This window comes from Ruegeria sp. D4 (assembly GCF_056534475.1).
The window spans coordinates 170658-225484 of record NZ_JBQFPJ010000006.1 but is presented as its reverse complement, the minus strand read 5'-3'; the positions used below and the strand labels follow the sequence as shown (position 1 = coordinate 225484).

Genomic DNA, 54827 nt, shown 5'->3' with positions numbered 1-54827 from the left:
AATTCGGCACCCCTCTGGTCATCATCGAGTAAGGCGGGCCCATGTTCGACAAGATCCTGATTGCCAACCGAGGCGAGATCGCCCTACGCGTGATCCGTGCCGCGCGCGAGATGGGGATTAAGACGGTCGCCGTGCATTCTACCGCTGACAGCGACGCCATGCATGTGCGTATGGCGGACGAATCGGTGTGTATCGGCCCTCCGCCCAGCCCGCAAAGCTACCTGTCGATGCCTGCGATCATATCGGCCTGTGAAATCACCGGCGCGCAGGCCATTCACCCCGGCTATGGCTTCCTGTCCGAGAATGCCGAGTTCGTGCAGATCGTCGAGGACCACGGCATTACCTTCATCGGCCCCACTGCGGAACATATCCGCATCATGGGCGACAAGATCACCGCCAAGGATACGATGAAAGCCCTGGGCGTGCCCTGCGTTCCGGGATCGGATGGCGGAGTGCCTGATCTGGCCACAGCCAAGCAGATCGGCGAGGAATTCGGCTATCCCGTCATCATCAAGGCCACCGCCGGTGGCGGCGGGCGCGGCATGAAAGTCGCGATGAATGCCGACGAGATGGAAAGCGCATTCATGACCGCGCGCGCCGAGGGCAAGGCCGCCTTTGGCAACGACGAGGTCTATATCGAGAAATACCTGACCACGCCGCGCCACATCGAGATTCAGGTGTTCGGCGATGGCAAAGGCAAGGCCGTACATCTGGGCGAGCGCGATTGTTCGCTGCAGCGTCGCCACCAGAAGGTGTTTGAAGAGGCCCCCGGCCCCTGCATCACCCCGGAAGAACGCGCCAAGATCGGCAAGGTCTGCGCAGATGCGGTGGCCAAGATTAACTACATCGGCGCCGGGACCATCGAGTTTCTCTATGAGAAAGGCGAGTTCTATTTCATCGAGATGAACACCCGCCTGCAGGTAGAACATCCCGTCACCGAAGGTATCTTTGGCGTCGATCTGGTGCGCGAGCAAATCCGCGTCGCCGCAGGTGAGCCGATGTCCTTCGGCCAGGACGATCTGGAGATCAACGGTCACGCCATCGAAGTTCGGATCAACGCTGAAAAACTGCCCAACTTCTCGCCCTGCCCGGGCAAGATCACAGCGTACCACGCGCCGGGCGGACTGGGCGTCCGGATGGATTCGGCGCTTTACGACGGGTATTCGATCCCGCCCTATTACGACTCTCTGATTGCCAAGCTGATCGTGCAAGGCCGTGACCGGGCCGAAGCGCTGGCGCGGCTGGAACGAGCGCTGGGTGAATTGATCGTCGACGGTATCGACACCACGGTTCCCCTGTTCCACGCGCTTTTGCAGGAATCCGACATTCACAGCGGTGACTACAACATTCACTGGCTGGAGCGTTGGCTTGCGCAAAACATGGCCCAGTAAGACAGCGGCATTGGGTGGTCACACCCACCCAATGCCCGGCCAAAAATCATGAGCCTGTCTCCTGAACTTCTGCTGCACGGGTATTCCATCGGTATCTTTCCGATGGCCGAGCACCGGGACGCGGCTGAACTGTTCTGGGTTGATCCCAAACTGCGCGGAGTGTTTCCGCTGGATGGGTTTCACATTTCCCGAAGCCTGGCCCGTCGCATACGAAACGCGGACTATTCTGTTTCAATCGATCGTGATTTCGCCGGGGTTGTCGATGGATGCGCAGACCGCGCGGACACCTGGATAAACGCCGAACTGCGCGATCTATATCTGCAGCTTCATCGCTCGGGCCATGCCCATTCGCTGGAAGTATACGCCCAAGACAGATTGGTCGGAGGCGTCTATGGCGTGGCCCTCGGTGCCGCGTTTTTTGGCGAAAGCATGTTTTCGTACCATACCGATGCGTCGAAGATCGCCCTGGCCTATTTGGTGGACCGATTAAGTCAGACCGGATTTCAATTGTTCGATACGCAGTTTCTGACAGCGCACCTAGCCTCGCTTGGCGCAATTGAAATCCCGCGCGCGCGCTACCAGCAGGCTCTGGAAAGGGCGGTCAATGCCAGCGCTCATTTTTCCGCCGAAATCTCTCAAACCCCTCAGGGGGTCATACAGCGGATTACCCAAACGTCATAACGGGAATGGTCCAGCGCGTTCAGCGCGGGCGAGGTTGCAATCATCCAGCCGTCAAACAATTGCTCGGTCTTGCCCTGTTCCCAGATTGTCAGGAAGGCAAACGCATCGCCGGTGGGGTTTTCAATCGGATACCTACAATCGCCCAAAGCGACATCCAGCCCAAAGATGGTCTGCGTCTCGCCGCTTTGCAACTCGACATCAACGGTCTGGCCACTGACCTTGTCCAGACCACGCAGCATGGCACCCGGCCCCGACGCCACTTTTTGCTGGGCCATTGCGCCGGTTGCGGACAGGACAAGCGCCAAAAGCGCGGCGCGCATCATTCGCTGCCGTCTCCGGCCACAAACTTGACCAGCAGTGAGATCAGGCTGACGGCACCCTGCGTATCCTCGACCACGTCTCCCGGTTCAAAAAAGAAAGGCGAACCGCCGGGCATGACTTCAACAAAGTTCCCGCCGAGCAACCCCTCGGAAGAGATCACGATGGCACTGTCATCCGGCACCAGGACACCATCCGCAATCGTGAACGTTGTATCGGCACGGTATGTATCGGCGTTCAGTTCAACACCCGTTACAGTCCCGATCTTCACCCCCGCCAAGCGCACGTCTGTTCCGACCCCCACACCTTCCAGGGATCGGAAGGATGCGCCCAGTTCATAGCCTGTGCGGTTTTGCGACAGGCCGGTGGATTGGCTGGCATAAACGCCAAATGCGACGGCGCATGCCAGTACAACACCGCCGACCAAGACTTCGGTCATGTTATGGGTAGACATCGCTCGCCTCGCCTATTCCGGGCTCCAGGCCTCATAGTCGGATCGCTCGACCGGTACGGCCCGGCGCAACGATCCAGCAGGCATGTATGCCAAAGCTGTTCCCGTCAGGTTTTCCTGATGCGGTTTTTCCCAGGACTTGTGCGCAAGCGGTTTGTCGGTGGGCGGCTCATCCCAGGTACGGTGCAGCCAACCATGCCAATCCGGATCGATCCGGCTGGCCTCGACCTCGCCATTGAAGATGACCCAGCGCTTGCTGTCATCGGCATTGCGGTAAAAAACATTGCCTTCGTTGTCTTCGCCAACCTTGATGCCATTGCGCGAGGTGAAAATCCGTGTGTTCAGGGTCGCCCCATTCCACCAGGTCACCGCCCGCAATAGAGTGTTCAGGATTCCCATCGGTTGCCTCCGGCATTTAAGTCAAGGAAGGTATGGACCAAAGGCCGGGCAAGGTCCAGTACCACGCAACGCATCTGCGTCATTCCGGCAAAACCGCGGTTACTTCTATTTCGATCCTGTATTTTGGGTCGATCAGGCCACACTCGATCATCGTCGCTGCCGGAGGGTGCTTTCCGAAAACTTCGGCCAGGATCGGCCAGCACGGCGCAAATTCCATACGGTCCGGCAGCATATAGGTGACCCGAACCACGTCGGCGAAACCCGCTCCGGCCTCGGCCAGTGCCTTTTCGATGATACCCAACGCGGACCGGCATTGTTCGGCCACCGTATCGCCCTGCCCGACCGTGCCCGCGACATGAACAAACCCACCGGCCACAACCGCGCGGCAATACCCGACCTTGGCCTCAAACTCGCCGCCCGAGGAAATACGCTTGATCACACTGCTCTCCTTAAGAAGGTTCATCCGGGGGTGATTTTGCGAGGCTCCGCCTCGCGCTCCGGGATATTTGCGGCCAGGTGAACACGGGATCCTTTATTCATCTGGCTAAAAATATCCCGGGGGAATCGCGGCCCGCCGCGATGGGGGCAGCGCCCCCCTCGAAAGGCCGAACCAACCGATTTTTTGAAACCGCGTCCGATCAACCCGCAGAGGCGGATTCCTGTCCGGCATCGGCATAGATGAACAGAGGCTGAGCGTCTGACATCACGGCCTCTTCGTTGACCACCACTTCGGTCACGTTTTTCATCCCCGGCAGGTCGAACATGGTATCCAGCAGGATGTCTTCGAGGATCGAGCGCAAACCACGCGCGCCGGTCTTGCGTTCGATGGCCTTCTTGGCGATTGCCTGCAATGCGTCATCGGTAAAGGCCAGTTCGGCATCTTCCAGCTCGAACAGACGCTGATATTGCTTGACCAAGGCGTTCTTGGGCTTGGTTAGGATGGTAACCAACGCGTCCTCATCCAGATCTTCCAGCGTGGCCAGAACCGGCAGACGGCCGACAAATTCCGGGATCAGGCCGAATTTCAGCAGGTCTTCCGGCTCAAGATCCTTGAAAATCTCGCCGACACCACGCTCGTCATTCTCGCGGACGTCTGCGCCGAAACCCATGGCCGAACCCTTGCCGCGCTGCGCGATGATCTTGTCGAGCCCGGCAAACGCACCACCGCAGATGAACAGGATATTCGTGGTATCCACCTGCAGGAACTCCTGCTGCGGATGCTTGCGACCACCTTGCGGCGGAACACTGGCCACGGTGCCTTCCATCAGTTTCAGCAGCGCTTGCTGGACGCCCTCGCCCGAGACATCGCGGGTGATCGATGGGTTTTCAGACTTGCGCGTGATCTTGTCGACTTCGTCGATATAGACAATGCCGCGCTGCGCACGCTCGACGTTGTATTCGCTGGCCTGAAGCAGCTTGAGGATGATGTTTTCGACATCCTCACCCACATATCCGGCCTCGGTCAGCGTCGTCGCATCCGCCATGGTAAATGGCACATCCAGAATCCGTGCCAGCGTTTGCGCCAGCAGGGTCTTGCCGCAACCGGTGGGGCCGATAAGCAGGATGTTCGATTTCGCCAGTTCGATATCATTGCCCGCCTTCTGGGCATGGTTCAGCCGTTTGTAGTGGTTGTGCACGGCAACCGACAGAACCCGTTTGGCAGTGGCCTGACCGATGACATAATCGTCCAGCACCTCACAGATATCCTTGGGCGTTGGCACGCCATCCGAAGACTTCAGGCCACTGGCCTTGGTTTCCTCGCGAATAATATCCATGCACAGCTCGACGCATTCGTCGCAAATGAACACGGTCGGGCCGGCAATCAGTTTGCGCACCTCATGCTGGCTCTTGCCGCAGAAACTGCAGTAGAGCGTGTTCTTGCCGTCACCGCCTGAATTCGTCGCCATGTTCTACCTTTCGGGCTCCATCCCAGCGACCCCCTCGAGCCGCGCTTGCCGCCTTTTGACGCAGCTTAGGCCAGCGCCGGGGCCGCTACAATCTCAAAATCGCACCTCGCGCAGTGCGCGCGAGGTTTTGAACTCAGGCCTCTTCTCCGCCCATCTTGGCGCGGTTTTCGACGATCTCGTCGATATGGCCCCAGTCCTTGGCTTCTTCCGGGCTCATGAAATTGTCACGATCCAGCGCTTTTTCAACCGCCTTTTTGGTCTGTCCGGTATGACGCACGTAGATATCATACAGGCGATCCTTGAGCTTTTGCGTCTCGGCCGCATGGATCATGATATCGCTGGCCTGACCCTGATAGCCGCCGCTGGGCTGGTGCACCATGATCCGGCTGTTGGGCAGCGAAAAGCGCATGCCTTTCTCGCCCCCAGCCAGCAGAACCGAACCCATCGAGGCCGCCTGACCGATCACCAATGTCGAACATTTCGGCTTGATGTACTGCATTGTGTCGTAAATCGACAAACCGCTGGTGACGACGCCGCCGGGCGAGTTGATGTAGATCGAGATTTCCTTGTTCGGGTTTTCCGCCTCAAGGTGCAGCAGCTGCGCCACGATCAGGTGGCTCATACCATCGTGTATCGGACCGTTGATGAAAATGATCCGCTCTTTCAGGAGGCGCGAGAAGATGTCGTATGCGCGCTCGCCCCGGCTGGTCTGTTCGACGACCATCGGGACAAGAGTGTTCATATATGTGTCTACGGGATCGAACATTCGGAACCTGCCTGCTTTGCTATGGATCGGGACACTACCCGAAGAAAAGTTACACGAGTCTTAGTATCGGCACAGAGGGGCCGCAAGGGGTCGGCTGACATCGGTCAGGTATTCTTGCTTTTGGAATTGTCGAGTGGCATTTGAGGGCGCTCGTGGTTCGGATCGGTGTCCGGAAAATCATCGAAATGCGGTTTGGCTTCGGTGGCCTGTGTCTTCCATCACGGTATTTTGATGCGTGCATATTGTGATGCATGATCAATAACTGTATCTACACAGCCCATATTGAGCGTCTGTAATTGGTTAACACCTGCCCCTTTATCGGGCCAAGAAGGATCGGAAAAATGGCACTGCCTCAGCTCGCACAGGACATGAACCCTGAAGACCTAGACCGTATGGTGACCAGCGCCACAGAAGCGTCCAACTTTCTAAAAGCTATCAGTCACGAGGGTCGCCTCATGATCCTGTGCCATCTGGTGTCCGGAGAGAAATCTGTGACCGAGCTGGAGACGTTGCTGTCTGCCCGTCAGGCCGCTGTATCGCAACAACTTTCCCGTTTGCGGTTGGAAGGCCTTGTGACGCCCCGCCGGGAAGGCAAAGCCATTTATTACCGCCTGGCAGATGATCGCCCGCGCCGGATACTGGAAGTGGTTTACGAGCTGTTCTGCGCTGGGAAACACGCCTGACAACTGTTCCACTACGGACAACGGGCAGACCGAATAACTCAATGGTCACATACTGAACAACCGCCGAAGGTCCTCCGCATATTGCGTCGGCGGCAGCAGTGCACCCTATATATAGTTGCGCACCTCAAAAAGGTCATGTAGGATGTTACCCACAGGTGCATAGACGCGGCATTGCTTATCCTGACACAAATGCGGGGTTCTTTTGCTCAAGCAAAAGAACCCCGCTCTCGTTGGCAGGTGAGTAGTGGCAGCCTGTATGAACCCGGGGTTCGAAAAAGGAAAAGGCGTCAGGTGCGCAGACGCGGTCTTTGCATGTATCCTTGCGGACACCCCTGACGCCTTGCCGGTCCGATCTGTCCAGAAAGACATCACGATCCGGTTGCCCGGCCCCCGAAAGGACCAAAGCCGCTACGTCACGCTCAATGTCGCGGCGCAGCACGCACGAACCGTCTGAGAGGCTGACCATCTGATCCGGACATAAAGCCCAACTCAACCGATCCTCCACCGGTAAGCCATTGTGATCAAAACCAAATCCTAAGATCCGCCTTCATCACCGCGGCCCCCTTGGCCCTTGCGCCCCGCTTGGGTTCCTAAGAACCGCTGCGGTGATCAGACTGTTACATTCACACCCTCAACCGACAAGAAAATAGCACTGCAGCATGAAAATTAGACGGGGATAACCTGTTGGTATCCGCCGGGAAAGAGTTGTGGACAACTCTGAAATCCGCGATGCCGCGTGGGGTTGAGGGTGGATAAGTCCGGACATGAAACAGCGGCCCAATTTTGGGCGATTTCTGCAGGTGCGAAGGCCCCGCGCAGTGCCCTAGGCCGAAATTGCAGGGTTTGTACATTCATCGAACCCGCGATCTTTCGAATCGTACATACGGAGATTCGCCGATGCGCTGCACAATTTCCCACGCCCGCGCCCATCTGTGTGATCTGGTCACCCGCGCCCAGGATCCCCGCGAGGTGATCATCCGGACCCGCCACGGCAAACCGCTGGCTGCGTTGATCTCGATCACCGAGGCCAGCCGGATCTGGCACCTGCAGGAAGATGACGAAATCGGGTGGAAACACCTTCTGAGCGGCATCCGCGGAATGTGGTCCGGGGGCGGAACATTCCGGGGATGGAACCGGGGCCGGACGGCACCTATGTCACCGCGCGCGGGGCCGCGCTGAAGGTTCGCGAAATCCAGATGACCCGCGCCGAGGAACGCCGCATTCTTGCGCGGGGCGGTCTGGACCCTGTCGCGGGCGGCGAGCTTGCCGCCCGGCCTGTCCCCTCCTGGCGGAGACGCTGGTTCCGTTTTTGAGAAGCGTTCCGGCCCGGGCGGGATTACCTATTACGCGCTACCAACGACAGCCAGTACCCCCTACAGCCCGACCGGGCCGGAAACACTTCAGTTCACCTGACGTTCCAGAACAGTGCTGTAGGTCGTTCCGTTCCGCAGGCTACGGAAATCCGCATAGATCTTGCCATCCTCATAGCGGGCATCGATCAGGGCATTCACGCCAATCGTCGGATCGGCCGAGCTTTCAACGATGCCGATCTTGCCCGACCCGTCCAGACTGACCGAGCCGGTGGCGTCATAGAAAGTCCAGTCCTCGCTGGCCGCACGCCGCCATTTGCTGGGTCCCCAGAACACGTTGTCCTGCTGCTTTTCGATATGCAGCACCCATTCGGCATTGTTAAAGCGCGGCACGTCACCGGTGGCGGTGCGCGAGGGTGAAACCGTGGTGTAGCTGCCGGCCCAGGTGCCGCGCAGATCCGGTGTGGCATCTGCCAGCGCGGCGGTTCCAAGGGCGAGGGTGGTGGCCAGAGCGGCGGCTCCGGCGGTCATGTATCTGGTCATGGGCTCTCTCCTTCTCTCTGCAAAACAGATTGGGAGGGCGAAAGCGGGTTACAACTTACCTAAGGGAAACTTCATGATCGGTTCATCTAACGCTCAGGCGATGCCCACGCGGATCGGGCGCGCGAACCCCTGCCCGCGCGCCAGATACCATTGCTTTAAACTGTTAAATCAGTTCATCGTGATACTGCCGGTTATCGTGTTCACGAACGTCTTGGTTTCCGGATCGGTCAGCGACGAAAACGTGCCGCTCCCCGAAGCGGTGCCCCATCCGCCAGTGCCACCCGACACGGTCCAGTCCCCCGTCAGCGCGCCATCCGCGCCGAGGCCCTTGGCGACCCAGCTCAGCACCGCCTTGTCCCCTGACGCGGTGTCGAACACGCAGTTGCCGGTGCCCGAGGCCGCGCCCGCATTGATCAGCAAAGCGCCAAAGCAGGCCCCTGTCGCCCCTTCCAGCGGATGGCCGGACGGGACCTCGAAACTGTCGTAATTGGTCTGCGTCTTCACCACCGCGTGGCCGTCAGAAATGCCGTAGACTTCGTTGGTATTCATACCCATCCCCTTGCCCTCGGAATCATAGGTTTCCCCGGATGCCGAGGCGGCGAACAGTCCGATGGCAAGGACAGATATTGCGGTCGTCTGAAAGAACTTTTGCATTATACCCTCTCGTTTCTGAGGCCTGGGCGTTGCAAGTTTCTGGACAAGAAATGCGTCCACCTGAACGCGGTCCCCCGGGATAGACAATACCACATTCTGATCAGATGGTTGGGTATTAATCGCGCGTATGGCGCAGCGGGTGGTCGGTGGAATTGAGAGCAGCGGTTGGCCCGAGAGGGTGAGCGGCGTCCCGGAATTCGTCCAGTGGACGAATTCAGCCGCGAACGGGCGGAGCCACGGGGCGCGAACGCGCCGCCCCATGGGGGCGGGTCGGCGCGGCCCGGCGGTGCTGTCGGATGGGCCACTTGACAGGATGTTCGACGATTGAGAAGTCTAGGTTAAGATCACCAATTCTTGTATTTTTATGTCAATTCAGTTAGATTAACTTTTGATTAGTATGAAATCCGTATGAGCAACACGATGAGAATTTGCTAATGATTCGAGCAATGCGCATATCTTCTATCAGTGCTGTTTTTTGTATTGTAGGAGTTAGCATCGTAGCTGCGCAGGAAGGAGACGTATTTGGCTCAGGAGTGGTGATTGGCACCGGGGCAAATGTCAACATGACTGACCAGTCTGGACCGCAATACGACTCAAATGCCTTGGTTGAAGGTAACAAAGCACTGGGAAACCTGATGGAAGCTTCGCCCAACCGACATAACTATGTTAGCGGCCTCAGTGCTCAGTATGACACGTTCTCAAAAAGCAGTTTTGGTTCCGAGCATCTTTTCGGTGCGGTAAATGGGCAGCCCATTAATCCGTATGGCTCGAACCAAGTATATAATCCAAAGGGTATTTTCAAAGTAGATTAATTGGAGAATTGATTTTGAATGGACTACGTAGAATGGATTAAAAGCCATTCGGTGGCAATACTATCGGTAGCAATTGCTGTGCTCATTACCATTATTGTTTTTTTGACAGTTTTTGTGACAGCTTCACCTTATGTTGCTATTAAACACTCAGTTGGACCTGCGAGCACTCTCACTCTCGACGCGTCTAAAAGATCCATCATTTCAATTGGTGATTTTGCGTGTGCAGAACCTTCACCCGATGCAATGGCAACAATAGCTACCGAGTTGGCGGCTTCAGTTTCAGGGTACTCAGAAACGGCCTCAGACCCAAATGATCAGAATTCCGGTGCAGATGCCGCGCTTGATCTGTTAACCAACAGCACCATTCAAGACTTATTCAGTCGCACGCAGGGCATCCAAGCAATTCGCGATGGCATGTATAGGCTTTGCGAAGCGCGCATGAATGACGGGATAACAAAGGATTTTTACGAAGAGCAAATGATTGATTTGCTCGTGACACTAAACTTCATTGTTCCATTGGAGTTGTGCATCAAGGGAAGCTTGGAATTGCACCCAATGACTGACATCTCCTCAAAACAACTAACCCCGCTCGAAAAAGTAGAACTGAAAACTCGCTTCATGAAAGAATGTACGGCATTTGCTTCAGAGTTCGGTCGTATGATAGCTGCCAATGCATCCGAAAGGATAAACGCAAGACGCAGCGCAAACTTCCAATACAGCATAGAACAACTTCGGCTACGATCGTTCCTTGAACAAGCACAGCAGCAAGAGGCAACAGGTGCAGCCGCGCAAGGCAATCAAGTCTCGAACCCGAGTTCAAACTAGGAATCCATCTTCAACGCAGAAATAAACGCCTCCTGCGGGATATCGACCTTCCCGAACTGGCGCATCTTCTTCTTACCCGCCTTCTGCTTATCCAGCAGCTTGCGTTTCCGCGTGGCGTCGCCGCCATAGCACTTCGCGGTCACGTCCTTGCGCAGCGCTGAGAGGGTCTCGCGGGCGATGACCTTGCCTCCGATGGCGGCCTGGATCGGGATTTTGAACATGTGGCGCGGGATCAGATCTTTCAGCTTTTCGCACATCGCCCGGCCCCGCATCTCGGCCCGGTCGCGGTGAACCATGGTTGACAGCGCGTCGACCGGCTCGTCATTCACGAGGATCGACATCTTGACCAGCGCGTCCTCACGGTAGCCGGTCATCTGGTAGTCGAACGATGCATAGCCTTTGGTCACCGATTTCAGGCGGTCGTAGAAGTCAAAGACGACCTCGTTCAGCGGCAGGTCATAGACGACCATGGCGCGGCTGCCCGCGTAAGTCAGATCCATCTGGATGCCACGGCGGTCCTGGCAGAGTTTCAGCACGTCGCCGAGGTATTCATCCGGAACAAGAATGGTCGCCTTGATGCGCGGTTCTTCCAGGTGGTCGACCTTGGACAGGTCCGGCATGTCGGCGGGGTTGTGCAGCTCGATCATCTCACCGTCTTTCATGAAGACGTGGTAGATCACCGACGGCGCGGTGGTGATGAGGTCGATATCATATTCGCGTTCGATGCGATCGCGGATGACCTCGAGGTGCAAGAGGCCCAGGAAACCGCAGCGGAAGCCAAAGCCCAGCGCGGCCGAGGTTTCCATTTCAAAGCTGAAACTGGCATCGTTCAGGGCCAGTTTGTCGATCGCGTCGCGCAGGTCCTCGAATTCGGCCGAGTCCACGGGAAAGAGGCCGCAGAAGACCACCGGCTGCGCGGGTTTGAAGCCCGGCAGGGCAACCTCGGTGCCATTGCGGTCATTGGTGATGGTGTCACCGACGCGGGTGTCGCGGACCTGCTTGATGGAGGCGGTGAGAAAGCCGATCTCGCCGGGGCCAAGGCTGTCGATCATCTGCATTTCGGGCCTGAACACGCCGACGCGGTCGACATGGTGCAGGGTGCCGTTCGACATGAACTTGACCCGCATACCCTTTTTCAACGTGCCGTCCATGATGCGGACCAGAACGATCACACCCAGATAGGCGTCGTACCACGAGTCGACCAGCATCGCCTTGAGCGGCGCGTCCAGAGTGCCCTTCGGCGCGGGCAACTGACGCACGATGGCTTCCAGCGTCTCGTGGATGCCCTGCCCGGTCTTGGCGCTGACCTGAATGGCGTCGGTCGCGTCGATGCCGATCACGTCCTCGATCTGTTCGGCCACGCGGTCACAGTCGGACGCGGGCAGGTCGATCTTGTTCAGCACCGGCACGATCTCATGATCGGCGTCGATGGCCTGATAGACGTTGGCCAGCGTCTGCGCCTCGACCCCCTGGGTCGAGTCCACGACCAGCAGCGACCCCTCGACCGCACGCATGGACCGCGAGACCTCATAGGCGAAGTCGACGTGGCCGGGGGTGTCGATCAGGTTCAACACGTATTGCTCGCCGTTGTCGGCGGTATAGTCGATGCGGACCGTGTTGGCCTTGATGGTGATGCCCCGCTCGCGCTCGATATCCATGCTGTCGAGCAACTGTTCCTTCATGTCGCGATCCTGCACCGTTCCGGTCTCCTGGATGAGCCGGTCGGCAAGGGTGGATTTGCCATGGTCGATATGCGCGACGATGGAGAAATTGCGGATATGAGCGAGGTCTGTCATGTTCCGCGTATTAGCGGGTTTTTTAAGGCGGTCAAGGTGGAGAACGACTGCAATCGGAACCTGAGCCAAGAAAGAATTGGAGCTTGGCAAACGAATGCCGACAATACTGTGCTCTGCGGTGGGTTGCAGTGAAACTGCCGTCACCTGCGTCGGCAATCGTGTCTTGCCTGAGGGACGATGCTGAAGGTTGGATTGGAAGACCTGCAGGTCTGGTGCGCGCAGAACTGATCCTGCCGAAGAAGGGGTTATCCGATGGAACATTCCGGTCGCCGGGGCCAGTGCATACTGCCGAGTATTCCAGACAATCGAAGGGTCAATTGAAGCTGTTCAAGAGTGGTTGGCGTTCCTGCCTTGACCGGTGCCGGGCTGAAGCCCGGCCTACGGGTGTGGCGGGGTTGACCCCAGTAATCACTTTTTCGCAACGCATGATTGATCCGAACCCCCGATTAATTCATACTCCGCCGCAGACCGAGAGGGGCGTCAGATCTCTCCGGGCAGGCAATAAAAACGAGGCTCGAGTATGAAACAGTTCCTCTTAATCGCATTCTGTGCGGCGTCGCTGACGGCGGTGGCTCCGGCCCCTTCGTATGCGGCCAAGATCAAACAGGCATGTCTGGCGTCCGACCGGGCGGCGGCGACGCGGGATCGGTGCAGCTGCATTCAGCATGTGGCCAATCAGGCATTGACGCGCAGCGACCAGAAGACCGTCGCCAAGTGGTTTACCGACCCACACAAGGCGCAGGAGTTGAAGATGTCGAAAACTGCGCGCGATGACGCGCTGTGGGATCGGTATCAGAACTTCGGCCAGATGGCGCAGGCGATCTGCAGCTAAGCCGGACGCAATCCTTGACCTGACGCCCGCTGCCCCTCAGAAAAGGCGCAGCGAGAGGATTTTGCATGGTTATGAAAGGGCTGAGCTTGCGCGGCCTCGAAGTGTTCGAGGCGCTGGCGCGGACGGGATCGGTGGCGCAGGCGGCCGAGATCACCGGGCTAAGCCAGCCGTCGGTCAGCCAGCAGTTGCGCAATCTGGAAAACGCGCTGGGGGCCGAGCTTGTGGATCATGGGCGGCGACCGATGCGGCTGACGCAGGCCGGGCGCAGCTTTCTGGCCCGGACCAGAGCCGTGCTGGCCGAATTGCAGATGGCGCAGAGCGAGCTTTCCGTAATGGACCTGGGGCATCTGGCCACGCTGTCCATCGGTCTGATCGACGATTTCGACAACGAACTGACCCCACGGCTGGCAACGTTGCTGGCCGACAGCCTGACCCGGTCGAAATTCAAGCTGATCACGCTGTCCAGCCTTGACCTGTTTCAGGCGCTTGAGGACCAGCGGCTGCATCTGGCGGTCTCGGCCCATAGCGGCGAGGTGCTGGAGGGCGTGGTCGAGTACCCTCTGGTCCGCGATCCGTTCATACTGGTGGCCCCAAAAGGCGCCGGAGGTGTGGAGGCCGCGCTGCGGGACTTGCCGTTCCTGCGGTATGCCCGCGAACAGTTGATCAGCCGCCAGATCGAGAGCCAGTTGGCGCGGCAGCAGGTCGAGTTCGAGGAACGGTTCGAGATCGGCTCGCATCTGGCGCTGATGGCGATGGTGGCGCGGGGCTTGGGCTGGGCGATCACCACACCGCTGGGCTATATGCGGGCGGCGCGGTTTCATGACGGGCTTGAAGTCTATCCGGCCCCGTTCGGAGAGTTTTCGCGCACCATCTCACTGTTCACCCGCACGGACTGGCCCGACGAGGTTCCGCGCGAGATTGCGGGCATGATTCAAAGGCTGATGCGGAGCCATATCCTTGACCCCGCGATCGAGCAGGTGCCGTGGCTCAGCGACCGGCTGAAGGTGATCGGCTAAGCCCTCAGATGGGCGTCCAGCCCTTCGACCGCCGCTTCAATCAGGTCAAGCGCACCGTCAAAATCACGGGTATAGTACGGATCGGGCACATGGTCGGCCCCGGTCTGGGGCGCGAAGTCTGTCAGCAGGCGGACAGGGGTTTGGTTGCCCGGTGGGCGCAAGGCCTCGATGTCTGCCAAGTTGCTGGCGTCCATCCCGATGATCAGGTCGAACCGGTTGAAATCGGCCGCCAGGAACTGCCGCGCGCGCAGGTCGCTCAGGTCGATGCCCCGGGTGTTGGCGGCGGTCTGCATCGGGCCATAGGGCGGATTGCCGGTGTGCCAGCCCATGGTGCCGGCGCTGTCGGTTTCGTGCTGCGGGGCACGGGCGCGGAACACGCCCTCGGCCGCGGGTGAGCGGCAGGTATTGCCGAGACAGACAAACAGGATACGGTGGGTCATAAGCCAAGGTTTAGCGCGCGGAGGAGACATGGGAAAGATCGTCATTCTGACCGGAGCCGGAATTTCAGCCGAAAGCGGGTTGAGCACGTTTCGCGATGAAGGCGGATTATGGGCGCAGCACCGCATCGAAGATGTGGCCACGCCCGAAGGTTTTGCCCGCGATCCCGCGCTGGTCCACGGGTTCTACAATGCCCGCAGAAAACAGGCCGCGCAGGTGCAGCCAAACGCGGCGCATGAAGCCTTGGCACGGCTGCAGCGGGATTGGCGCGGAGACGTGGTCATCGTGACCCAGAATGTTGACGGCTTGCATGAGGCGGGCGGGGCCAAAGGGGTCATCCATATGCATGGCACTCTGGCCGGCGCATTGTGCTCGGCCTGCAACCATCGCTGGCAGGCCCCGACGGAAATGGTAGTGGGCGAACGTTGTCCCGCCTGTGACCATCCAACCGCCCGCCCCGACGTCGTCTGGTTTGGCGAGATGCCCTATTTCATGGACGACATCTATGATCATCTGGCCGACGCCGCGATCTTTGCCGCCATCGGCACATCGGGTCAGGTTTATCCTGCGGCGGCTTTTGTGCACGAGGCGCAGGCCGCAGGGGCGCAGACGATCGAGCTGAACCTTGAACCGTCCTCCGGAGCGTCCCATTTTGATGAGACGGTATTTGGCCCGGCCACACAGATCGTGCCCGGGTGGGTGGATCGGCTGCTGGATCGGACCTGATGACATCCGTTACAATCGGGTTCACGCGTATTGGAATAAGACCCGAAAACAGGAGACCCCGATGGAGGAAAATCAGACCCGGAGCGGTGAAGTTCTGGAAGACGGCACATTTGCAGGTCGGGACGCGCTTGGTGACAAGCTCGCCAATCTTTGGTGGACATTCCTGCTGCGTGGGCTGATGGCCGCCGCACTTGGGCTTGCAGCCCTGTTCTGGCCGACCGGCAGCATCACGGTTCTGTTGCAACTGGTCGGTCTGTTGCTGATTCTCGATGGCGGGCTGACGTTGCTGGGGTTCGGGCGGCGCGGGCTGATTGGCGGGTTTGGCATCGGCGCCGTACTGATTGGTCTTATACTGCTGATCTGGCCCGAAGGAACCGCCCGGCTTGCCTTCTTCCTGCTTGGGGCCTGGGCGCTGATTGTCGGGATCGGATCCGTCATGACGTGGCGGCAGATGCACGAGATGGACCCGGCAGGGCCGACCCTGCGCAATTCCGGAATCATCGCCATTCTGATCGGTTTGTTTCTGATGTTCTGGCCCGGCAGCGGGTTGGTGGCGCTGGGATGGGCAATCGCGTTTTCCGCGCTGGCATTTGCCGCCGTAATGTTCTGGCTGACGGCCCGGTTCAAACGGACCCATGACCGGATCGCCATGCGAGTCGTCAACAGATAGCAAACATACCCGGACCGCCAAAGGGCAACAGGCCGGGCTAAAGCCCCGGCCTGACGCATGGATGACGGCCGCAGAGCGGCCTGAAGACGGGCGTTGGTTCAGTTGGAATGCGAGCCGTGGCCGCCCTGATCCTGACGCTCGAGATCGACCGGGACCTCGACCGTGACTTCACCGGCCTGTTCGAAAATCAGGGTGACAGGAACGGTTGCACCCTGTTCGAACGGCTGCTTCAGGCCCATGAACATCACGTGATCGCCGCCGCGTTTCAGCATGTGGACCTCGCCCGCGGGGATGGCAAAGCCTTCCTCGACATGCATCATCTTGGCGACGCCGTTTTCGTCTACCTCGTGGGTATGAAGCTCGACCCGTGCCGCCACATCCGACGTCACACCGATCAGACGGTCATCCTGACCGCTGTCATTCCGGATCATCATGAAAGCTGCGCCCGCCTTGGCCGATTTGCCCGAAGATCTGGCATAGGCGCCTTCGACCAGGATCAGGTCCTGGGCAAATGCGGTAGTGGCCATGGCTACGGTGGCGATGGTGGCGAACAGGGTGGATTTGAAGGACATTGTGCCTCTCCTTTGATTTGATCTGAAAACTGGTTTGGAATCAGATCAGAAAAGGAGGCGCGCGGGCCGGTTTGCGCGGCAGCGTCCGGGCGACGAGGTTTTCGGCCAACGGCAATGGGGCCGGTTGCGAAAGGCGCGGAGCAGCAGGCAACTCGGGTTGCGCCGCCGCCAACGCCCCCAGAAGGCTCAGGGCGTAGTCAGGGCAGTAATGCGGGGCTTTGGTGGGCTGGCCGTCTTCGTCCATGTAGACGACAACCGGGCCGGTTCCGGTGCACAGCACCATCTGACCAACGGCGCGGTCCATCCCCCGCGACACAGCCACCCCCTGCCCGGTCAGAATGACGAGCAGGGAAATGGCCAGAGCCAGATTTTGCTTGAATACGGATCTCATCTTATCCGCGATATACGCCCGCTTTCGCGCGCGTCACAAGGGCATTCGCCTGCGTCCTTTTCTTCGCGTCAGGTATCCACGCCGTTACGACGGACTTGGCTTTTGGTCAGGCTGGTGTGAAGATGGTTCACCCGTCTCTGCATCCGCGTGCAGGCCGCAAAGGTTCTGGCGCAAACGGTAGCCAACAGAGAGAAAAAGTAAAACGATTTTAACGACATATCCACAATCTCCACCGGAATTGCGAGTCAGACAATAGACTTGCCACCGATGGGCGTCTGTGAACAATTTCACGAAAGAGAATAAAACTATTTCTCTTTGAGGAACAGTTTGCAATCAGGCCAAGAAAAAGGCCCCGCACCGGGCGGGTGCAGGGCCAAAACTCTTGCTGTGAAAAAGATCAGGCCGAGGCTTGTGCCTTGGCGATTTCCTTTTTCACTTTCAGCGCGTTTGCCGACAGCTCATCGTCTTTGGCCTTGGCCAGGAACGCGTCCAGACCACCGCGGTGGTCAACCGAACGCAGAGCAGCAGCCGAGATGCGCAGCTTGACGCCACGGCCCAGTGTTTCGGACTGCAGAGTAACGTCGTTCAGGTTCGGCAGAAAGCGACGCTTGGTTTTGTTATTGGCGTGGCTGACATTGTTGCCAGTCATCGGGCCTTTTCCGGTCAGTTCGCAACGGCGCGACATGGTTTCTTCCTTTGTTTCTGGAGGCCGGGCTACTGCCTGCGGCCAAATCACAAGGGGCGCAACCCGAAGTCGCGCCCGAAAACTGGTTGGATGCGTGTAGTGGGAATCGGCGGAAGGGTCAAGACGGATGCTGCGAATTCTTTCCGACACCTTCGGAGGTAATCCGCGATGTCCGACCGGGACATCCGTTTCGGGCAATAATCGCAATCCTTGCTGCCCGGATCACGGGTTCAGAAGCAGGGGCTTGTTGTTGCGCAAGTGGCGCGCGACCAGCCGGGCCTGTTGCGGCCCGCGCGGAATGAAACGGGCGGGATCAGTCTCATGTGTCACGTCCGCCAGTTCCGGGAAAATGGCGAAAATCTCCTCGCGCGCCGCATCGCTGAGGGTCTTGAGCGCTTCGGGTCCGGTGAAAAGGCTTTCGGTGGGGGCGTCTTCGGCGAAGATGATCTCGTGCCGGTCAAAGAGCAGGTGAAAATACTCAACCTCAGCCAGCGTGTCATCAACATGGATACCCGGCAGTTGCGTCAGCTTGATCGCGGGGATTAGCACCTCGGGCGCGCCGAACATGCGCATCGCGATTTTCGACCGCACCACCATGCGGTGCTGCCGGGAGACCAACAGATCCTGCTGCGGCAACCCGCCGCCCAGGGCTCCGGCGTGGATCCGGACGGGCCGGAGTTTGGGGTTGGCGGCAAGAATCTTTGCGCCCATGCGGCGGCGACCGATCCAGCGAATGGGCTGCAGCCCGTGGCCGCCAGTGGGAATTCTGTCGCCCGTGCGCAGGTTCTGGATGGGCACGGGTCCGTGTTCGGTCTGAATTTCCGTGTCGCGGGTAAAGCAGGGAACACCGGCTCCGTTTTCGAAGGTGGAATAGGTGACGGTACTGCCCGACGGCAGGGTGAACGTGCCACTGGACAACGAATAGCCGGTCCCGGCCACAACCGTGATGGTGCCAAATGTGTTGTCGGTGATGACCGTGCCCGTAGGCAGGTTCAGCGTATCGGTTCCGCTGCCACCGCGTATATCGCCGGACACATTGGTGCTTTGGAAATCGAGCGTATCATTGCCGCCGCCCAGGCGGATGTTGGAAACGTCCGACCCACGGACGGTGACCGTGTCGCCTGCTCCGCCGGCCGCCAGCGTGCCGCCGATGGTGCTGCCCGTGATGGTGATGTCATCGCTTCCGGCATTGCCGCGCACATCACCCACGACCGTGCTGTTCGAGACGTTGATGACGTCATTGCCCTGCCGCCCACGGATATTGTCGATCGGTGAACCCTGCGGCGTGCCGTTCAGGGTGCCGTTGTTATTGGTGACGTCGATGTTGTCGGCACCGTTGGTGCCATTGATATTGGGCATGATCGACAGTTCCCGTTGATCTGTTCAGTCTGGCTCCTGCCCTGCGGCCTCAACATGTGCCACCTTGAGGGACGAGCGCCCGAGCGCCCGGATCCCGTTAAGTATTCATATCTAATACAACATCAGATGGAATCGCACCACCTTTGCCGGAATTCCGGCCCGGACCTAATGCCCGGATAGGGTGCCGAGCATACGATCCGCCGCTGCGGTGGGGCTGATATTGCCCGAACCGACCTCGGCGCTCAGCCGCTCCATCTCGGCGCGGATTTCGGGTGCGTCAAGCTGCGCCAGAAGGGCATGGCGCACCTCCTGATCGAACCAGAAGCGGGCCTGCGCAGCCCGGTTCGCGTGCCAATGACCGTTGTCGCGGCGCCATTGGGTGAGGGATTGCATCTCGTCCCAGGCCTGTTCCAGTCCATGTTCCTCGACCGCCGAGACGGTCATCGCTTTCGGAAAACCTTCGGGGTCCTGCGGACGTTTGCGCAGCAGGCGCAGCGCACCGGCATAATCGGCGCAGGTGCGGGTGGCGGTGGCCTTCAGGTCGCCGTCGGCCTTGTTGACCAGAATCATGTCGGCCATTTCCATGATGCCGCGCTTGACGCCCTGCAATTCGTCGCCGCCTGCGGGCGCAAGCAGCAGCAGGAACAGATCGGACATTTCCGAAACCACGGTCTCGGACTGGCCGACGCCCACGGTTTCGATCAGCACCACGTCAAAGCCGGCCGCTTCGCACAGGGCAATCGCCTCGCGCGTGCGGCGGGCAACACCGCCCAGGTGGCTTTGGCTGGGGGACGGGCGGATAAAAGCGTTCTTCTCGCGGCTCAGCCGTTCCATCCGGGTCTTGTCGCCCAGAATCGAGCCGCCCGAGCGGGCCGAACTGGGGTCGACCGCCAGAACCGCGACGCGCAGCCCCTGCTCCGTCAGCATCATGCCAAAGCTTTCGATGAAGGTGGATTTGCCGACACCCGGCGTCCCCGAAAGGCCGATGCGCAGCGATTGCCGATCCGCTGTTGCCAGATGGGATAGCAATTCGGCGGCCTGCGCCCGGTGATCGGCGCGGCGGCTTTCTACCAGCGTGATGGCGCGTGCCAGCGCGCGGCGGTCGCCCTGCAGAATTCTGTCCCCAAGCTCGGCGGTGTTCATGGATGGGTCCCTCGTCGAAATTTGCCCTAGATGACGGAGTGGGGCCGGGTTTGTCCAGTACCCGCGGCAGGGTTTCGGCGCACGCGTTCTGGACCTTGGCGGTGCCATTGGGGATAAGGCGGCATGACCCGACTGCCGATAGATGATGCCCTGCCCGATCTGATCTCAGCGCTGAAGGCGCGGGGCCGTGCCGTGTTGCAGGCCCCGCCCGGCGCGGGCAAAACCACCCGGGTGCCTCTGGCGATGCTCGACGCCGGTCTGTGCGATGGCAGGATCGTGATGCTGGAACCCCGGCGTCTGGCTGCGCGGGCGGCGGCCGAGCGCATGGCCGAAACCCTGGGAGAGCGCGCAGGCCAGACCGTGGGCTATCGGGTGCGCGGCGATGCCAAAGTCTCGAAAACGACCCGGATCAAGGTTGTGACCGAAGGTATTCTGACCCGGATGCTGCAGTCCGAACCCGACCTGCCGGGTATTGGCGCGGTGATTTTCGATGAATTCCACGAACGGTCCCTGAATGCTGATCTGGGTCTGGCCCTGTGTCTTGAGGTCACGGCTGCGCTGCGGGACGACCTGATCCTGCTGGCGATGTCGGCGACACTGGATGCAGAACCGGTGGGGCAGCTGATGGATGCCCCCCTGGTGACGTCAGAAGGGCGCAGCTACCCGGTTGAAACACGCTGGCTGGACCGGCCTTTGAGCGCGCAGGCACGACGGCTGGATGCGCTGGTCGATCTGGTCGTGCGGGCTGAGCGTGACAGCCGCCCGGCAGGCGGCGGGATGCTGGTGTTTCTGCCGGGCGAAGGTGAAATCCGGCGCGCCGAGTCGGCCTTGTCGGGGCGGTTGCCCGGCGACTGCGTGGTACGGCCCTTGTTCGGGACAATGCCCTTTGCCGCCCAGCGCGCCGCAATTGCGCCAGTTGATCAGGGGCGCAAGGTGGTGCTGGCAACATCAATTGCCGAAACCTCTCTGACCATCCCCGACATACGGGTGGTGGTCGACATGGGACAGGCGCGACGGGCGCGGTTCGATGCCGGATCGGGCATGTCCCGGCTGGTGACCGAACGGGTCACGCGGGCCGAGGCCACGCAACGCGCGGGCCGAGCCGGTCGTGTCGCCGAAGGCCTGTGCTATCGGCTGTGGTCGAAAGGCGAGGATGGCGCATTGGCCGCCTACCCGCCCGCCGAGATCGAGGCGGCGGACCTGACCGGTCTGGCGCTGGAACTGGCATTGTGGGGGGCCGAACCGGGCGATCTGGCATTTCTGACGCCACCACCCGAGGGGGCCATGTCCGAAGCGCGGGCACTGTTGGCGATGCTGGGTGCGCTGGATGCCCGTGGGCGGATCACTGATCACGGGCGGGCGCTTGCGGCGCTGCCCCTGCACCCTCGGTTGGGGCACATGCTGGTGCACGCGGGTGCTGACGCCGCGCCGCTGGCGGCGTTGATGGCCGAACGGGATCCGTTGAAGGGCGCGCCAGCCGATCTGTCCCTTCGGCTTGAAGCGTTACGAGATCCACGCGCGTTCCAACGCAATCGGGTCTGGCCGGTGAACATGAGTGTTGTGGAGCGCATCAAGGGCGAAACCAGGCGGTTGCGGGCGCAGTCCGGCGGGGCTGGTGAATTGTCCCCTGCGACCATGGCGGCGCTGGCCTATCCCGACCGCGTCGGTCAGCGGCGCAAGGGGAACGTACCACGCTATGTCCTTTCAGGCGGCAAGGGTGTTGTGCTGGACAATGGCGACACGCTGGCCGCCGCACCCTATCTGGTGGTGATCGATACGGACGGAAACCCGCGTGAGGCCCGCGTGCGAATGGCGGTGCAGATCACCGAGCGGGACATCCGCGACCTGTTCATCGATCAGATCGCATGGATCGACAGTTGCGACTGGTCCAGGCGCGAACGCAGGGTCGTGGCCCGCCAGCAGGAAAGGTTCGGGGCGATCGCTCTGGACGACAGGATCTGGAAGGACGTGCCCGCAGAACAGGTGGCGCGCGCCATGTTGGACGGTGTACGCGATCTGGGGTTGCGTCTGGACGGGGCCGCCGCCCGGCTTGCTTCCCGGGTGGAACTGGTCCGGGCCGGAGGGGTGGACCTGCCGGACTTCTCGGTCGAAGGGCTGCTGGCGGATCTGGAAAGCTGGTTGCTGCCGATGTTGGCGGGCGTGCGCAATGCAGAAGACTGGAAACGCTTCGATCTGTTGCCTGCCCTGCGGGGGCGACTGGACTGGACGCAGACGCAGGAGCTGGACCGCCGCGCACCAGGATCGTTCGAGACGCCGCTGGGTCGGAAAATTCCGATCGACTATGGCGGGGCGGTGCCCGAAATCTCGGTCCGGTTGCAGGAAATGTTCGGAGTGACGCGCCACCCGGTCATCGGGGATGAACCGTTGAAGATCACCCTGCTGTCGCCGGCACAGCGTCCGATCCAGATCACGCGCGATTTGCCGGGTTTCTGGGCGGGGTCCTATGCGGATGTGCGCAAGGATATGCGGGCGCAATATCCCAAACACCCCTGGCCGGAAGATCCGACTCAGGCCGACCCGACCCTTCGCGCCAACAGGCGCCACAAGTGAAGACAGCTCCCCGCGCGGGATTTTCAGTGAATTTTCGTGACCGCCACCGGGTGTGCGTGAGCACGTGGTAGAGTCGGAGCGGCAACACTTTCCGGAAATGAAAGCTCGTTGAAAACACTCCGTTAGGTTCCTAAATGATATCTGCCTAATGCAGGTTATGGAAACTGACGCGAACACATGAAAAACAAGCTACAAAAGCTCTGGAACGAGGTCGGCAAACCTCTGTTTCAGCGCCCGGAACGGGTGCAGTTTGCCGCGCTTTGCACACGCAGAACCGAAACCGGTGAGGATGTTCTGCTGATCACCAGCCGCGAAACCAAAAGGTGGGTCATTCCCAAGGGCTGGCCGATTGACGGCCTCGACGGGGCCGAGACCGCTTTGCAGGAAGCGTGGGAAGAGGCCGGCGTGCGGGCCACTTCTTTCGACAAAACACCGATCGGGCATTTCACCTATGACAAGATCCTGAAGGACGGCACATCCCAGGCGGTCCGGACAAATGTCTACCGCATACCGGTGACGGAACTGTCGGATCAATACCCCGAGGCGCATGAGCGTCAGCGGTGCTGGGTGTCGCCCAAAGTGGCCGCGGAACGTGTGAACGAGCCGGAATTGCGCGATTTGCTGCTGCATTTGTAACAGTAAAACGTAAAATTGATGACATGTCGGTTGCCCAACCTTCCGAAAACCGTTAGCGGCCTGCATCCAAATCCCTAACGGCCCAAACAGATGTCAGAATCGCAGACCAAATCCCGCTGGCGCGCACTGGACAGCGACCTTCACCGTATTTCACGGCTCGAGCATGCGAATGCGCATGTGGCGCGGCCGTTGCTGGCCCCGGGGATCGCGCTGGCCTTCATCGCGCTGGCCGGTTTGTCCGCAGCGGTACTGTTCGGTCAGGCCGATGGCAGTCTGATCGTGGTCGCGGCCGCAGGGTTCGGGGCCTATATGGCGATCAATATCGGCGCCAATGACGTGGCCAACAATATGGGCCCTGCGGTAGGTGCCAACGCTCTGACCATGGGCGGTGCGATCCTGATCGCCGCCGTGGCCGAAAGCGCCGGAGCTTTGTTGGCCGGCGGCGATGTGGTTTCGACCATCTCGAAAGGCATCATCGATCCGATGTCGGTGCAAAACAACAACGTCTTCATATGGGCGATGATGGCAGCGCTGATTTCATCGGCCATGTGGGTCAACCTGGCCACCTGGATCGGCGCGCCGGTGTCCACGACCCATTCGGTGGTCGGCGGCGTCATGGGCGCCGGAATTGCGGCGGCCGGGCTGAGCGCGGTGAGCTGGGGCACCATGGGCGCCATTGCCGCCAGCTGGGTCATTTCACCGGTGCTGGGTGGCGCAATCGCCGCCTGTTTCCTGGCGTTGATCAAGGCCAAGATCCAGTATCAGGACGACAAGATTGCCGCTGCCCGTTTTTGGGTTCCGATCCTCGTCGCGGTCATGGCGGGGGCATTTGCCACCTATCTGTCCGTCAAGGGCCTGAAGCGGATCGTGAAGATCGATCTGGAATACGCCCTGCTGATCGGTCTGGCCGCAGCCCTGCTGGTCTGGGCGGTTACCGTGCCTTGGGTGCGTCGAAAGTCCGAAGGTCTCGAGAACCGCACCCGGTCGCTGAAAACCCTGTTCGGGTTGCCTCTGGTGATTTCGGCCACGTTTCTGAGTTTTGCCCACGGTGCCAATGACGTCGCCAACGCGGTTGGCCCGCTTGCGGCGATTGTGCACGCGGCAGAGTTCGGAGATTTCTCGGCCAAGGTGTCCATTCCCACATGGGTGATGGTCATCGGGGCCTTCGGCATTTCGTTTGGCCTGTTCCTGTTCGGCCCCAAGCTGATCCGCATGGTCGGAAGCCAGATCACCAAACTGAACCCGATGCGCGCATTCTGCGTGGCCCTGTCGGCAGCCATTACGGTAATCTTCGCCAGTTGGCTGGGCCTGCCCGTCAGCTCGACCCACATTGCTGTGGGCGCGGTTTTCGGGGTTGGCTTCTACCGCGAGTGGCACTCGGACCGCCGACGGAAAGTTACCAACCGCCGGCGCTCGTCCGAGTTGCAGCTGGCACCTGAAGAGTACCAACGCCGCAAGCTGGTACGCCGGTCGCATTTCATGACCATTGTGGCGGCATGGGTTATTACAGTGCCTGCGGCAGCGGCAATGTCTGCGGTGATCTTCTGGGTGCTGACGGCGTTTTCCTGAGCTGTCTCAAGCCCGGATCCGGTCCGGTGTCAAAGGCTCGGCGGGGGCTCTTTCGATCAGGTACCGCACTTTTTCGCATAGCGGCGCCGAAGTGCCGGCTTCGTTGGCGATGCGAACGATCTCGCCCTGCAAACTGTCGATTTCCGTCGGCCTGCGTGCCGCCAGATCATAGGCCATGGATGTGCGTGCGCTGGGGTCAATGGTCAGCATCCGGGATGCAATCCGGGTAAAAAGCGGTGTTGGCAGGCGCAAAACATATGGCGTCATCCACGCCGGAAGCGGCGTGGTCGACGCGACGGGATGACCGGCGGCTTTCAGCACACGCAGTGCCTCACCCATCTGCTCGGCCATCAAACGCCGCCACGCCCGGTTCATGAGCTGTTCACGCAGGGTCAGGCCGGACAGGGCATTCAGGGCGTTGTTTAGATTGATGACCAGTTTGCCCCATTGCACCGCCTGAATATCGTCACTTTCAGACACCGGCAAATCCGCGCTGCCCAGCGTCTGGCCCAATGCGCCCGTTCCGCTTTCGACTATGATATCGCCGGAGGTCGCCCGGTGAAAACAGGCGGGTTCTGTCGGCACAACGTTGAATGGCACCATTCCGGCGCGCACATCGTACCCCGGCAAGGCTGCACGCAGGATGCGAGCGTTTTCCATACCATTTTGCCACGACAAAATCGGTGCGCTTGTCGGGGCAAAGCGGGCGATATCCGCCGCCAGATCCGCCGTGGCGCCCGTTTTGACCGACACAATCACGATCCCGGCCCGGGACAGGCAGGCCGGGTCTTCGCTCAGGGTCAATCTGTCCGGCGCGATGTGACGATGCAGGCCCGAGAAATCGGTCACCGTCAGGCCCTGCCCCCGGATCGGGTCCAGAATTCGGGCGCGACCCAGCAAGGTGACCTGATGCCCCGCATCAGCCAGTAACGCGCCGCAATAGCACCCGATGCTGCCGGCTCCGGCAATGACGATGTTCATGACGGCCCTCCTGCCGTTGGCGGGTCAGAAGGTTTGGTAGCACGAGCCGACGGGAAACGGCCAGTGTTTGCCTCTGGCGTGCAGTGCAAAATTAACCCTGTGTTAGCCAGGAGATCCTAGCGTGAGGCATCTGCTGATCAGGAGGTCTGCCATGGACGATTCGAACCCTTTCGAGGCCACACGCCCTTTGCCCACCGCCACGCGCCCGCTTTTGGGGCAAACCATTCTGGTTGTCGAGGACAGCCGTTATGCCTGCGATGCGATCCGGCTGATGTGTCTGCACAGCGGCGCGCGGATCCGGCGGGCGGACTGTCTGACATCTGCGCGGCGTCATCTGAAGATCTATCGCCCATCGGTCATTCTGGTGGACATGGGGCTGCCCGACGGGCCCGGGGCGGACCTGATTGCCGAACTTAACGAGGCCTCGCCCCGGATCGGCGTCATATTGGGTCTGTCCGGCGATGACTGTGCCGAGCAACTGGCAATGCAGGCCGGTGCAGACGGTTTTCTGAACAAGCCCCTGAACTCTCTGGCCTGTTTCCAGCGCACCATTCTGGAGTTGCTGCCCGAAGATCGCCGCCCCGGCGGACTGCATGCCATCCAGGATGAGGTCATACGCCCCGATCCGATGGCCTATCAGGACGACATGGCCCATATCGCCGACGTTCTGGCCGGGCCAAACGACCACCGGACACTGGACTATGCCGCGCAATTTCTGACCGGCGTGGCCCGCGATGCGGAAGACACGGTGCTGGCAGACGCCGCGCAAAAGCTGGCCGCGTCCCGGGCTGCGGGTGCGCCTGTGACCGCGCGGGCGGCGCAGGTGGCCGGTATCGTTCAGTCCCGCTTACAACAGCGGGAGGCGATCTGACATGGTCACGGCGTATTTCATCACGGCCACGCTGCTGTTTCTATGGGCCTACCGGCAGACGCGCACGGCGGCGCGAAGTATTCGAAACAACCGGCAGCATCTGGAAAACCCGCTTGACTGATCCGCTGGCTGAGCGGCTGATCGTCGTCCGGTCAGACCCCTGCGTGAGTGGTGAGGCCAGGATGCCGAGGGGAAAGGCAATTCACGCCTTGCGCCAAATGAGGTGGGTTCGTGTGGATTAAGGGATTGCATCACCGGTCAGCGCGTATCGATGCGCGGGGCCTATGGCGCGATCCCGGAAACGGCCCGTCAGGGCAACCGCCCGCGCAAGGCGGGCGTTACCGGATCACTCCTGCGGAATGAGGCGCAAGCCCAGTTCCATAAGCTGATCCGAGGTCGGATCGGACGGGGCGTCCATCATCAGATCCTCGGCGCGTTGGTTCATCGGGAACATCATGACCTCGCGGATGTTGGCCTCATCGGCCAGCAGCATAACGATCCGGTCGATACCGGCAGCACAGCCACCGTGCGGCGGCGCGCCGTAATGGAAGGCATTGAACAGGGCACCGAAGCGGGATTTGACTTCGTCCTCACCATAACCGGCCAGTTCAAAGGCCTTCAGCATGATTTCGGGTTTGTGGTTCCGGATCGCGCCCGAAACCAGTTCATAGCCGTTGCAGGCCAGATCGTACTGATAGCCGCGCACGTCCAACGGATTGCCGTTCAGCGCCTCCATCCCGCCTTGGGGCATCGAGAACGGGTTGTGCTCAAAATCGATCGCACCGGTTTCCTCGTCCTGCTCGTAGATCGGGAAATCCACGATCCAGGCAAAGGCAAAACGGTCCTTCTCGGTCAGGTTCAGTTCTTCGCCGATCACGTCGCGCCCTTTGCCTGCAACCTTTTCAAAGGCTTTCGGCTTGCCGCCCAGGAAGAAAGCCGCATCGCCGACACCCAGACCCAACTGCTGACGGATCGCCTCGGTCCGCTCGTGGCCGATGTTCTTGGCCAGCGGGCCGGCGGCCTCCATGCCTTCGCCCTGATCGCGCCAGAAGATGTAGCCCATACCGGGCAGACCTTCTTTCTGGGCAAAGGCGTTCATACGGTCACAGAACTTTCGGCTGCCACCATTCGGCGCAGGGATGGCGCGGATTTCGGTGCCTTCCTGCTCGAGCAGCTTCGCGAATATCGCGAAGCCAGATCCGCGGAAATGGTCGGAGACCACTTGCATTTTGATAGGATTGCGCAGGTCGGGCTTGTCGGTGCCGTACCACAGGGCCGAGTCCTTGTAGGAAATCTGCGGCCAGTCCTGATCGACCTTGCGACCACCGCCGAATTCTTCGAACACGCCGGTCAGAACGGGTTGGATGGTATCGAACACGTCCTGCTGCTCGACAAACGACATCTCGAGGTCGAGCTGGTAGAAATCGGTGGGCGAGCGGTCGGCGCGCGGGTCTTCGTCGCGAAAGCACGGCGCGATCTGGAAATACTTGTCAAAGCCCGACACCATGATCAGCTGCTTGAACTGCTGCGGGGCCTGCGGCAGGGCGTAGAACTTGCCCGGATGCAGGCGCGAGGGCACCAGGAAGTCGCGCGCGCCTTCGGGCGACGAGGCGGTGATGATTGGCGTCTGATACTCGCGGAAGCCCTGATCCCACATACGCTTGCGCATCGAGGCGACAACGTCCGAGCGCAGGGTCATGTTCTGCTGCATGGCCTCGCGGCGCAGGTCCAGATAGCGATAGCGCAGGCGGGTTTCCTCTGGGTATTCCTGATCGCCGAAAACCATCAGCGGCAGTTCTTCGGCGGCGCCCAGCACTTCGAGTTCGCGGACATATACCTCGATCTCGCCGGTCGGCAATTTCGGGTTCACTAGTTCGGCATCACGCGCCTTGACGGTGCCGTCGATGCGGATGCACCACTCGGAGCGCACCTTTTCTAGGGCCGTAAAGGCGGCGCTGTCGCCGTCGCACAGCACCTGGGTTACGCCGAAATGGTCGCGCAGATCGATGAACAGCACGCCGCCGTGATCTCGGACCCGATGCACCCAGCCGGACAGGCGGACGGTTTCACCGACATTGGCGGCGGTCAGAGCGGCGCAGGTGTGGCTGCGGTAGGCGTGCATGGATCATATCCCTTCGGGCGCAGAATTCGTCGCGCCGATACACCCCGTCGGGCTTGGAAAGTCAAGGCGGGTCGCGTCGTCAAAACGGCCTTTGCACGTTGCCCGAGTAGAAATAGATGCCCAGCCCGGCCGCGAAGATGATATTGCCCGCAATCGCGTGCAACAGCACCGCGTAGAAAAACGATCCGCGCTTGCGGTAGGCCCAGGTGAACAGCAGCCCGCCGCCTAAGGTCATGAGGGCGACAATCCAGCTCCAATACATCAGGTGCGCCAGTGAAAACAGCGCGGCATTGAGAAGATAGGCCGCGCGGCCGTCCGGCAGGATCCCGTGATAGCGGCGAAAGAACAGAGGCCGGAAAAGCAGCTCCTGCGGCAGGGCCGAGGCCAGCGGATACCCGAGCCAGATGAGGGCCAGAAACTCGGGCCGGTGGAGCAGCAGGTAGAACGCTGCGTCCTGCCGTGTCCACAACACCAGGATCGAGCAGAACAGGGCCATGGCGAAGATGAACACCAACAGTTCGGCCCAGGACCAGTTGTGCCAGTTCCAGCGTAGTTCGGCCCATGAAAAGCCGGGCGTGTTGTGCAACAGAACGATCCCGATTGCCGTGAAGATGAACAGCATCGGAAACATCCAGTTCGGCGGGAAAAGGACGGCAATCAGGACCGGGACCGCGACGAAGAACAATCCGAACTCCAGCCAGAGCCGGACACGGGTTGTCGGCGGAAGGGCCCATTCGCCAAACGCGCTCAATGCTGCACCAGTTCAGCCGGGATCAGGCCGCGAAGGGAATTGCCGACCCAGAGGTTCCGGGCGTTGCGCAGATCGGCCAGGGTAAGGACCGCCTGAGTGGCTTTTCCTGTTTCCAGAAGCTGCTGCCGCAGAATGCCCGGCAGAAGACCGCAGGTCAGTGCCGGTGTCAGGTGCTGGCCCCGCGAGGTTTCGATGAACAGGTTCGTTATGGTGCCCTCGCACAGCTCGTCCAGTTCGTTGAGGAAAATCAGCTCATCCGTTCCGGCAGGCAACGAGGCCCGGGCGATGTCATAGGTTTCGCGTTGCGTGGTCTTGTGCCGCAACCAGATATCCGACGAAGACAGCCGTGTTTCGGCCACGGCAATCCGCCAGACCGCAGGATTGTCGGCCAACACCCCGGTGGTCACCTCGAAACGGCCTGACACGTCCATCGTCAAACGACACCGGAGCGGGGTATCGCCCGTTATGGTCTGCAGCGCCGATTGTGCGTCGTCCGGGGAAAACGGCAGGTGCAGGGCGTTTGCTGTGCGCTGCATCCGGTTCAGATGAAGATCCAGCCGGATCATCCCCTGCCCCGGCCGGTAGGCCAGTGTTTCAATCAGGCGGAAGTCAGTCTCGGCTGGCGGGCAAAGCGGGCTTTCCATAGCGCTTCCTCATATTCGGACGGGGCGGTGCTGTCCCAGACGACGCCGCCGCCGACATTCAGCGTGGCAGCGCCGTTTTCCACCATCAGCGTACGGATCGCTACGTTGAATTCCGACCGTCCGTCCGGCGCTGCCCAGCCGATTGTGCCGCAATAAATGTCGCGCGGCCAGAGTTCGAGGTCGGACAAGATCTCCATCGCGCGGATTTTGGGCGCGCCGGTGATCGAGCCACAGGGAAAAAGTGCCGTGAGGATATCGGACAATTCCGCGCCCATATGAAGTTGCGCCTGCACCAGCGAGACCATCTGATGGACGGTGGCGTAGGTTTCGACCTTGAACAGTTCGGGCACCCGGACCGATCCGGGCAAGGCGACGCGGCTGATATCGTTGCGCAGCAGATCAACGATCATCAGGTTCTCGGCGCGGTTCTTGTCGTCGGTCGACAGGAATGCGCGGCGGCGGGCGTCTTCCGCCATGTCCTCGCTGCGAGGCTGAGTGCCTTTCATCGGGCGGGTTTCGATCCCGCGGTCGGCGTCGGTGCGGAAAAACAGCTCGGGCGAGCGGCTGAGCAGATCGGGCAGATCGTCTTGCTCGATCAACGCGCCATGGCCGACAGGCTGGCCTGCTGCAAGGGCCGCGTATAGCGCGGCGCTGTCGCCTTCGACCGTCAGATCGATCGGAAAGGTCAGATTGGCCTGATAGATATCCCCGGCCCCGATCGCGTCATGAACCTGTCGAAAGGCGCGGGTATACCGGGCCTCATCCCAGCGTGGCTGAAAACCGGTCACCCCGCCGGCGGCGGCGGGAAGATCACGTTGTGTGGGCGCGTCATAAACGCCAAAACACAGAAGCGGCAGGCGGCGATCTTCCGGCAGGCGGTCGTTAAGGCGCGGCTCTAAAACATATCCAAGCTCGTAACTGGCGTAGCCTGCCAGCCATGCACCGTCAGCGCGCGCCGAATCCAGCGCCGCCATCGCCTGGGGCACGTCCTCCGCCCTGTCCACGCGGATCACTCTGGCTGGTCGGTCGAAACTGGTTCCGGGTCCGGCTGGCCCCTGATCGAAACGAATTCGCACGTGCATCCTCAATTTACCGTGCTGCGCGGTATAGAGAATACGGCGGTAAGGGAAAGAGGGGAAAGCGGCAATTTCATCCCTGTTTCCGATCCCCCTTGAACCTTTTGGCGCGGTCCCTATAACGCAGGACAATTTGGGCACTCGGAGGGTGCCCTGACTCGCGGACAATCGAAGGAACCAGGCCATGCCCAGAAGAACCGACATCCAGTCGATCATGATCATCGGGGCCGGCCCCATTGTCATCGGACAGGCCTGCGAATTCGACTATTCGGGCGCACAGGCCTGCAAGGCGCTGCGGGAAGAAGGGTACCGGGTCATTCTGGTGAACTCGAACCCCGCTACGATCATGACCGATCCCGGTCTTGCAGATGCCACCTATATCGAACCGATCACGCCCGAAGTGGTTGCCAAGATCATCGAGAAAGAGCGCCCAGACGCTCTGCTGCCCACGATGGGCGGGCAGACCGGTCTGAACACCTCGCTGGCTTTGGAAGAGATGGGTGTGCTCGAGAAGTTCGGGGTTGAGATGATTGGCGCCAAGCGCAATGCCATCGAAATGGCCGAGGACCGCGCCCTGTTCCGCGAGGCGATGGACCGGCTGGGTCTTGAGAACCCCAAGGCAACCATCGTGACCGCACCTAAGCGCGAGAACGGCTCCACCGATCTGGATGCCGGCGTACAGATGGCGTTGGACGAACTGGAAGAAATCGGCCTGCCTGCGATCATCCGCCCCGCCTTTACACTGGGCGGAACCGGCGGTGGTGTTGCTTATAACCGCGAGGATTATATTCATTTTTGCCGCTCCGGCATGGATGCCTCGCCGGTGAACCAGATCCTCGTCGACGAAAGCCTGCTGGGCTGGAAGGAATACGAGATGGAGGTGGTGCGCGACGCCGCCGACAACGCCATCATCGTCTGTTCCATCGAAAACGTGGACCCGATGGGCGTGCACACCGGCGACTCGATCACCGTGGCCCCTGCCCTGACACTGACCGACAAGGAATACCAGATCATGCGCAACGGCTCGATCGCCGTTCTGCGTGAGATTGGCGTCGAAACAGGTGGGTCGAACGTGCAGTGGGCGATCAACCCTGAAGATGGCCGTATGGTCGTGATCGAGATGAACCCGCGCGTGTCGCGCTCCTCGGCGCTGGCCTCGAAAGCGACCGGTTTCCCGATTGCCAAGATCGCCGCCAAGCTTGCTGTGGGCTATACACTGGACGAACTGGACAACGACATCACCAAGGTCACGCCCGCGTCGTTCGAGCCAACAATCGACTATGTCGTCACCAAGATCCCGAAATTCGCCTTCGAGAAATTCCCGGGCAGCGAACCCTACCTGACCACCGCGATGAAGTCGGTGGGTGAGGCAATGTCCATCGGCCGCACCATCCACGAATCGATGCAGAAGGCGCTGGCGTCGATGGAATCGGGCCTGACCGGGTTTGACGAGATCGAAATTCCGGGGTTGAGCATCGGCCTGTGGGACGAGGGCGAAAGCGGTGACGACAAGGCGCACGTCATCAAGGCGATCAGTCAGCAGACGCCCGACCGCCTTCGCACCATCGCGCAGGCCATGCGTCACGGTCTGACCGATGACGAGATTTTCGGCGTTACCAAGTTTGACCCGTGGTTCCTGGCCCGTATCCGCGAGATCATCGAGGCCGAGCGCACGGTCCGCAAAGACGGCCTGCCGGTAACCGAGGACGGTATTCGCAAGCTGAAGATGCTGGGCTTCACCGATGCGCGACTGGGCAACCTGTCTGGCCGCGACGAAGCAAACGTCCGCCGCGCCCGCCGCAACCTGGGTGTGAATGCCGTGTTCAAACGCATCGACACCTGTGCCGCCGAATTCGAAGCACAGACGCCCTATATGTACTCGACCTACGAAGCCCCGATGATGGGTGAGGTTGAATGCGAGGCACGTCCGTCGGACCGCAAGAAGGTTGTCATCCTCGGTGGTGGTCCGAACCGGATCGGTCAGGGCATCGAGTTCGACTATTGCTGCTGTCACGCCTGTTTCGCGCTGACCGAGGCGGGGTATGAGACCATAATGGTCAACTGCAACCCCGAGACGGTCTCGACCGATTATGACACCTCGGACCGGTTGTATTTCGAGCCGCTGACCTTTGAACACGTGATGGAAATCCTGACGAAAGAACAGGAAAACGGCACGTTGCACGGTGTTATCGTTCAGTTCGGCGGCCAGACGCCGCTGAAACTGGCCAACGCGCTTGAGGCCGAAGGCATTCCGATCCTCGGCACCACGCCGGACGCCATCGACCTTGCCGAAGACCGCGAGCGGTTCCAGGCGCTGGTGAACGATCTGGGTTTGAAACAGCCCAATAACGGTATTGCCTCTACCGACGAGCAGGCGCTGGAAATTGCCGAAGACATCGGCTTCCCGCTGGTGATACGCCCCTCTTACGTGCTGGGTGGCCGCGCGATGGAAATCGTGCGCGATATGGACCAGCTGAAACGCTATATCAACGAGGCCGTGGTGGTTTCGGGTGACAGCCCGGTTCTGCTGGACAGCTATCTGGCCGGAGCGGTCGAACTGGATGTGGATGCGCTGTGCGATGGCACCGACGTACACGTAGCCGGTATCATGCAGCATATCGAAGAGGCAGGCGTGCACTCGGGTGACTCGGCCTGTTCGCTGCCGCCCTATTCGCTCTCGAAAGAGATCCTCGACCAGATCAAGGATCAGGCGTTCAAACTGGCCAAAGCTCTGAACGTCGTGGGCCTGATGAACGTGCAGTTCGCCATCAAGGATGATGAGATCTATTTGATCGAGGTGAACCCGCGCGCCAGCCGCACGGTGCCGTTTGTCGCCAAGGCGACCGACAGTGCGATTGCCTCGATCGCGGCGCGGGTGATGGCGGGTGAAAAGCTTTCGAACTTCCCGATGCGTCCGGCCTACAAGACCGTGGACGACACCAAGATCGCCGATCAGATGACACTGGCCGACCCGGACATGCCGTGGTTTTCGGTTAAAGAGGCGGTGCTGCCCTTTGCCCGCTTCCCCGGCGTCGACACGATCCTAGGCCCCGAAATGCGCTCGACCGGGGAAGTGATGGGCTGGGACCGCAGCTTCCCGCGCGCCTTCCTGAAGGCGCAGATGGGCGCCGGGATGGTCCTGCCGTCTTCGGGGCGCGCGTTCATCTCGATCAAGGACGCGGACAAGGGCTGGACGATGCTTGAAGCGGCGCAGGTGCTGGTGGCGCAGGGCTTTACACTTGTCGCGACCCGGGGCACGCAAAGCTGGCTGGCTGAACAGGGCGTGCCCTGCGACGTGGTCAACAAGGTTTATGAAGGCCGCCCGGACGTGGTCGACATGCTGAAAGACGGTCAGGTTCAGTTGCTGATGAACACCACCGAAGGCGCGCAGGCGGTCGAGGACAGTAAGGCCATCCGCTCGATCGCGCTTTATGACAAGATCCCGTATTTCACCACAGCCGCTGCCAGCCATGCTGCCGCTCTGGCGATCAAGGCGCAGGCCGAGGGTGATGTCGAGGTCAGGTCGCTGCAGGGCTGACACGGTTCAGCGCCATTTGAATGTTACTCGAAACCCTCGGAGCAATCCGGGGGTTTTTTCTGGCTCGGGCAGGTTGTTCACATAGTCGGGTAAGCAAAAGCAATCACGCCGGAGGTTACATCACCCGGCGTGTTCCCGCGCATTCCCTTAGGTCACCCAACCTTGATCTGCCCGCCTTGCATCGGCATTTTGTGCTGATCCAGACCAATCAGGACCGACCATGTATACGCCTGCCATCACCGGCTCCGGGGTTTTCACACCCGAAAATGTCATCACCAATGCCGAGCTTGTCGAAGCGTTCAACGCCTATGCCGACAAACAGAACGCCGCGAACGCGCAGGCCATCGCGGACGGGCGCATGGAGGCGATGCAGCATTCGTCGGAAGAGTTCATCCTGAAGGCATCAGGGATCGAAAACCGTTATGTGATGGACAAATCCGGCGTTCTGGATCCGGACGTGATGCACCCGCTTCTACGGCAGCGCGGCGATGATGAGCCGGGGATCATGACCGAAATGGCGGTGGATGCCTGCAAAAAGGCCATGACGCAGGCCGGTCTCACGGCGGATGACATTGATCTGGTGATCTGCGCTGCCTCGAACCACGAGCGCGCTTATCCTGCCATTGCGATCGAGATACAGCAGGCGCTCGGTATCTCGGGCTTCGGGTTTGACATGAATGTCGCCTGTTCCTCGGCCACGTTCGGGATTCAGGCGGCTGCGGATATGGTCCGGTCGGGGTCTGTCCGGGCGGCGCTGGTGGTCAACCCCGAGATCTGCTCGGGCCATCTGGAATGGCGCGACCGCGATTGCCACTTCATTTTCGGCGATGTTGCAACCGCCACGCTGATCGAGCGGCAGGAGGATGCCACGGGCGCCCATTTTGAGATTCTCTCGACCCGCTGCGCCACGGCATTTTCCAACAACATCCGCAACAACAACGGCTTTTTGCGCCGCACCCGACCGGCCGGGATGGAAGATCGGCGCGACATGCTGTTCATGCAGAACGGGCGCAAGGTGTTCAAGGAGGTGCTGCCGATGGTCAGCCAGCACATCACCGATCACATGGAGGCCGAGGGGCTAGGCAGTGACGATCTGAAACGGCTGTGGCTGCATCAGGCCAACAAGACCATGAACGATTTCATCGGCAAAAAGGTTCTGGGCCGCGTGCCCGATCCGGGTGAGCAGCCCAATATCCTGCAGGATTACGCTAACACCTCATCCGCCGGGTCGATCATTGCATTCTCGAAATACTCGGACGATCTGGAAGATGGCCAGATCGGCCTGATCTGTTCCTTTGGGGCCGGTTATTCGGTCGGGTCTGTGATTGTGAAGCGGCACGGCTGAGTTCACAATCATTCGGGCAAGCGTCTGTTCACGAAAATCGCATCTCGGACCCGAGTTCCGGCGGTTCAGCTGACGCTTTCTTCTTCCAGATGCAGCTTCATTTCGATCAGCACCTGCTGCAACAGGCTGGTTTCTCTCAGCAGCCGCTTTGCCTCGTTCACGGTGATGATACCGTCTTCGATGGCAGCCTGGTATTCGGTCATCAGCATCGCAAAACGCTGACTTAAGGCGATGACGTCCGAGTTCACGCCGCCGGTGCGCGGGGAGTCGGAATTCCGGCCGTCATACGACAATGTGATGTTATTGAGATCGGCCAGCGCTGAGGTAACGTGGGGAAAGCCTGCCACCGTCTCAAGCCTCGCTACGGCGTCCACCGGCATGAACCGGTCGCTGTGTTCGGCGTTGTCTGAATAGTACCGCCCAAGTGTCGCTTTGGACTTGCCCGTTATCTTACAGGCAGATTCGATTCCCACATCTTTGACCAGTGCTTCGGTATGCTTTTTCAGATAGGCCCCGATATCTGCCATTGTTTTACCTTTGTTACCTGTAATCACCCTTCAGCCGCCCGCATTTGGGGGAAAGGGTGGGGAAATTTCCCATATTCGATTCATAATTGAAATGTCATATATTGGCTATCCCTCAGATATGCGGGGATTTTGTGAGTGAGTGGCGGCATTTCAAGCCGGTAATGAGTGATCGCGGAGCTGATTCTTAGCTCCGCTCTGTTTAGGCCATATGTTGGCCGACGGCGTCGTTGTTGTGGGCGCGCGGGTTCCATCCCCAGAGAGCATCTGCTCGGCCCATGCAACCGCAACGGCGACGTCGCTTCCTCAATGCCATTGATGACTTGCCCCCTTGGTTCACCCGATTTAGACCCGGCCCATGGCAAAACTGTATTTCAACTATTCCACCATGAATGCGGGCAAATCGACCGTGTTGCTGCAGGCATCGCACAACTATCGCGAGCGGGGCATGGATACCTATCTGATGACCGCCGCGCTGGATGGACGGGCCGGTGTCGGTCGCATCGCTTCTCGCATCGGAATATCCGCCGAAGCGGATGTGTTCGCAACGGAAGACGACGTTTTTCAGATGATCCAAGATCGCCGGAACAAAGGCAAAATCGCCTGCGTCTTCGTCGATGAGGCGCAGTTTCTGACCGAGGATCAGGTATGGCAACTGGCCCGCGCGGTGGACGATCTGGATGTTCCCGTGCTGGCGTATGGGTTGCGGGTCGATTTTCTGGGAAAGCTGTTCCCGGGCTCGGCCGCCCTGCTGGCTTTGGCCGACGAAATGCGCGAGGTACGCACCATCTGCAGATGCGGACGTAAGGCGACCATGGTGATCCGGCAGGACGAAAACGGCCAGGCCATCACCGAAGGCGCACAGGTGCAGATCGGCGGCAACGAAACCTATGTTTCGCTGTGCCGCAAACACTGGCGCGAGGCGGTGGGCGTCTAAACCGGGTTGGGCAACGGACGCCCCGCAACAAAGGCCGCGACATTGTCCAGCGCCATCTGCCCCATATCGGTACGCACCTCTTCGGTGGCCGTGCCCAGATGCGGCAACAATGTCACGTTTTCCATATCACGAAGGGCCTGAGGGACGTCCGGTTCGAATTCGTATACGTCCAGACCCGCGCCCGCGATTCGGCCGTCTCGCAGGGCCACGATCAGGGCCGCCTCGTCCACGACCTCGCCCCGCGCGATGTTGATCAGCAGGCCGGACGGCTTCATCGCCTCAAGAACCTGAGTGTTGACCAGATGCCTCGTTTGCGCGCCGCCGGGGACGGCAAGCACCAGGAAATCGACAGACGCAGCAAGGTCGGTCAGTTTGGGGATGTAGTCCGCGGGAAAATCGACGTCCTTTGGGCTTCGGGACTGATAGGCAACCTGCATACCGAACCCGAAATGACAGCGCCGTGCGATGGCCTGCCCGATACGGCCCATGCCCACGATGCCGACCCGCTTGCCGGTCACGTGGTGGCCCAGCATCTGGGTCGGGTGCCACCCCCGCCAGCCAGCCGAACGGACCAGCCGCTCACCCTCGCCCGCACGGCGAGCAGTGGACAGCAAAAGGGTCATGGCGATGTCAGCGGTGGCGTCCGTGACAGCGCCAGGCGTGTTGGTAACGGCGATACCTGCCGACCGTGCCGCATCCACGTCGATATGGTTGTAACCCACGCCGAAATTGGCCAGCAGCTTGCATCGCGGTGCGGGCACCTCACCGATGATCTGCGCCGAGAACTGATCACCCAACGTCGGAACCACCAGATCGAACTCGGTCAATGCTCGATGCATTTCAGCGTGGTCAAGCGGCGTGGTTTCAGCCCTGATCAGGACGTCGAACTCGGCGCGGGCGCGGGCTTCGACGGCGGGTGTCATCGGTCGGGTGATCCAGAGCTTCATCAGTGCATCCGCCCGCCCAGCGGGACCTTGCCGTCAGGGCCGATAAGAACGATTTCGCCGTTCTCGTCCGGCAGGCCAAGCACCAGAACTTCGGACATGAAACGTCCAATCTGGCGCGGCGGAAAGTTGATCACGGCCATCACCTGTTTGCCGACAAGCCCGGCCGGGTCGTAGTGGGCCGTGACCTGAGCCGAGGTTTTGCGCTCGCCGATCTCGTCGCCGAAGTCGATCCACATCTTGATCGCGGGTTTGCGGGCCTCGGGATATGGTTCCGCGCGCACCACCTGACCCACGCGGATATCGACCTTGAGAAAGTCGTCGAAGGAAATCTCACTCACGCGACAGCTCCCTCGACCGGTTGGTTGCAGCGCCGACGGCGCGGTGCAGAAGATCCGGGAACCCGGTTTCCTCGTGCATCAGAACCTCAAGCGCGGCCTGCGTTGTCCCGTTGGGCGAGGTGACATTGATGCGCAGTTGTGCGGGGTCTTCCTCGGCGGCCATGGCCAGCGCACCGGCCCCGGCCACGGTGGATTTGGCCAGCTTCATCGCCAGTTCGTGCGGCAGGCCATGCGCCTCGCCCGCCTTGGCGAGCGCTTCGATCAGGTGGAACACATAGGCCGGACCCGAACCGCTGAGGCCGGTTACGGCATCCATCTGGTCCTCACTCTCCAGCCGGACCGTCTGTCCGATGGCCGAGAGAAGGGATTCGGCCAGATCCGCATCGGCGTCTGTGGCGTTGGCGTTGCCAATCAGCGCGGTAATGCCCTGGCGGATCGCGGCGGGCGTGTTCGGCATGGCGCGGATGATCGGGGTGCCCTGCCCCAGAACGTCCTCGAACGTGGCCAGAGAAGTTCCGGCTGCAACAGAGATGAACAGGCTGGTGCCACCGCCCAGCGCCTTGATCGCGGGCAGCGCGTCGCCCATCATCTGCGGTTTGACGGCAACAAGCACCACGGCGGGCGCTTCGGGCAACGGTGTGTTGATGTTCACGCCCTGCGCCTTGAGCCAGTCGGACGGATAAGGGTCGATAACCCAGACCGAAGATGCGGGAAGACCATGCTCAAGCCATCCGGCGAGCATGGCGGACCCCATCTTACCACATCCCAAAAGCACAAGCCCCTGATCGGCGACGCGTGACATATCCATGATTGCCCCTCTCGTAACGTAACGATTCAGGGCAAAGCTTTACGCGCGGCCGTAGGCCTCTGCAATGGCGACCTGAATGGCCTCTTCCGGGGTACGGTTGCCCCACGTGACCAGTTGTATCGCCGGGTAATACCGCTCGGCGCTGAGAACGGCGGCGTTGATCATCGTATCGATCTGCTCGGCGCTGGCCATCTGGCCGCCCGCCAGCACCAGACCATAGCGGTAGACCATCAGTTTCTGGTTGGCCCAGTAGGTAAATGCCCCAGCCCAGCACTGATCGTTCATCTTGTTGAGCAGCTCGTAAAGCTGCATTTCCCGTTCGGCCGGCGGTTCCATTTCGAACGAACAGACCATCCGCAGTGTTTCGTCATAGTTGGACCAGGCCAGCGTGATCGAATAGGTCCGCCACTGGCCTTCGACGGCCATGGCAATCTGGTCATCGCCGATGCGGTCAAAATCCCAGTCGTGGTGTTCGGCCAGATGTTCAACAATATCAATCGGATGAAGGTCTTCTTCTAGAAACTGTTCGGAAAGGGCCATAATGCCACCTCGCTCCTTCTCTAGCATTTCGGGGCTGGCAGCGCCCCATTGCTAGTTGCCTGCTCTACAAGCCGGGCTTCCCCCTTGGGCCTGTACTAAATATGGTGCGATGTGGTTGATATTCTGACAACCCCCATTCTTGGGGATAACAGCAATAAGTTGTGGACAGCCTGCAACGGCATCCAAAATATTGGCACTTTGCCCAGCTTTTTCTTGATTTAATTCTGCGACGCGTCAAAATACACCGCATCGCACAACCCGTTAATTCGGATTGCGCGGCAGATAATTTTGTCGTGAAAACTTGGTCAACGCGGCGCGAACGGAACGTTACTTGTCCAGTTTCGCCTCAAGCGCTGCAATCCGCGCTTCGAGCGCCGCATTTTCTTCGCGCGCTTTCTGGGCCATGGCACGGACGGCATCGAATTCTTCGCGGGTGACGAAATCACGGTCGGCCAGCCAGCGGTCGATCATCGACTTCATCGCATTTTCGGCCTCTTCCCGCGCGCCCTGCGCCACGCCCATCGCGTTGGTCATCAGCTGGGATACGTCGTCCAGGATTTTGTTGCGGGTTTGCATGTCTCTAACTCCGGTTTCGCGGTTGGTCCCTATATGGGTAAAGAATGAGCCGGACTCAAGGTTGACTTGCCCTGCAAAGCCCGGGCAATGAGACGCACATGCAGGCTATTCTGAATTTTCCCGATCTGTCGCCCGAATTGTTCTCGATCTCGCTGTTCGGGATGGAGTTCGCGCTGCGATGGTACGCACTGGCTTACATCGCCGGCATTCTGATCGCGTGGCGGATGGCGCTGTCCGCGTTGCGTCGCCCTGCCCTGTGGCCCGGCGAGGTGCCGCCTCTGCGCAAGGAACAGCTGGAGGATCTGGTCACGTGGATCATCCTTGGCGTCATTCTGGGCGGACGGCTGGGGTTCGTGCTGTTTTATCAGCCCGGATACTACCTGTCGCATCCGCTGGATATCCTGAAAGTCTGGCAAGGCGGCATGGCCTTTCACGGCGGATTGCTGGGCGTGGTTGTCGCCGCATATCTTTATGCAAGGCGGCATAATATACCGGCGCTGTCTCTGGCCGATCTGATCGCCCACACCGTACCGCCGGGATTGTTGCTTGGGCGACTGGCAAATTTCATCAATGCGGAACTCTGGGGGCGGCCAAGCGATGCGCCATGGGCTGTGATCTTTCCCGGCATGGCCGCGCAGGACTGCCCCGGCGTTGTGGCGGGCATGTGCGCGCGCCACCCTTCACAATTGTATGAGGCTGCACTTGAAGGCATCCTGCTTGGCGCGCTTTTGCTGTGGCTGGCCTATCGGCGCGGGGCGTTCCGCAAACCCGGCCTGATCATGGGCGTGTTTCTGGCCGGATACGGCGCGTCGCGTTTTATAGTCGAGTTCTTCCGCCAGCCGGATGCGCAGTTTGTTTCTCCCGGCAACCCGTTGGGTCTTGCGTGGCATGTGGGCGGCTATGGGCTGACGATGGGACAGTTGTTGTCTTTGCCGATGATCGCTCTTGGCCTGTGGTTTGCCCTGCGTGCCCGGGCGGCGAAATGACCCTGACCGATCACCTGCTGGCACGGATCGGGCAGGACGGCCCGATGACGATTGCCGATTACATGAGCGAATGCCTGCTGCATCCTGATTTGGGATACTACACAACCCGCGACCCGCTGGGCGTGCAGGGCGATTTCATTACCGCACCCGAAATAAGCCAGATGTTCGGAGAAATGCTCGGCTTGTGCCTGGCGCAAAGCTGGCTGGATCAGGGAAGTCCGTCGCGGATTGCATTGGTTGAACTCGGTCCCGGTCGCGGAACCCTGATGGCCGATATCCTGCGCGCGACGCGGGAGGTTCCCGGCTTTCATGACGCGGCGCGGGTGCTGTTGCTGGAGGCATCACCCACACTGCGCGCCATGCAGGCGGAGACTCTGAAGGACTACGCACCCGTTTGGATCGACGCGATCGATGAATTGCCAAGCCTTCCCACTTATCTTGTAGCTAATGAGTTCTTTGATGCCCTGCCCATCCGGCAATTCCTGCGTGACGGCGAGGGTTGGCGCGAGCGTCTGATCGGCGCGGATCAGGGTGCGCTGCATTTTGGTCTGGGGCCATTGGGGTCGCAAATTGCCCTGCAAGACCGGCTTGAGGATACAATGGATGGCGATTTGGTCGAGCTTTGCGCAGCTGCGGCGCCTTATCTCACCGAAATTGCCGGTCGCATAGCGGCGTATGGAGGAGTTGGCCTGATCGTGGATTACGGCGACTGGCGATCGCTGGGCGACACGTTGCAGGCGCTGCGCGGGCATCAGCGGTCAGACGTGCTGACGGATCCGGGCCAGGCCGACCTGACGGCTCATGTTGATTTCGAACCCCTTGCAGCGGCCAGCCGGACAGCGGGCTGTGCCCACACGCGCCTGACCCCACAGGGCGTTTTCCTTGAGCGGCTGGGGATAACGGCACGCGCGCAAAGACTGGCTCAATCATTAACCGGTCCGGCGCTGGATTCGCTGGTCTCGGCACATCGCCGGTTGACGCATCCCGAGGAAATGGGAAACCTGTTCAAAGTGCTGGGCCTCTATCCGGCAAACGCTTCTCCACCACCGGGACTGGAACCATGACGCTCGAGATTCTGACATCTGATCTTCTGTCCCCTGTCCGCCATGGGTTTTTCAGCCGCCGCGGCGGGGCGTCATCCGGAATCTTCTCGGGGCTGAACTGCGGGTACGGGTCGTCTGACCAGACCGACGTCGTAACCGTGAACCGCAGCCGGGTGGCCGATGCGATGGCAGTTACCCCCGACGCGCTGATCAGTGTGCATCAGGTGCATTCCCCAACCGTCCTGACGGTCGATGCCCCGGTTACCGGTGAGAAGCCAAAGGCGGACGCGGTTGTGACTGCAATGCCCGGGCTGGCCCTGACGATCCTGACGGCCGACTGCCAGCCAGTGCTGTTTGCTGATCCAAACGCAAATGTGATCGGGGCCGCACATGCCGGGTGGCGCGGTGCCCTGGATGGTGTGCTGGAAGCCACGTTGGAGGCCATGGTGGCCCTGGGCGCGCGCCGCGAAGACACCATTGCGGTGATAGGCCCCACGATCTCGCAACGCGCATATGAGGTCGGGCCGGAGTTTTTGGATGACTTTGCCGCGGACTCGCCCGATAACATGCGGTTTTTCGTAAATGGGCAAGGCGATCGACTTCATTTCGATCTGCCCGCCTTTGGCCTGCACCGGCTGCGGGCGGCGGGTATCGGGCAGGCGGAATGGACACGGCATTGCACCTATTCCGACCCTGAAAGGTTCTATTCCTACCGCCGGTCGACACACGCCAAAGAGGCGGACTACGGGCGCCTGATTTCCGCGATCAGATTGTAGTTTTAGACAAGATTAAGGCAATTTTGCCGCTTTTCCGCCACATTTTTGGTGTTTATTCCAATCAGAATCGAACGGAAATTATTGTCCGCTGTCAAACAGTTATACGTTTTGACCTTTGATTGGCGCGGCAATGTTAACAAAAGGGAACCGCTTACCTTCAATTTGTCCTCAATTGATCCCGGATCAGCCTTATCGGTGCCGCAAATCAGCGTCACAAATGGTTCACACAAGGGAAAACGGGCCTAAGCCCCAATAATTGAGCAGGACAAAGTTATGAAGACGAGATCACGCTTTCTAAGCGCTGTTTTCGCGGCGATCAGGGATCAAAACCCTGACATGCCATGGAAGCGAGTTTCCAGCAGATCTGTCAGAGTTGCACGCCGTCTGGCGGCGCGGCGCTGATCATGAAGGCCCGCGGAACCATGCTGCCGGTTCCAAGGGCTAATACGTGCAACGGGAGGGTGCTCCGGCCCGATGCACGAGCTGCCACGACCATACTGCGTGGCGCTGATACGGGGCGTGTGTGCGTGAACAATTTCAGTTTGCGTTTGTGTGAGTTTGTCTGGGGGGTCAATGTGTTGACCAAAGTTATGCGATATTGCGTCGCGACGCGCGGGAATTCCGACTGCCGTCCTGTGGTCTCTCGTTTCATTCAAGACAAAGAACAACACCGATCTGGTGGGTCTGCCCTAGGGTTCGGCCTGCATGACCGGTATTTAGAGGGGACGGAATAAATATGACTATTCCAAATTCATTGGCACGCGCCGCCAGAAATGCCGTCGAAACGTCGGCGATGCTGCGCGAAGCCCAACAACCGCCAGTAAAGGCAAAGGCGCAGCTGCGGCGCTACGAAGTCAGCACCTTGCTGAAAAACGGTGAAGTTTCGCAAACCCGCCACATCGCACCGGCGCTGCCCATGTTCGAGGACGCGTTCTGCGCTTTCACGCGCGGTTCGCTGGTCGATACCGAACGCGGACCGATTGCAATCGAAGATCTGATGCCGGGGGATACGGTCCTGACACAGGATGGCACCTCGGAAACCGTGCTGTGGAAAGGATCCGTCACGCTGATTCCAGGACGCGAAGATTCTCGCGGCCGGACGCGGCCATTGACCCGGATCATGGCCGACACGTTCGGGATGCAGAAGCCGATGTCCGGTGTCATCGCCGGACCAGCAGCCCGGCTGCTGGGCTGCCCGGCCCATTTGCGCCACCTGCATGGCGGCGCGCCGATTCTGGCACCGGTTCGGGAGTTCCAGGACGGAATGGGCGTTATCGAAACATTGCCGCCCACTCCGGTCGAACTGTTTCATATCTGCCTCAAATGGCATTCGGTGATAAGTGTTGATGGGTTGTCTTTTGAGTCTTATCATCCAGGTGTTAATGCTGTTCGGATGATCAGCCACTCTTTGCGGTCGATCTATTTGAACCTGTTTGCTCATATCGAGTCGCTCAACGATTTTGGCCCGCTGCTGATGCCGCGCGCCGGAGATGGAGAGGTGGACGCGATATCAGCGTGAAATGTTAACGATTACTGCATAGTGGGGGCATAATGCAGCTAATACTCAGTTGGATCTTATCTTTGGCGGTCGCCGCAATGCTGCCGCCGGTTACGGCACATCCAAAACGCGCGGGGGTTACGCCGTCCGGTTCATTCGTTCTTCCAGAACGTCGAAGGGCACGCCGGGCTCGTCTTTTGCGCCGCGGATGACAAGCGACGTCTTGACGCTGGCCACGTTCGGCGTGGTCAGCAAGTCGCCTGTCAGAAACTGCTGAAAGCTGCTGAGATCTGGCGCAACGCATTTCAGGATGAAATCGACTTCGCCGTTCAGCATGTGGCATTCGCGGACCAGTGGCCATTCCCGGCACCGATTTTCGAACGCGCTGAGTTCGGATTCGGCCTGGCTTTCGAGCCCGACCATGGCAAAGACCTGCACTTCGAACCCAAGTTCGCGGGCGTTGACGTCGGCGTGGTAGCCGTGGATCAGGCCTGATTCCTCGAGCGTGCGCACTCGGCGCAGACACGGCGGGGCCGATATTCCCACGCGTTTGGCCAGTTCTACATTGGTCATGCGACCGTCTGCCTGCAATTCCGCCAGAATTTTGCGGTCAATCTCATCCAGCCGTGTGGCGACCATGGAATGCTCCTGAATTTTCAGTTGTTATATCAGCGCCCAGCTAATGCGCAATATTATTTCACCGCCGCGCAATATTGTTTATTTGTAATGCAAAATTGATCGACAACGCCTGACCTGCCTGCCGTACAGGAACCGTCAGGAAGGGGCTTTAAGCCCGATCAAGCGGTCGCTATATCCACCCTCAACGGGCCGAGCGCCCACATCAGGCAGATCGAGTTGGGGGTACCATGGCCGACACAAAACACACCAAGGTTCTGATCATCGGGTCGGGACCGGCCGGATACACGGCCGGCGTTTATGCGAGCCGGGCAATGCTGGAGCCGATCCTGGTACAGGGGATCGAGCCCGGCGGCCAGCTGACCACCACAACCGATGTCGAGAACTATCCCGGCTTTACCGAGGTGCAGGGCCCCGATCTGATGATCAAGATGCAGGAACACGCAGCGGCGATGGGCTGCGAGATCATCGGCGACATCATCAGCGATCTGGATATCAGCAAGCGCCCGTTCACCGCGAAGGGTGACAGCGGCACGGTTTACACGGCAGACGCGGTCATTCTTGCCACTGGCGCCCGCGCCAAGTGGCTTGGCCTGCCCTCGGAAGACAAGTTCAAGGGCTTTGGCGTATCTGCCTGCGCCACCTGCGACGGGTTCTTCTATCGTGGACAGGAGATCGTGGTGATCGGTGGCGGCAATACCGCCGTCGAAGAGGCGCTGTTCCTGACCAACTTTGCAAGCAAGGTCACGCTGATTCACCGCCGGGATGAACTGCGGGCAGAAAAAATCCTGCAGGATCGCCTGTTCAAAAACGAAAAGATCGAGGCGCTGTGGTTCCATGAACTGGACGAGGTGATCGGAACCGATGCTCCGCTGGGCGTGGAAGGCGTGCGCGTGAAGAACGTGAAAACCGGCGAGATCACGGAAATTCCTTGCAAGGGCGTATTCGTGGCCATCGGCCACGCTCCGGCCAACGAACTGGTCAAGGACACGCTGGAAACCCATATGGGTGGCTATGTCGTGACCAAACCGGGGTCCAGCGAAACCTCGGTTCCCGGTGTTTTCGCTGCGGGTGACCTGACGGACCATATCTATCGCCAGGCCGTCACCAGCGCCGGAATGGGTTGCATGGCCGCACTGGACGCCGAGCGTTTCCTGGCCGAACAGGAATAAGCAATTGGCTGAATTCACCAGCGCCGCACGGTGAATTCAGTCCTTCGCCCGATGGCCGTCTTGACCGCCGCCCTACCCCGTATCAGACTTTGGGGCACGAAAGGCCGGATATGGGTGGCATCATTGAGTAACGTTCTGTGGCGCGGCGGATGGGCTACCCGTCTTCGGATCGGCAGCGGCCTTGTCCTGTTTACCTTTGCCTTCTTCCATTTCATCAACATTGGCCTGGGCCTGTTTCACACGGATTACCTGCATGGCATGCAGGATGGGCGTCAGGCTGTGACCCGGCACGATGCCGGGGCAATCCTTCTGTATGCGGCGCTGTTCACCCATGCCGGTCTGGCGCTTTATTCCATCGCCCAGCGCAGAACCCTGCGCATGCCGTTCAGCACAGGATTGCAGGTTGTTCTGGGGTTGCTGATCCCGCTGCAGCTGATCTCTCACATTGTTCATACACGGTATGCGCACGAGATTTTCGATGTGAATGACGAGATGGGCTATATCATCATCCTGATGTGGCCCAGCATCGCGATCTGGATGCAAAGCCTGTTGCTGTTGTTGGTCTGGATACATGGCTGCATCGGTTTGCATATGTGGCTGCGCCTGACCCGTTGGTGGTCACGGGCCGTACCCTATCTGATTGGATTGGCCGTATTCATCCCGACTTTTGCGCTTGCGGGGCTGCTGACCGAGGGTCGGCGACTGTGGTTGGATTTCGCTGATGACGACCTGCGCGAGCAGTATATCGAGCACTACAACTGGCCCTCCCCCGAAGCTTTCCAAACCATGTTCGGTGTCAAGAACACCTCGCTACTGGTGTTTTGGATTGCCCTTGGGGCGACGCTGCTGATCTATTTCGGGCGCAAGATGTGGCGGCGCAGGCATTCGGTGCGTGTCCGGTATGTGGACGGCCCCGAGGTAGTGGCAGAGAAAGGCATGACCCTGCTTGAGATTTCTCAGGCCAACGGCATCCCGCACACCGCATTGTGCGGCGGCAAGGGGCGTTGCACCACCTGCCGCGTGATTGTCGAGAAAGGCGCCGACGATCTTCCGTCCCCCAGTGCAGTCGAGGCACGTAGTCTGAGCGCTGTAAATGCGCCGCAGGGCGCGCGCCTGGCCTGTCAGATTCGCCCGACCGAACCCGCAACCGTGTTCCGCATGTTCCGCCCTGAAGGCCGCCGCGGGCGCGCGCATGCCAGTCAGGGAAAAGAACGCCAGCTTGCCGTGCTGTTTCTGGACATGCGCGGGTTCACCGCGCGCACGACCGGCCAGTTGCCCTATGATATTGTGTTCCTTCTGAACCGCTTCTTTGACGCGATCGTGCCGCCCATCACTGCCCAGGGCGGTGTTGTCGACAAGTACATGGGCGACGGGCTGCTGGCCGTGTTTGAAACGCCGGATACCGCAAGCTCGGCCCGGGCCGGGCTGAAGGCGGCCGCCGAGATCAGCCAGGCGCTGCAGCAGTTCAACCGTCTGCTTGAGGGCGAAGGTGCCCCGGGTGTCCGGATCGGCATGGGGTTGCATCTGGGCGATCTGGTACTGGGCGAGATCGGCGCTGCCGGTTCGGCTTCGCGCACCATTATCGGGGATGCCGTGAACGTGGCCAGCCGGTTGGAAGCCGAAACCAAGGCACTGGGTGCGGAACTGCTGGTGTCCGAGACGCTTTTGCAGGCGGCAGAGTTTGATTACAGCGTTTCAGACATCCACTTTTTCGAGTTGCGCGGTGTGAGCCACCCGGTGCCGGCCCTGACCGTCAAACGTGCATCGGAACTTGAGCTGAGCGTCGCGGCATAGGAACACATTCGCTGAATGCGGCGGAATTGTTGCCAATTTGAAGAACCTCGATCGCAATTGCATTCCAAACATGGAAAATCCTTCCAATCCGGGAGAATTCGACGCATATCGTCCTTTGTTTCATGAAGGTATATGGACTCCGGGCTTGCATCGGGGCACATGCGCCGCGACGACAGGCAACACCACACTGTAATAAGAGTATTCTGATGACGATGTTAAGCAATCTGGCACCGATCCCTGAACTGTACGTATCCTATGACTCGGCCCAGAAACTGAAGGTCGAAGCCGCCGATCTGACAAGCTGGGACCTGAGCCCGCGCCAGATCTGCGATCTGGAGCTGCTGATGAATGGCGGGTTCAACCCGCTCAAGGGTTTCCTGTCCGAGGCCGACTACGACAACGTCGTGGAAAACATGCGTCTGGCTGACGGCACCCTGTGGCCGATGCCGATTACGCTGGATGTCAGCGAAGATTTTGCCGAGAACATCGAACTGGGTCAGGACATTGCCCTGCGCGACCAGGAAGGCGTCATTCTGGGCACCATGACCGTGACCGACCGCTGGACACCGGACAAGGTGCGTGAGGCCGAGAAAGTCTTTGGCGCGGACGACGATGCGCACCCGGCCGTGAACTATCTGCACAACGTGGCCGGCAAGGTATATCTGGGCGGCCCCGTGGTTGGCATTCAGCAACCGGTCCACTACGATTTCCGCGCCCGTCGCGACACCCCGAACGAGCTGCGCGCCTATTTCCGCAAGCTGGGCTGGCGCCGCATCGTGGCGTTCCAGACCCGCAACCCGCTGCACCGCGCGCACCAGGAACTGACCTTCCGCGCCGCCAAGGAGGCGCAGGCCAACCTGCTGATCCATCCGGTTGTCGGCATGACCAAGCCGGGCGATGTCGATCACTTTACCCGCGTGCGCTGCTACGAGGCGGTACTGGACAAGTATCCCGCATCCACCACATCGATGTCGCTGCTGAACCTGGCGATGCGCATGGCCGGCCCGCGCGAGGCGGTCTGGCACGGCCTGATCCGCGCCAACCACGGCTGCACTCATTTCATCGTGGGCCGCGACCATGCCGGCCCCGGCAAGAACAGCCAGGGCGAGGATTTCTATGGCCCCTACGACGCACAGGATCTGTTCCGCCAGTTTCAGGACGAAATCGGCGTCGAGATGGTCGACTTCAAACACATGGTCTATGTACAGGAGCGTGCTCAGTACGAGCCGAATGACGAGATCCTGGACAAGGACAAGGTCACGATCCTGAACATCTCGGGCACCGAACTGCGCCGCCGTCTGGCCGAAGGTCTGGAAATCCCCGAATGGTTCAGTTTCCCCGAAGTTGTTGCCGAACTGCGCAAGACCAAGCCGCCGCGCAGCCAGCAGGGCTTTACGGTGTTTTTCACCGGCTTCTCGGGCTCGGGCAAATCCACCATCGCCAACGCGCTTATGGTTAAGCTGATGGAAATGGGCGGCCGCCCGGTGACTTTGCTGGACGGTGACATTGTGCGTAAAAACCTGTCATCGGAACTGGGCTTCTCCAAGGAACACCGCGACCTGAACATCCGCCGCATCGGCTATGTGGCGTCCGAAATCACCAAGAACGGAGGCATCGCCATCTGCGCGCCGATCGCGCCCTACGCCACAACCCGCCGCGCGGTTCGCGAGGAGATCGAACAGTTCGGCGCGTTCTGCGAGGTTCACGTGGCCACCACGATCGAGGAATGCGAGCGCCGCGACCGCAAGGGCCTGTACAAGCTGGCGCGGGAAGGCAAGATCAAGGAATTCACCGGCATCTCGGACCCTTACGATGTACCGCAGAACCCGGAACTGCGCGTCGAAACCGAAAATGTCGAGGTCGACAACTGCGCCCACCAGGTTCTGTTGAAACTGGAAAGCATGGGCTTGATTGCGGCGACCTGAGCCGGTTTCAGAACCTGAACATGAAAGCCCCCGGTCTTTGCCGGGGGTTTTCTCGTCTTAACTTCCGGAATTCAGTTCCGCGCGCAGCGCCTCGACTGCGCGGCGCTCGAAGGCGCCAAATTCGGCGGCTTTGGCCTGAATGGCCTGCACATGCGGCAGACGGGCGGTGAAATCCTCTGGCGATACAGCCGCAATCGCCTGCTGAATCTCAACCTTGGATTCGCACAGGATCATGCCCGAAGTGTCCATGAAGTCGTCGATATTCGGGCATCCCCAGTAGATTGGCACGGTAGAACACAGGATCGCATCGATCAGCTTTTCCGAGAAGTAGTTCCGTTCCCGGACGTTCTCGATAACCACCGAGTACCGGTATGGGGCCAGACCATCGGACTTGTTTTCAAACGGTTTGTAACCCCGGCCCATTACATCGACATCCGCGCCACTTTCCCGGACCCAGTCAATCAGTTCGTGCCGCAATTCATGCCCAACCTGATCCCGTTTGGCCGACGCGATGAGGGAACAGGAGCGGTTTTTTTCAATTTTCAGATCCTGCCAGTCCGACACCTGCGTATCGCCGTAGGGCAGGAACACGGCGTTCGGGATGGTCTGCAGAAGGATGTCGTGAAAGGTGAACACCCGGAAAAAACGGCGATGGGTCCAACGCAGCATCCGGTCGTGCTTGGCGTGAATGGCCGAAGGTTCCCCCATCATCAACGAAATGCGCGCGCGTGTGCCGCGGCGCAGGCGCAGATGTACGGTAGAGTTGGGGTACATGATCAGGTGATCGGTGCGCTTGAGGTCGCCGATGGTCTTGCCGGTCAGGCGCTCCGGGCAGCCTTCAGGCCAAATGAGATCGGACAGTGGAACTGCCCGCAGTTTCGGACCCAGACGGTGGCCGTATGGCAAAACGGCAATCGCGGGACGGGTCATTGCAACATCTCAGGCATGTCGACCTGACCACGCATCAGGACATGGCCGCGACCGGCAACCCTGATCCCGGTCATCGCGTCCGGGGGACCGACTCGCGTGACAGTCGCCTGCCCGGGGCGGCCCATGTCGTGCCCCTGCTCTGCCACAAAGCTGTCCTTCGGCATCAGGCCGTATTTCCACAGGTAAGCCGCCATGGCGCCCGTGGCCGAGCCGGTGAACGGATCCTCTGGCGGGCTGGGTGGCGCCAGCAGCAGGCGCGAGAATGTGTCACCGACAGACGTTGCACCCTTCAGCGTCACAAGGAAGGGTTCGGCCATATCTGAGCCCGAAAAACCTGCCTTCTCGGCTACCTTGCGCAGAGGCTCTTCGGACAGTTTTGCGGCGCGCAGGGCATCATGATCGCCTAGCACGGTGATGCAGAACGGCAATCCGGTCGACACGAACTGGGGCGGGGAGATGATGGCGCTTTCAGGCAGGCCGATCGCGGCGGCAACAAGTTCCGCCGGCACGTGCTGGCCAAATTGGGGGGCAACCTGCGTCATCTCAATTTCATCGCCGCTCAGGCGGATCGATACGATCCCTGCCCCGGTTTCCAGCGTCAGGCAGTCACCTTCGAACAACCCACGCGACCGCATGGCTGCAACCGTGGCGATGGTGGGATGCCCGGCAAATGGGATTTCGCGGCTGGCCAGGAAGTAACGCACATGCACATCCGCGACTTCCGAAGGGCCGGTGAAGGTGCATTCCACAAGCGAGGTTTCGCGGACATAGGCCATGCACACTTCCTGCGGCAATACGGCACCACCGTGGACCACGGCACAACCGTTTCCGCCAAATGCCCGGTCGCTGAAGGCGTCTACCCAGTCAAAATCGAACCAGCTCATGCGTCACTTTCCCCGAACCATATGAATTACGGGCGCATCCGGCCCTTCCGGTTCGCATATGTCGCCGCTATGGCGGTCATTGTCACGCTAAAACAGCCGGAGGCGGGGCCGTTCAGTGAACGGCCACCGGTGAAAAGTCATGTTCACGGGCCAGGACAAAGGCCAGTTTCCGGTCGGCGACCAGCGCCAATTGCTGTCCGTCGGAATCGTGAACCGCGTAAAGCTGATCCAGATCACCAGCCTGCTCTCGCACTTCCAAGGGAAGATCGGCAACATCGACCGCTTTGACATACACGATCCGGTCGCCTTCGGTGTTAATCTCAATCGGTGTATTCATTGCTCTTACCCCTTCTTTATGTTGATCGTCTGCACCACGGTTTCCGGCACGGCGCGGGTCAGATCCACGTGCAGCAGACCGTTTTCCATGATCGCCTCGCCGACCTCGACCCCGTCTGCCAGCACAAACATGCGCTGAAACTGACGCGCCGCAATGCCTCGGTGCAAAAAGATACGCCCCTCGCTGTCGTCGCGTTGACGGCCCCGGATCACCAGCTGGCGATCCTCGATGGTGATCGACAGATCTTGTTCCGCGAACCCAGCCACGGCCAGGGTGATGCGATACGAAAAATCCGATGTCTGTTCGATATTGTAGGGCGGGTATCCTTCGTTGCCAGCCTTTGCAGACCGTTCCAGAAGGCGTTCCAACTGCTCGAACCCCAAAAGATGCGGGTATGAGCCAAGAGTAAGTTTTGACACGTTTTCTCGTCCTTTTATGTCAAAGCGACGGGTAGTGCGGCCCCGTTGCGGCAACCGCGTGTAATAGAATATGGGAATATGCAGGGATGTCCACAAGGTCTGGCCCGATAAACCCTGACACACTATCTTGTGTGGAAAGCACCACAACTACGACTGAGTCGCCTATGAATGCGCCTACCGATCTTTCCATGAAAACTGATGAGGTTTTGCGGGTTGAACTTGAGGTGTTCCGACGTCAGCACCGCGATCTGGACGAAGCGATTGAGGCGCTGCAGGCAACGGGTACCTCGGACCAGCTGACCATCAAACGGCTGAAAAAGCAGAAACTGCGGCTGAAGGACATCATCCGGCTGATCGAGGACCGCCTGACCCCCGACATCATCGCCTGACGCATTGCCAGACAGGTGGATTTGGCTATAGTGCGCGCTCTTTGAAAAGCCGGGGAAAATGCGGATGGGTGAGATCAAGGTAGGCATCATAATGGGCAGCCAATCGGACTGGCCCACGATGAAGGAAGCCGCGGATATTCTGGACGAACTGGGTGTTGCCTTCGAGGCGCGCATCGTGTCGGCCCATCGCACGCCGGATCGCCTGTGGGACTATGGCAAAACCGCTGTGTCGCGCGGCTTGCAGGTGATCATTGCGGGTGCCGGCGGGGCCGCGCATCTTCCGGGCATGATGGCTTCGAAGACACGGGTTCCGGTGATCGGAGTGCCGGTTCAGACGCGGGCCCTGTCGGGTGTCGATTCCCTCTATTCCATCGTTCAGATGCCGAAAGGGTTTCCGGTGGCGACCATGGCCATCGGATCGGCGGGTGGTGCCAATGCCGGGTTGATGGCTGCTGGTATCCTGGCCCTGCAGGATGCCGAACTGGCCGGACGGCTGGATGCCTGGCGCGAGGCCCTGTCGGCCTCTATCCCCGAGGAGCCTGCCGATGACTGAAGCATTGCAAACCGGGGCTCGGATCGGAATTCTGGGCGGTGGCCAGCTGGGCCGGATGCTGTCGGTCGCGGCGGCCCGACTGGGGTTTGTCACCCATGTTTATGAGCCGGGCGCGAACCCACCTGCTGGCCACGTCGCCGACCGCGTGACCACTGCCGCCTATGACAATGCCGACGCCCTGCGTGCCTTTGCCGAAGACGTGGATGTCATCACCTATGAGTTCGAGAACATCCCGACCGAGGCACTGGATCTGCTGGAAGCGCATCGCCCCATTCGCCCGGGCCGCGAAGCCCTGCGGGTCAGTCAGGACCGGCTGACCGAGAAGAGCTTTCTGCAGGGACTG

At 60.1% G+C, this 54827-nt stretch carries 60 protein-coding genes (2 of these 60 cut by a window edge); 28 read left to right on the top strand and 32 right to left on the bottom strand.

The genetic code is table 11. The features are described from left to right. The 3 genes in view from accB to aat are tightly spaced (at most 48 nt apart) and all read left to right on the top strand, a layout consistent with a single transcriptional unit that may run on beyond the window. Positions 1–32 carry the 3' end of an acetyl-CoA carboxylase biotin carboxyl carrier protein gene (accB, locus tag ACR0MI_RS11505; protein ID WP_170614693.1) on the top strand. Its footprint begins 472 nt before the window's first position, so the window shows 32 of its 504 coding nt (coding positions 473–504); its start codon lies off the left edge, out of view; its stop codon occupies positions 30–32. A gap of 9 nt (positions 33–41) precedes the next feature. After that, positions 42–1391 carry an acetyl-CoA carboxylase biotin carboxylase subunit gene (accC, locus tag ACR0MI_RS11500; RefSeq protein ID WP_170614694.1) on the top strand — a complete coding sequence of 450 codons (1350 nt, stop codon included), beginning with the start codon at positions 42–44 and terminating at the stop codon, positions 1389–1391. Positions 1392–1439: 48 nt separating this feature from the next. Next, the gene (gene aat, locus ACR0MI_RS11495) at positions 1440–2072 is read left to right on the top strand and encodes a leucyl/phenylalanyl-tRNA--protein transferase (protein ID WP_170614695.1); all 633 of its coding nucleotides are present in this window, start codon (positions 1440–1442) and stop codon (positions 2070–2072) included. Here the strand turns inward: aat and ACR0MI_RS11490 are convergent. The 6 genes from ACR0MI_RS11490 to ACR0MI_RS11465 form a co-directional block, all read right to left on the bottom strand. Further along, a complete protein-coding gene (locus tag ACR0MI_RS11490; RefSeq protein WP_170614696.1) occupies positions 2036–2395 on the bottom strand; it encodes a DUF2155 domain-containing protein in 360 nt (119 codons plus the stop codon). The two genes, aat and ACR0MI_RS11490, sit on opposite strands and share 37 nt — an antisense overlap. Continuing rightward, positions 2392–2844, bottom strand: a complete 453-nt coding sequence (mlaD, locus tag ACR0MI_RS11485; protein WP_170614697.1) for an outer membrane lipid asymmetry maintenance protein MlaD — start codon at positions 2842–2844, stop codon at positions 2392–2394. The genes ACR0MI_RS11490 and mlaD overlap by 4 nt, the downstream gene beginning before the upstream one ends. A 12-nt stretch (positions 2845–2856) precedes the next feature. Beyond that, complete coding sequence (locus ACR0MI_RS11480) at positions 2857–3240, bottom strand: NADH:ubiquinone oxidoreductase subunit NDUFA12 (protein WP_170614698.1); 384 nt, start codon at positions 3238–3240, stop codon at positions 2857–2859. A 79-nt stretch (positions 3241–3319) separates the two neighbouring features. Then, complete coding sequence (locus ACR0MI_RS11475) at positions 3320–3679, bottom strand: RidA family protein (protein ID WP_480441905.1); 360 nt, start codon at positions 3677–3679, stop codon at positions 3320–3322. A 199-nt stretch (positions 3680–3878) separates the two neighbouring features. Next, positions 3879–5147: an ATP-dependent Clp protease ATP-binding subunit ClpX gene (clpX, locus tag ACR0MI_RS11470; protein WP_170614700.1), complete on the bottom strand. Its 1269-nt coding sequence runs from the start codon at positions 5145–5147 to the stop codon at positions 3879–3881. A gap of 133 nt (positions 5148–5280) precedes the next feature. Next, positions 5281–5913 (bottom strand): ATP-dependent Clp protease proteolytic subunit, encoded by a 633-nt coding sequence (locus ACR0MI_RS11465; protein ID WP_170614701.1) that lies wholly within the window; start codon positions 5911–5913, stop codon positions 5281–5283. Between the two features lie 341 nt (positions 5914–6254). On the opposite strand from ACR0MI_RS11465, the gene ACR0MI_RS11460 reads away from it, so the two are divergent. Next, positions 6255–6596, top strand: a complete 342-nt coding sequence (locus ACR0MI_RS11460; protein ID WP_170614702.1) for a metalloregulator ArsR/SmtB family transcription factor — start codon at positions 6255–6257, stop codon at positions 6594–6596. A gap of 175 nt (positions 6597–6771) precedes the next feature. Here the strand turns inward: ACR0MI_RS11460 and ACR0MI_RS11455 are convergent, their stop codons facing one another. After that, on the bottom strand, positions 6772–7089 hold the full coding sequence (locus tag ACR0MI_RS11455; protein ID WP_170619547.1) for a hypothetical protein: 318 nt from the start codon (positions 7087–7089) through the stop codon (positions 6772–6774). Positions 7090–7493: 404 nt separating this feature from the next. On the opposite strand from ACR0MI_RS11455, the gene ACR0MI_RS11450 reads away from it, so the two are divergent. Further along, positions 7494–7775 (top strand): type II toxin-antitoxin system Phd/YefM family antitoxin, encoded by a 282-nt coding sequence (locus ACR0MI_RS11450; protein WP_170614704.1) that lies wholly within the window; start codon positions 7494–7496, stop codon positions 7773–7775. A 221-nt stretch (positions 7776–7996) separates the two neighbouring features. Here ACR0MI_RS11450 and ACR0MI_RS11445 read toward each other — a convergent pair whose 3' ends face one another. Both ACR0MI_RS11445 and ACR0MI_RS11440 read right to left on the bottom strand, forming a co-directional pair. Continuing rightward, positions 7997–8449, bottom strand: a complete 453-nt coding sequence (locus ACR0MI_RS11445) for a hypothetical protein (RefSeq protein WP_170614705.1) — start codon at positions 8447–8449, stop codon at positions 7997–7999. Positions 8450–8617: 168 nt separating this feature from the next. Next, a complete protein-coding gene (locus tag ACR0MI_RS11440; protein WP_170614706.1) occupies positions 8618–9103 on the bottom strand; it encodes a hypothetical protein in 486 nt (161 codons plus the stop codon). 434 nt (positions 9104–9537) lie between these two features. On the opposite strand from ACR0MI_RS11440, the gene ACR0MI_RS11435 reads away from it, so the two are divergent. Both ACR0MI_RS11435 and ACR0MI_RS11430 read left to right on the top strand, forming a co-directional pair. Beyond that, the gene (locus ACR0MI_RS11435) at positions 9538–9915 is read left to right on the top strand and encodes a hypothetical protein (protein WP_170619548.1); all 378 of its coding nucleotides are present in this window, start codon (positions 9538–9540) and stop codon (positions 9913–9915) included. 18 nt (positions 9916–9933) lie between these two features. After that, the gene (locus ACR0MI_RS11430; protein WP_170614708.1) at positions 9934–10740 is read left to right on the top strand and encodes a hypothetical protein; all 807 of its coding nucleotides are present in this window, start codon (positions 9934–9936) and stop codon (positions 10738–10740) included. Here ACR0MI_RS11430 and lepA read toward each other — a convergent pair. Next, complete coding sequence (gene lepA, locus ACR0MI_RS11425) at positions 10737–12536, bottom strand: translation elongation factor 4 (RefSeq protein WP_170614709.1); 1800 nt, start codon at positions 12534–12536, stop codon at positions 10737–10739. The genes ACR0MI_RS11430 and lepA overlap by 4 nt on opposite strands. Before the next feature lie 520 nt (positions 12537–13056). Between lepA and ACR0MI_RS11420 the strand changes: the two genes are divergently transcribed. Together ACR0MI_RS11420 and ACR0MI_RS11415 are read left to right on the top strand one after the other, a co-directional pair. Next, positions 13057–13368, top strand: a complete 312-nt coding sequence (locus tag ACR0MI_RS11420; protein ID WP_170614710.1) for a hypothetical protein — start codon at positions 13057–13059, stop codon at positions 13366–13368. 65 nt (positions 13369–13433) lie between these two features. After that, positions 13434–14384, top strand: a complete 951-nt coding sequence (locus ACR0MI_RS11415; RefSeq protein WP_170614711.1) for a LysR family transcriptional regulator — start codon at positions 13434–13436, stop codon at positions 14382–14384. Here the strand turns inward: ACR0MI_RS11415 and ACR0MI_RS11410 are convergent. Beyond that, positions 14381–14824 (bottom strand): low molecular weight protein-tyrosine-phosphatase, encoded by a 444-nt coding sequence (locus ACR0MI_RS11410; protein ID WP_170614905.1) that lies wholly within the window; start codon positions 14822–14824, stop codon positions 14381–14383. The genes ACR0MI_RS11415 and ACR0MI_RS11410 overlap by 4 nt on opposite strands. A gap of 28 nt (positions 14825–14852) precedes the next feature. Between ACR0MI_RS11410 and ACR0MI_RS11405 the strand changes: the two genes are divergently transcribed. Further along, a complete protein-coding gene (locus ACR0MI_RS11405) occupies positions 14853–15548 on the top strand; it encodes an NAD-dependent deacylase (protein ID WP_170614712.1) in 696 nt (231 codons plus the stop codon). A gap of 61 nt (positions 15549–15609) precedes the next feature. Next, positions 15610–16218: a DUF308 domain-containing protein gene (locus ACR0MI_RS11400; protein WP_170817187.1), complete on the top strand. Its 609-nt coding sequence runs from the start codon at positions 15610–15612 to the stop codon at positions 16216–16218. A gap of 98 nt (positions 16219–16316) precedes the next feature. On the opposite strand, the gene ACR0MI_RS11395 is transcribed toward ACR0MI_RS11400, so the two are convergent. The 5 genes from ACR0MI_RS11395 to meaB all read right to left on the bottom strand — a co-directional run bounded on the left by ACR0MI_RS11395 (position 16317) and on the right by meaB (position 20368). Beyond that, positions 16317–16790, bottom strand: a complete 474-nt coding sequence (locus tag ACR0MI_RS11395) for a copper chaperone PCu(A)C (RefSeq protein ID WP_170614714.1) — start codon at positions 16788–16790, stop codon at positions 16317–16319. Positions 16791–16830: 40 nt separating this feature from the next. After that, positions 16831–17181, bottom strand: a complete 351-nt coding sequence (locus ACR0MI_RS11390) for a hypothetical protein (protein ID WP_170614715.1) — start codon at positions 17179–17181, stop codon at positions 16831–16833. Positions 17182–17578: 397 nt separating this feature from the next. Beyond that, positions 17579–17866, bottom strand: coding sequence for a 50S ribosomal protein L28 (gene rpmB / locus ACR0MI_RS11385; protein WP_170614716.1), 288 nt, complete (start codon positions 17864–17866; stop codon positions 17579–17581). A 222-nt stretch (positions 17867–18088) separates the two neighbouring features. Further along, positions 18089–19225 (bottom strand): Hint domain-containing protein, encoded by a 1137-nt coding sequence (locus tag ACR0MI_RS11380; protein ID WP_170614717.1) that lies wholly within the window; start codon positions 19223–19225, stop codon positions 18089–18091. A gap of 165 nt (positions 19226–19390) precedes the next feature. After that, entirely contained in the window at positions 19391–20368 is a 978-nt protein-coding gene (gene meaB, locus ACR0MI_RS11375) for a methylmalonyl Co-A mutase-associated GTPase MeaB (protein WP_170614718.1), read from the bottom strand. 123 nt (positions 20369–20491) lie between these two features. Here meaB and hrpB point away from each other — a divergent pair, with 123 nt between their 5' ends. From hrpB to ACR0MI_RS11360, 3 genes are all read left to right on the top strand, one after another. Further along, the gene (gene hrpB / locus ACR0MI_RS11370) at positions 20492–22939 is read left to right on the top strand and encodes an ATP-dependent helicase HrpB (RefSeq protein ID WP_170817186.1); all 2448 of its coding nucleotides are present in this window, start codon (positions 20492–20494) and stop codon (positions 22937–22939) included. A gap of 177 nt (positions 22940–23116) precedes the next feature. Continuing rightward, positions 23117–23575: an NUDIX hydrolase gene (locus ACR0MI_RS11365; RefSeq protein ID WP_170614720.1), complete on the top strand. Its 459-nt coding sequence runs from the start codon at positions 23117–23119 to the stop codon at positions 23573–23575. Between the two features lie 90 nt (positions 23576–23665). Then, on the top strand, positions 23666–25144 hold the full coding sequence (locus tag ACR0MI_RS11360) for an inorganic phosphate transporter (RefSeq protein ID WP_170614721.1): 1479 nt from the start codon (positions 23666–23668) through the stop codon (positions 25142–25144). Positions 25145–25150: 6 nt separating this feature from the next. Here the strand turns inward: ACR0MI_RS11360 and ACR0MI_RS11355 are convergent, their stop codons facing one another. Beyond that, a complete protein-coding gene (locus ACR0MI_RS11355) occupies positions 25151–26125 on the bottom strand; it encodes a 2-dehydropantoate 2-reductase (protein WP_170614722.1) in 975 nt (324 codons plus the stop codon). Positions 26126–26276: 151 nt separating this feature from the next. Here ACR0MI_RS11355 and ACR0MI_RS11350 point away from each other — a divergent pair, with 151 nt between their 5' ends. Continuing rightward, positions 26277–26996, top strand: coding sequence for a response regulator (locus tag ACR0MI_RS11350; protein ID WP_170614723.1), 720 nt, complete (start codon positions 26277–26279; stop codon positions 26994–26996). A gap of 346 nt (positions 26997–27342) precedes the next feature. Here ACR0MI_RS11350 and aspS read toward each other — a convergent pair whose 3' ends face one another. From aspS to ACR0MI_RS11330, 4 genes are all read right to left on the bottom strand, one after another. Next, entirely contained in the window at positions 27343–29118 is a 1776-nt protein-coding gene (gene aspS, locus ACR0MI_RS11345; RefSeq protein WP_170614724.1) for an aspartate--tRNA ligase, read from the bottom strand. A gap of 79 nt (positions 29119–29197) precedes the next feature. Continuing rightward, positions 29198–29869 carry a CPBP family intramembrane glutamic endopeptidase gene (locus ACR0MI_RS11340; protein ID WP_480441894.1) on the bottom strand — a complete coding sequence of 224 codons (672 nt, stop codon included), beginning with the start codon at positions 29867–29869 and terminating at the stop codon, positions 29198–29200. Beyond that, entirely contained in the window at positions 29866–30513 is a 648-nt protein-coding gene (locus ACR0MI_RS11335; RefSeq protein WP_170614725.1) for an aminotransferase class IV family protein, read from the bottom strand. Before ACR0MI_RS11335 ends, ACR0MI_RS11340 begins: the two co-directional genes overlap by 4 nt. Further along, positions 30468–31595, bottom strand: coding sequence for an aminodeoxychorismate synthase component I (locus tag ACR0MI_RS11330; RefSeq protein ID WP_170619550.1), 1128 nt, complete (start codon positions 31593–31595; stop codon positions 30468–30470). Before ACR0MI_RS11330 ends, ACR0MI_RS11335 begins: the two co-directional genes overlap by 46 nt. A gap of 178 nt (positions 31596–31773) precedes the next feature. Between ACR0MI_RS11330 and carB the strand changes: the two genes are divergently transcribed. Then, positions 31774–35127 (top strand): carbamoyl-phosphate synthase large subunit, encoded by a 3354-nt coding sequence (gene carB, locus ACR0MI_RS11325; protein ID WP_170614727.1) that lies wholly within the window; start codon positions 31774–31776, stop codon positions 35125–35127. A 220-nt stretch (positions 35128–35347) separates the two neighbouring features. Further along, positions 35348–36472 (top strand): beta-ketoacyl-ACP synthase III, encoded by a 1125-nt coding sequence (locus ACR0MI_RS11320; RefSeq protein WP_480854387.1) that lies wholly within the window; start codon positions 35348–35350, stop codon positions 36470–36472. A 65-nt stretch (positions 36473–36537) separates the two neighbouring features. Here the strand turns inward: ACR0MI_RS11320 and ACR0MI_RS11315 are convergent, their stop codons facing one another. Next, on the bottom strand, positions 36538–36999 hold the full coding sequence (locus ACR0MI_RS11315; protein WP_170614729.1) for a hypothetical protein: 462 nt from the start codon (positions 36997–36999) through the stop codon (positions 36538–36540). Positions 37000–37354: 355 nt separating this feature from the next. Between ACR0MI_RS11315 and ACR0MI_RS11310 the strand changes: the two genes are divergently transcribed. After that, positions 37355–37933, top strand: a complete 579-nt coding sequence (locus ACR0MI_RS11310; protein WP_170614730.1) for a thymidine kinase — start codon at positions 37355–37357, stop codon at positions 37931–37933. Here the strand turns inward: ACR0MI_RS11310 and ACR0MI_RS11305 are convergent. From ACR0MI_RS11305 to ACR0MI_RS11285, 5 genes are all read right to left on the bottom strand, one after another. After that, positions 37930–38880, bottom strand: coding sequence for a 2-hydroxyacid dehydrogenase (locus tag ACR0MI_RS11305; protein ID WP_170614731.1), 951 nt, complete (start codon positions 38878–38880; stop codon positions 37930–37932). The genes ACR0MI_RS11310 and ACR0MI_RS11305 overlap by 4 nt on opposite strands. Next, positions 38880–39218: a tRNA-binding protein gene (locus ACR0MI_RS11300; RefSeq protein ID WP_170614732.1), complete on the bottom strand. Its 339-nt coding sequence runs from the start codon at positions 39216–39218 to the stop codon at positions 38880–38882. Before ACR0MI_RS11300 ends, ACR0MI_RS11305 begins: the two co-directional genes overlap by 1 nt. Further along, positions 39211–40026 (bottom strand): pyrroline-5-carboxylate reductase, encoded by an 816-nt coding sequence (gene proC, locus ACR0MI_RS11295; RefSeq protein ID WP_170614733.1) that lies wholly within the window; start codon positions 40024–40026, stop codon positions 39211–39213. The genes ACR0MI_RS11300 and proC overlap by 8 nt, the downstream gene beginning before the upstream one ends. Positions 40027–40065: 39 nt before the next feature. Further along, entirely contained in the window at positions 40066–40566 is a 501-nt protein-coding gene (locus tag ACR0MI_RS11290; RefSeq protein ID WP_170614734.1) for a type III secretion system chaperone family protein, read from the bottom strand. A gap of 327 nt (positions 40567–40893) precedes the next feature. After that, positions 40894–41142, bottom strand: a complete 249-nt coding sequence (locus ACR0MI_RS11285) for an accessory factor UbiK family protein (RefSeq protein ID WP_050604795.1) — start codon at positions 41140–41142, stop codon at positions 40894–40896. A 98-nt stretch (positions 41143–41240) separates the two neighbouring features. Here ACR0MI_RS11285 and lgt point away from each other — a divergent pair, with 98 nt between their 5' ends. The 4 genes from lgt to ACR0MI_RS11265 all read left to right on the top strand — a co-directional run bounded on the left by lgt (position 41241) and on the right by ACR0MI_RS11265 (position 45466). After that, entirely contained in the window at positions 41241–42128 is an 888-nt protein-coding gene (gene lgt, locus ACR0MI_RS11280; protein ID WP_170614735.1) for a prolipoprotein diacylglyceryl transferase, read from the top strand. Then, positions 42125–43192, top strand: a complete 1068-nt coding sequence (locus tag ACR0MI_RS11275; RefSeq protein WP_170614736.1) for an SAM-dependent methyltransferase — start codon at positions 42125–42127, stop codon at positions 43190–43192. The genes lgt and ACR0MI_RS11275 overlap by 4 nt, the downstream gene beginning before the upstream one ends. Further along, positions 43189–43947, top strand: a complete 759-nt coding sequence (pgeF, locus tag ACR0MI_RS11270; RefSeq protein WP_170614737.1) for a peptidoglycan editing factor PgeF — start codon at positions 43189–43191, stop codon at positions 43945–43947. Before ACR0MI_RS11275 ends, pgeF begins: the two co-directional genes overlap by 4 nt. A 736-nt stretch (positions 43948–44683) precedes the next feature. Further along, a complete protein-coding gene (locus ACR0MI_RS11265; RefSeq protein ID WP_170817183.1) occupies positions 44684–45466 on the top strand; it encodes a Hint domain-containing protein in 783 nt (260 codons plus the stop codon). Positions 45467–45583: 117 nt separating this feature from the next. Here ACR0MI_RS11265 and ACR0MI_RS11260 read toward each other — a convergent pair whose 3' ends face one another. Continuing rightward, the gene (locus ACR0MI_RS11260; protein WP_170619551.1) at positions 45584–46084 is read right to left on the bottom strand and encodes an Lrp/AsnC family transcriptional regulator; all 501 of its coding nucleotides are present in this window, start codon (positions 46082–46084) and stop codon (positions 45584–45586) included. 227 nt (positions 46085–46311) lie between these two features. Between ACR0MI_RS11260 and trxB the strand changes: the two genes are divergently transcribed. From trxB to ACR0MI_RS11245, 3 genes are all read left to right on the top strand, one after another. Next, complete coding sequence (gene trxB, locus ACR0MI_RS11255; RefSeq protein WP_170614740.1) at positions 46312–47253, top strand: thioredoxin-disulfide reductase; 942 nt, start codon at positions 46312–46314, stop codon at positions 47251–47253. Positions 47254–47376: 123 nt separating this feature from the next. Continuing rightward, positions 47377–49047 (top strand): adenylate/guanylate cyclase domain-containing protein, encoded by a 1671-nt coding sequence (locus tag ACR0MI_RS11250; protein WP_170614741.1) that lies wholly within the window; start codon positions 47377–47379, stop codon positions 49045–49047. A gap of 206 nt (positions 49048–49253) precedes the next feature. Further along, a complete protein-coding gene (locus ACR0MI_RS11245) occupies positions 49254–50972 on the top strand; it encodes a bifunctional sulfate adenylyltransferase/adenylylsulfate kinase (protein ID WP_170614742.1) in 1719 nt (572 codons plus the stop codon). 57 nt (positions 50973–51029) lie between these two features. On the opposite strand, the gene ACR0MI_RS11240 is transcribed toward ACR0MI_RS11245, so the two are convergent. From ACR0MI_RS11240 to ACR0MI_RS11225, 4 genes are all read right to left on the bottom strand, one after another. Then, positions 51030–51902, bottom strand: a complete 873-nt coding sequence (locus tag ACR0MI_RS11240; protein ID WP_170817182.1) for a glycosyltransferase family 10 domain-containing protein — start codon at positions 51900–51902, stop codon at positions 51030–51032. Continuing rightward, complete coding sequence (locus tag ACR0MI_RS11235) at positions 51899–52786, bottom strand: PhzF family phenazine biosynthesis protein (protein WP_170614744.1); 888 nt, start codon at positions 52784–52786, stop codon at positions 51899–51901. The genes ACR0MI_RS11240 and ACR0MI_RS11235 overlap by 4 nt, the downstream gene beginning before the upstream one ends. A 112-nt stretch (positions 52787–52898) precedes the next feature. Then, entirely contained in the window at positions 52899–53123 is a 225-nt protein-coding gene (locus ACR0MI_RS11230; RefSeq protein ID WP_170614745.1) for a DUF1150 family protein, read from the bottom strand. A 5-nt stretch (positions 53124–53128) separates the two neighbouring features. Beyond that, positions 53129–53542 carry an Hsp20 family protein gene (locus ACR0MI_RS11225; protein ID WP_170347844.1) on the bottom strand — a complete coding sequence of 138 codons (414 nt, stop codon included), beginning with the start codon at positions 53540–53542 and terminating at the stop codon, positions 53129–53131. Between the two features lie 164 nt (positions 53543–53706). On the opposite strand from ACR0MI_RS11225, the gene ACR0MI_RS11220 reads away from it, so the two are divergent. The 3 genes from ACR0MI_RS11220 to ACR0MI_RS11210 form a co-directional block, all read left to right on the top strand. Continuing rightward, complete coding sequence (locus ACR0MI_RS11220) at positions 53707–53931, top strand: YdcH family protein (protein ID WP_037308505.1); 225 nt, start codon at positions 53707–53709, stop codon at positions 53929–53931. Positions 53932–53995: 64 nt separating this feature from the next. Further along, positions 53996–54484, top strand: a complete 489-nt coding sequence (gene purE / locus ACR0MI_RS11215) for a 5-(carboxyamino)imidazole ribonucleotide mutase (protein ID WP_170817181.1) — start codon at positions 53996–53998, stop codon at positions 54482–54484. Further along, a protein-coding gene (locus ACR0MI_RS11210) for a 5-(carboxyamino)imidazole ribonucleotide synthase (RefSeq protein ID WP_170680919.1) crosses the window boundary here: on the top strand, positions 54477–54827 show its beginning. It continues 717 nt past the right edge of the window; the window shows 351 of its 1068 coding nt (coding positions 1–351); it begins with the start codon at positions 54477–54479; its stop codon lies beyond the right edge, outside the window. Before purE ends, ACR0MI_RS11210 begins: the two co-directional genes overlap by 8 nt.

What these genes read in the sequence shown, in the direction of transcription:
- accC (WP_170614694.1), top strand. Translation starts at nt 42, where the DNA reads ATGTTCGACAAGATCCTGATTGCCAACCGAGGCGAGATCGCCCTACGC.
- aat (WP_170614695.1), top strand. Translation starts at nt 1,440, where the DNA reads ATGAGCCTGTCTCCTGAACTTCTGCTGCACGGGTATTCCATCGGTATC.
- ACR0MI_RS11490 (WP_170614696.1), bottom strand. Translation starts at nt 2,395, where the DNA reads ATGATGCGCGCCGCGCTTTTGGCGCTTGTCCTGTCCGCAACCGGCGCA.
- mlaD (WP_170614697.1), bottom strand. Translation starts at nt 2,844, where the DNA reads ATGTCTACCCATAACATGACCGAAGTCTTGGTCGGCGGTGTTGTACTG.
- ACR0MI_RS11480 (WP_170614698.1), bottom strand. Translation starts at nt 3,240, where the DNA reads ATGGGAATCCTGAACACTCTATTGCGGGCGGTGACCTGGTGGAATGGG.
- clpX (WP_170614700.1), bottom strand. Translation starts at nt 5,147, where the DNA reads ATGGCGACGAATTCAGGCGGTGACGGCAAGAACACGCTCTACTGCAGT.
- ACR0MI_RS11465 (WP_170614701.1), bottom strand. Translation starts at nt 5,913, where the DNA reads ATGTTCGATCCCGTAGACACATATATGAACACTCTTGTCCCGATGGTC.
- ACR0MI_RS11460 (WP_170614702.1), top strand. Translation starts at nt 6,255, where the DNA reads ATGGCACTGCCTCAGCTCGCACAGGACATGAACCCTGAAGACCTAGAC.
- ACR0MI_RS11450 (WP_170614704.1), top strand. Translation starts at nt 7,494, where the DNA reads ATGCGCTGCACAATTTCCCACGCCCGCGCCCATCTGTGTGATCTGGTC.
- ACR0MI_RS11445 (WP_170614705.1), bottom strand. Translation starts at nt 8,449, where the DNA reads ATGACCAGATACATGACCGCCGGAGCCGCCGCTCTGGCCACCACCCTC.
- ACR0MI_RS11440 (WP_170614706.1), bottom strand. Translation starts at nt 9,103, where the DNA reads ATGCAAAAGTTCTTTCAGACGACCGCAATATCTGTCCTTGCCATCGGA.
- ACR0MI_RS11435 (WP_170619548.1), top strand. Translation starts at nt 9,538, where the DNA reads ATGATTCGAGCAATGCGCATATCTTCTATCAGTGCTGTTTTTTGTATT.
- ACR0MI_RS11430 (WP_170614708.1), top strand. Translation starts at nt 9,934, where the DNA reads ATGGACTACGTAGAATGGATTAAAAGCCATTCGGTGGCAATACTATCG.
- lepA (WP_170614709.1), bottom strand. Translation starts at nt 12,536, where the DNA reads ATGACAGACCTCGCTCATATCCGCAATTTCTCCATCGTCGCGCATATC.
- ACR0MI_RS11420 (WP_170614710.1), top strand. Translation starts at nt 13,057, where the DNA reads ATGAAACAGTTCCTCTTAATCGCATTCTGTGCGGCGTCGCTGACGGCG.
- ACR0MI_RS11415 (WP_170614711.1), top strand. Translation starts at nt 13,434, where the DNA reads ATGGTTATGAAAGGGCTGAGCTTGCGCGGCCTCGAAGTGTTCGAGGCG.
- ACR0MI_RS11410 (WP_170614905.1), bottom strand. Translation starts at nt 14,824, where the DNA reads ATGACCCACCGTATCCTGTTTGTCTGTCTCGGCAATACCTGCCGCTCA.
- ACR0MI_RS11405 (WP_170614712.1), top strand. Translation starts at nt 14,853, where the DNA reads ATGGGAAAGATCGTCATTCTGACCGGAGCCGGAATTTCAGCCGAAAGC.
- ACR0MI_RS11400 (WP_170817187.1), top strand. Translation starts at nt 15,610, where the DNA reads ATGGAGGAAAATCAGACCCGGAGCGGTGAAGTTCTGGAAGACGGCACA.
- ACR0MI_RS11395 (WP_170614714.1), bottom strand. Translation starts at nt 16,790, where the DNA reads ATGTCCTTCAAATCCACCCTGTTCGCCACCATCGCCACCGTAGCCATG.
- ACR0MI_RS11390 (WP_170614715.1), bottom strand. Translation starts at nt 17,181, where the DNA reads ATGAGATCCGTATTCAAGCAAAATCTGGCTCTGGCCATTTCCCTGCTC.
- rpmB (WP_170614716.1), bottom strand. Translation starts at nt 17,866, where the DNA reads ATGTCGCGCCGTTGCGAACTGACCGGAAAAGGCCCGATGACTGGCAAC.
- ACR0MI_RS11380 (WP_170614717.1), bottom strand. Translation starts at nt 19,225, where the DNA reads ATGCCCAATATCAATGGCACCAACGGTGCCGACAACATCGACGTCACC.
- meaB (WP_170614718.1), bottom strand. Translation starts at nt 20,368, where the DNA reads ATGAACACCGCCGAGCTTGGGGACAGAATTCTGCAGGGCGACCGCCGC.
- hrpB (WP_170817186.1), top strand. Translation starts at nt 20,492, where the DNA reads ATGACCCGACTGCCGATAGATGATGCCCTGCCCGATCTGATCTCAGCG.
- ACR0MI_RS11365 (WP_170614720.1), top strand. Translation starts at nt 23,117, where the DNA reads ATGAAAAACAAGCTACAAAAGCTCTGGAACGAGGTCGGCAAACCTCTG.
- ACR0MI_RS11360 (WP_170614721.1), top strand. Translation starts at nt 23,666, where the DNA reads ATGTCAGAATCGCAGACCAAATCCCGCTGGCGCGCACTGGACAGCGAC.
- ACR0MI_RS11355 (WP_170614722.1), bottom strand. Translation starts at nt 26,125, where the DNA reads ATGAACATCGTCATTGCCGGAGCCGGCAGCATCGGGTGCTATTGCGGC.
- ACR0MI_RS11350 (WP_170614723.1), top strand. Translation starts at nt 26,277, where the DNA reads ATGGACGATTCGAACCCTTTCGAGGCCACACGCCCTTTGCCCACCGCC.
- aspS (WP_170614724.1), bottom strand. Translation starts at nt 29,118, where the DNA reads ATGCACGCCTACCGCAGCCACACCTGCGCCGCTCTGACCGCCGCCAAT.
- ACR0MI_RS11335 (WP_170614725.1), bottom strand. Translation starts at nt 30,513, where the DNA reads ATGGAAAGCCCGCTTTGCCCGCCAGCCGAGACTGACTTCCGCCTGATT.
- ACR0MI_RS11330 (WP_170619550.1), bottom strand. Translation starts at nt 31,595, where the DNA reads ATGCACGTGCGAATTCGTTTCGATCAGGGGCCAGCCGGACCCGGAACC.
- carB (WP_170614727.1), top strand. Translation starts at nt 31,774, where the DNA reads ATGCCCAGAAGAACCGACATCCAGTCGATCATGATCATCGGGGCCGGC.
- ACR0MI_RS11320 (WP_480854387.1), top strand. Translation starts at nt 35,348, where the DNA reads ATGTATACGCCTGCCATCACCGGCTCCGGGGTTTTCACACCCGAAAAT.
- ACR0MI_RS11315 (WP_170614729.1), bottom strand. Translation starts at nt 36,999, where the DNA reads ATGGCAGATATCGGGGCCTATCTGAAAAAGCATACCGAAGCACTGGTC.
- ACR0MI_RS11310 (WP_170614730.1), top strand. Translation starts at nt 37,355, where the DNA reads ATGGCAAAACTGTATTTCAACTATTCCACCATGAATGCGGGCAAATCG.
- ACR0MI_RS11305 (WP_170614731.1), bottom strand. Translation starts at nt 38,880, where the DNA reads ATGAAGCTCTGGATCACCCGACCGATGACACCCGCCGTCGAAGCCCGC.
- proC (WP_170614733.1), bottom strand. Translation starts at nt 40,026, where the DNA reads ATGGATATGTCACGCGTCGCCGATCAGGGGCTTGTGCTTTTGGGATGT.
- ACR0MI_RS11290 (WP_170614734.1), bottom strand. Translation starts at nt 40,566, where the DNA reads ATGGCCCTTTCCGAACAGTTTCTAGAAGAAGACCTTCATCCGATTGAT.
- ACR0MI_RS11285 (WP_050604795.1), bottom strand. Translation starts at nt 41,142, where the DNA reads ATGCAAACCCGCAACAAAATCCTGGACGACGTATCCCAGCTGATGACC.
- lgt (WP_170614735.1), top strand. Translation starts at nt 41,241, where the DNA reads ATGCAGGCTATTCTGAATTTTCCCGATCTGTCGCCCGAATTGTTCTCG.
- ACR0MI_RS11275 (WP_170614736.1), top strand. Translation starts at nt 42,125, where the DNA reads ATGACCCTGACCGATCACCTGCTGGCACGGATCGGGCAGGACGGCCCG.
- pgeF (WP_170614737.1), top strand. Translation starts at nt 43,189, where the DNA reads ATGACGCTCGAGATTCTGACATCTGATCTTCTGTCCCCTGTCCGCCAT.
- ACR0MI_RS11265 (WP_170817183.1), top strand. Translation starts at nt 44,684, where the DNA reads ATGACTATTCCAAATTCATTGGCACGCGCCGCCAGAAATGCCGTCGAA.
- ACR0MI_RS11260 (WP_170619551.1), bottom strand. Translation starts at nt 46,084, where the DNA reads ATGGTCGCCACACGGCTGGATGAGATTGACCGCAAAATTCTGGCGGAA.
- trxB (WP_170614740.1), top strand. Translation starts at nt 46,312, where the DNA reads ATGGCCGACACAAAACACACCAAGGTTCTGATCATCGGGTCGGGACCG.
- ACR0MI_RS11245 (WP_170614742.1), top strand. Translation starts at nt 49,254, where the DNA reads ATGACGATGTTAAGCAATCTGGCACCGATCCCTGAACTGTACGTATCC.
- ACR0MI_RS11240 (WP_170817182.1), bottom strand. Translation starts at nt 51,902, where the DNA reads ATGACCCGTCCCGCGATTGCCGTTTTGCCATACGGCCACCGTCTGGGT.
- ACR0MI_RS11235 (WP_170614744.1), bottom strand. Translation starts at nt 52,786, where the DNA reads ATGAGCTGGTTCGATTTTGACTGGGTAGACGCCTTCAGCGACCGGGCA.
- ACR0MI_RS11230 (WP_170614745.1), bottom strand. Translation starts at nt 53,123, where the DNA reads ATGAATACACCGATTGAGATTAACACCGAAGGCGACCGGATCGTGTAT.
- ACR0MI_RS11220 (WP_037308505.1), top strand. Translation starts at nt 53,707, where the DNA reads ATGAATGCGCCTACCGATCTTTCCATGAAAACTGATGAGGTTTTGCGG.
- purE (WP_170817181.1), top strand. Translation starts at nt 53,996, where the DNA reads ATGGGTGAGATCAAGGTAGGCATCATAATGGGCAGCCAATCGGACTGG.